This is a genomic window from Marinibaculum pumilum (assembly GCF_042646425.1).
In the GTDB taxonomy this organism is placed as follows: Bacteria; Pseudomonadota; Alphaproteobacteria; order Ferrovibrionales; family Ferrovibrionaceae; genus Marinibaculum; species Marinibaculum pumilum.
On sequence record NZ_JBHRTR010000020.1, the window covers coordinates 125,322 to 182,992 of the forward strand.

Here is a 57,671-nt window from a genome sequence, read left to right on the forward strand (position 1 = left end):
CTGGTCGCCCGGCTTGCTTTCGCCCGGCTTGCTTTCGCCTTGCTTACTTTCGGGCGCCTTGGGATCGGCCGCCGGCCTGGTGCCTGCCGGCCCGGACTCCGCCGTCTTCCTGTCGGCCTGGCCTGACGAATCCCGCAGGTCGACCCGTGGCGGATCGTCGGGCCGTCCCGGCTTGGCAGCATCCTCCGGCGAGACCGGCTCGATCTCGGCGTCGATAATCCTGCCCGGCTTCTTGTCTTCCGGCTTGCTTTGCTTGCCGTCGCTCACTGCTCCACCCCCTGCAGGCGTTCGCCCGGCGCCGCCTGACCGGCGACAAGATCCAGCAGCGCCTCCGATCGCGGCACCGCAGCTGTTCTTCTGTCCCGCCAGGGAAGCTCCCCCGCGGCGTCCGCCACTGCCGCGCTGAGGCAGAAGGCGGTCAGGTCGCGCGCCCGGTCTGCCAGCCCGGCCGCCACCAGGAGACTAGCAAATGCCCTGGCGGTGCGCGGCGAGAATAATGTCACGCCGTCCAGCGTGCCGGCTCGCAGGTCGGCCTGCAACCGGGGCGAAAGGGCTGTCGCCCCCTCCGTGCGGTACAGCACGGCAGGCCGTACCTCGAAGCCCGAAGCGGCCAGGGCCCCGGACAGGTCGCCGGCAACGTGATGCGCCCGCACATGCAGCAGCGGGCCATCGGCCGGCGCCAAAGCGCGCCGGATGGCCGCCGCCAAAGCCGCGGCATCGCCATCGGCGTCGTGCACCGCGGCGAAACCGGCATCCCGGGCCGCCGCTGCCGTCGCCGCCCCGACCGCCCAGGCGGGCAGAGCCGCCAGCCCTGCCGTCAGCGCGCCGCCGCAGGCCCGGGCCAGCGCCCGCGCCCCGTTGGCGGAGGTCAGCAGGACGGCCTGCGCACCGCTCCCGTCGGGCGGGCCGTCCGCGACGATCCGCACCGTCAGCAGCGGTTCGACCACCGGCGTGACGCCCCGCGCGGCCAGCAGCGCGGCGAACGCATCCGCATCGGGCTGCGGTCGGGTCACCAGGATGCGCACCCGCCCCTCCGTTCAGCCGGCCAGAAAGCCGGGACCGGCCTGCGCCAGCAGCCGCCGCGCCATCGCCACCGCCATCGCCGCCGCGTCGGCAGCGGCAGCGCTCTCCTCGGCGAAGAATGCCTGCGCGCCGTCGGGGCTGGCGATGCCGCCGCGGAAGCGGATCCGGAAGGCCGACCCGTCCTTGGCCCCCGCTTCGCTAACGCCTCCGGCGCCGGCCGGTTCCCCGATCAGTTCGGCATGGCCGGCGATCGGCGTCCGGCAGGACCCGTCCAGCTCCGCCAGGAAGGCGCGTTCCACGGCGACGCAGAGCGCGCAGTGCGGGTCGGACAGCGGCGCCAGCAGGGCCGCCACCGCATCGTCGTCCTGCCGGCGCTCGATGCCGATGGCACCCTGGGCGACCGCCGGCAGCATCTCCTCCGGCGGCAGCGGCTGCTCGCCGATGCCGTGGCGCTGCAGGCGGTTCAGCCCCGCCATCGCCAGGAAGGTCGCCTGCGCGACGCCGTCGCGCAGCTTCGCCAGGCGGGTGTCCACATTGCCGCGGAAGTCGACCACCTTCAGGTCCGGCCGCCGGTGCAGCAGCAGCGCCCGGCGCCGCAGGGAGGAGGTGCCGACCACCGCCCCCTGCGGCACCCCGTCCAGGACGACGCCGCCGCCCGGACCTGCCGGCGGCGGCAGGATCAGGGCGTCGCGCGGATCCTCGCGCGGCAGCAGGCAGTCGATCACCAGCCCGTCGGGCAGCACCGTCGGCATGTCCTTCATGGAATGCACCGCCATGTCGACCCGGCCGTCGAGCAGCGCCTCCTCGATCTCCTTGGTGAACAGGCCTTTGCCGCCGACCTCCGCCAGGGGGCGGTCGGTGATCCGGTCGCCGGTGGTGCGTATCGCCACCACCTCGGGCGGCCGCTCGGCCAGCGCAGGATGTGCGGCGAGCAGTCGCGCCGCGACCTCCCGCGCCTGGGCCAGGGCGAGCGGCGAGCCACGCGTCCCGATGCGCAGGGCGGGGGCAGGCCGGGATCTTTCGGACGGGGACATGATGCTCCGGGACAGGGGTGTCGGGGATCGCCGGCGGATCGGGAAGGGCCGCCCGCGGCAGCACGGCACCTTGCAAAGCTCCGCCGCCGGGCGCAAGACGCCATGCGGCGGACCCCGGCCGGGGCGGCCGGGCCGGCAGCAGAAACGGGACCGCGATGATCGTGCTTGGACTGGAAACGAGCTGCGACGAAACCGCCGCCGCCCTGGTGGCGGCGGAGGATGGCGGTCGCCCGCATGTCCTGGCCGAGCGGGTCTACAGCCAGATCGCCGAACATGCGCCCTATGCCGGGGTGGTGCCGGAAATTGCCGCGCGCGCCCATGTCGCCCATCTGGACCGGCTGGTGGCGGAGGTGATGGCCGAGGCCGGGCTGGACTATGGCGACGTGGATGCCGTCGCCGCGACGGCCGGGCCGGGGCTGATCGGCGGGCTGCTGGTGGGGCTGACCACGGCGAAGGCGATCGCGCTGGCCGCCGAGCGCCCGCTGGTTGCCGTGAACCACCTGGAGGCGCATGCCCTGAGCCCGCGCCTGGAGGCGGAACTGGACTTCCCCTACCTGCTGCTGCTGGTGTCCGGCGGCCATTGCCAGCTCCTCACCGTGCACGATGTCGGCCGGTTCACCCGTCTGGGCTCCACCATCGATGATGCGGTTGGCGAGGCTTTCGACAAGGTCGCCAAGATGCTGGGCCTGGGCTATCCCGGCGGGCCGGCGGTGGAGCGGGCCGCCGCGGCGGGCGATCCTGGCGCGATCCCCCTGCCACGGCCGCTGAAGGGCCGCGCGGGCTGCGACTTCTCCTTCTCCGGCCTGAAGAACGCGGTACGGCTGGCCGTGGCCGCGGCGGAGCCGCCCCTGCCGGTGGCGGACATCTGCGCCAGCTTCCAGGCCGCCGTCACGGAGGTGATGGTGGACCGGGTCGGCCATGCCATGTCCCTGCACGAAGAACGGACTGCAGGGCGCGGCAGGGCGCTGGTCGTCGCCGGCGGGGTGGCGGCGAACCAGGCGCTGCGACAGGCCCTGGCCAGCCTGGCCGCCGGTCGCGACTGGCGGCTTGTGGTGCCGCCGCTGCGGCTGTGCACCGATAACGGCGTGATGGTGGCGCTTGCCGGTATCGAGCGGCTGCGGCGCGGCCTCACCGATCCGCTGGACGTGGCGCCGCGGCCGCGCTGGCCGCTGGATCCCGGGGCGGCGCCGCTGCCCTTCGCCGGGGTGAAGGCATGACGGCTTGCCGCCGTTCCGCCGCCTCTGCATGATCTGGCGCCGCGCGCGCCCGAACCGGACACCCTCCGACCGACGACCATCTGGATGCGAAGCGAGACCATGGCTCAGCCGATCACGATCAAGGAATTCCAGCCGCGGGCCTATTTCCCGACCCCGGTCGCACTGGTCAGCCTGGCCAATGCGGAGCGGCTGAACGCCGACCTGAAGCGCATCGTGCTGGAGCGCGAGGCGCAGGACAGCGGCGGCACCGAGCATTCCAACCTGGGCGGCTGGCAGTCCGACTGGGAACTGGCCGACTGGGGCGGGCCGCCGGCACAGGTGCTGCTGCAGGCGGCACGGGCGGCAGCCGACCGGCTGACCGGCAACCGCATGGGCCAGCCGGTGAAGGTGGAGTGGAAGATGAACGCCTGGGCGAACATCAACCGCACCGGCCATGCCAACGAGTTCCACACCCATCCGGGCGCCTACTGGTCGGGCGCCTATTATGTCGAAGATGGCGGCATCGGCGAGGATCCCAGCCTGGGCGGCGAGTTCGAGCTGCAGGACCCGCGCGGCATCGGCCCGGCGATGTACGCCCCCAACCTGGCCTTCACCCTGCCGGGGATGCAGTCGGTCGGCGCCAGCGAGCTGATCTCGCCGCGGGCCGGCAACATGCTGATCTTCCCGGCCTGGCTGAGCCATGCGGTGCGCCCCTATCGCGGCAAGGGCATGCGGATCTCCATCGCCTTCAACATGAGCGTCTGACCGTGGCGGCGCAGCCCTTCACCCGGGTCGACGTGAAGGCGACCTTCGCGACGCCGTTCGCCGTCTGCCGCCTGGCGGCGGCAGAGGCGCTGAACGCGGCGCTGCGTCCGCGGATCCTGGAGCGGGAGAAGCAGGCGTCCGGCAACGTGATCTCCAATGTCGGCGGCTGGCAGTCGGAGGACGATTTCCTGGACTGGAGCGGCGCGGAGGGCGCCCAGGTGATCGAGGCCGGCAAGGCCCTGGCGAGCCGGCTGACGGCGGCGCGCGACGGCCGCTCGCCCAAGCCCGCCTGGCGGGTGCATGCCTGGGCCAATATCAACCGGGCGGGGCAGTGGAACGACGGCCATGCCCATCCCGGCAATTTCTGGTCCGCCTGCTACTATGTCGACGATGCCGGCGCCGGCGACGATCCCGCCCTGGGCGGCGAGTTCGAGATCCAGGACCCGCGCGGGCTGGCGCCCGCCATGTACGCCCCCGGCCTGGTCTTCGACATGCCCGACGGCGGCGCGGCGGGGGCGGCGATGCTGTTCCGGCCGCGCGCCGGCGAGATGTTCCTGTTCCCGTCCTGGCTGAACCATTCCGTGCGGCCCTATCGCGGCAGCGGCACCCGGATCTCCATCGCCTTCAACATGGCGATCTGAGGCATGGCCGGCGGTTCCGCAGGCAGGATCCCGCATTTTGCGCGGGTGACGGTGCTGGGCGGCGGCGCCTGGGGCACGGCGCTGGCACAGATCCTGGCCGATACCGGTGCCGACGCGGATGCCCCCGACGTCACCCCCCTAAACGTCACCCCCCCAAACGTCACCCTCTGGGCGCGCGATCCGGCTGTGGCCGCCGCGATCGGCGACCGCCATCTCCATCCGGCCGCGCTGCCGGACATCCCCCTGTCGCCACGCATCGCTGCGACCGCCGACCTGGACAGGGCACTGGCGGACGCCGACCTCCTGGTGGCCGCCGTGCCGGCCCAGGCCCTGCGCGAGCTGCTGCGCCGGCTGCGGCCGCTGCTGGCGGCGCGCGGATCGGCGGCCGTCCCGGTGCTGCTCTGCGCCAAGGGACTGGAGATCGCCACCGGCATGCTGCTGACCGACGTGGTGGCGGAGGAACTGCCCGGGCATCCGGCAGCGGTGCTTTCCGGCCCCAACTTCGCCGGCGAGGTCGCCCGCCGCCTGCCCGCGGCGGCGTCGGTCGGGGCGGCGGAGCGGCACCTGGGCGAGGCGCTGGTCGCCACCTTCGGCCGCCCCTGGTTCCGCCCCTATCGCAGCGACGACCCGATCGGCGTGCAGGTGGGCGGCGCCTACAAGAACGTCCTGGCGATCGCCTGCGGCGCGGTGATCGGGCGCGCGCTGGGGGAGAATGCGCGGGCCGCCCTGCTGACCCGCGGTATCGCGGAGATGGCGCGGCTCACCGTTGCCCTGGGCGGCAGGGCGGAGACCTGCATGGGCCTGAGCGGCATCGGCGATGCGCTGCTGACCTGCCTGAGCGAAACCTCGCGCAATACCAGGCTGGGCGTCGCGATCGGCCGCGGGGCGACCCTGGACACGGCGCTTGCCGGGGGTGCACGCGTGGTCGAAGGTGTGCACACGGCGCGGGCGGTCCATGCCATCGCGCAGTCGCGCAGCCTGGACCTGCCGGTGGCCGCGGCGGTGCATGCCGTGCTGCACCAGGGTGCCGACCTGGAATCGGCGATGGCAGCATTGCTGGCCCGGCCGTTCCGGGCGGAGGACCCGGCCACGTGACGTGCCGGCAGGGCAGCTGATTCGGAGAGGGGACGACGCATGCAGTACTGGCTGGTGAAGACGGAGCCGGGGACCTGGTCCTGGGACGACCAGGTGAAGGCTGGCAGCACCCACTGGGACGGGGTGCGCAATCACCAGGCGGCCAACAACATGCGGGCGATGAAGAAGGGCGATCGCTGCTTCTTCTATCACTCGGTGTCGGAGAAGCAGGTGGTCGGCATCGTGAAGGTGAGCCGCACCTTCTATCCCGACCCCGCCGATGACAGCGGCAAGTTCGGCATGGTGGACGTGACCGCCGTGCGGCCGATGAAGACCCCGGTCACCCTGGCGCAGATCAAGGCTGAGCCCGGGCTGTCTGAAATGGTCCTGGTGAAGAATTCCCGCCTTTCCGTGCAGCCCGTGACGGCAGAGGAATGGACGCAGGTCTGCGCCATGGGCGGGGTGCCGAAGGGCTGAGCGGCCGCCGCCGGAGGCGGCTTCAAGGCATCCCGATACCGTCGTCACACGGTCGCGAGCGATTCTCACGCCGAATCAATGACAATCACTTGCATTTTCAGTTCGGCACGACAAGATGGGCAGCGTATCGAGTGCGTACCGACCGCGAGGGCGGCCCATGATTGTTTGCCTCTGCAACGGCCACAATGATCGCGACATCCGGGCAAAGGCCGAGGAAATCGGCTCCACCTGCCCGGTCACCGTCTATTCCGCCCTGCAGGGTCCGCCGCGCTGCGGCAGATGCCTCGACTATGCCGGCCAGATGCTCTGCCCGATGGACCGGGAGCGGTCCGCAGAGGCTGCCGCCAGCGACAGCCGGACCGCCGTCGCTTCCGTCCAGCCGATGCCGGTCGCGGACGCCCGCCGTGCTGCTCTGGCGTAGCCTGACCCTTCTGCGGGTGAGTGCCAGCCTCGGCGGCCTCCGGGGCGGGCTCCGGACGGCAGCCTCGGCCCCGCACGAAGGTGGACAGAGAAATCCTGTCACCGCCGCCCGGGATCACCAGGGCGGCAGTGTGCCGACACCGACCAAGATCGTACCGCTCGCCCTATCGGCGGGCGGGCATTCGGACTAGCACGGCCGGCAGCATTCCGACGGCCCCTCGTTCCGGTGCCTAGATCGTGCCCAGAAGAGGTGGAAGCTGTGCCAAATCTACAATCGTCATCCCGGCCCTGAGCCGGGATCCATTCCGCAAGCTTCCCGGCTGCTGATCGGATTGCGGAACGGGTTCTCGGGTCAAGCCCGAGAACGACAAGGTTTCCACCAAAGATGGGACGCTCTAGCTGCCGGAATCCTCCAGCTCCCCCATCGCCGACTGCATGTAGTTCTGCAGGCCCAGCTTGCCGATCAGGTCCTTCTGGGTCTCCAGGAAGTCCACATGCTCTTCCTCGGATTCCAGGATGTCCTCCAGGATCTCGCGGCTGATATAGTCCTGCGCCGTCTCGCAGACTGCAATCGCCGCCCGCAGGTCCGGCATCGCCTTCATCTCGAGGGCGAGGTCGTTGTCGAGCAGCTCCTCGACATTCTCGCCGATCAGCAGCTTGCCCAGGTCCTGCAGGTTCGGCAGCCCTTCCAGGAACAGGATCCGCTCCACCAGCTTGTCGGCATGCTTCATCTCGTCGATCGATTCCTCGTACTCGATCTTGGCGAGGGCATGCAGGCCCCAGTTGCGCAGCATCCTGGCATGCAGGAAGTACTGATTGATCGCCGTGAGCTCGTTGAACAGGATCTTGTTCAGCTGCTCCAGCACTTCCGGTTTGCCCTTCATGGCACAACCTCCTCGGTCGGGTACGGGGCGGGCATGATAGGGGGCCGCGCCGCCGAGGTCGATTGCCCGAAGGACGCAGGGACGGCCTGCGGACTCGCCGGGCAAGGGCGGCCTCCGTTATGATCCGCCGGCCGGGCGCGGAACAGCCGGCGCAATTGCCAATGGGAGGAAGAAGATGGCCGAGGACAGGTTCCCCGTCAGCGCGGACTGGGCAAAGCGCGCCTGGGTGGATGCCGCCAAATACCGGGAGATGTACCAGGCCTCGATCGCCGATCCGGAGGCCTTCTGGGCGGAGCAGGGCAAGCGCCTGGACTGGATTGCGCCCTACAGCAAGGTGCGCGACGTCTCCTATGACGCCAAGGACCTGCATATCCGCTGGTTCTACGACGGCAGCCTGAACGTCTGCGCCAATTGCGTCGACCGGCACCTGCCGGAGCGCGCGGACCAGACCGCCATCATCTGGGAGGGCGACGAGCCCGACCAGTCGCGCAACATCAGCTATGCCGAGCTGCACGAGCAGGTCTGCCGCTTCGCCAACGTGCTGAAGGCACAGGGCGTGAAGAAGGGCGACCGGGTGACGATCTACCTGCCGATGATCCCGGAGGCGGCCTATGCGATGCTGGCCTGCGCCCGCATCGGCGCGGTCCATTCGGTGATCTTCGCCGGCTTCTCCCCCCATTCCATCGCCGACCGGATCCAGGACTGCCAGTCTGAATTCGTCATCACCTCCGACGAAGGGGTCCGGGGTGGCCGCAAGATCCCGCTGAAGGGCAATGTGGACAAGGCGCTGGAAAGCTGTCCCGAGGTGAAGAAGGTGGTCGTCGTCCACCGCACCGGCGCCGATATCGGCTGGGCCGAGGGCCGCGACGTCTGGCTGCACGAGGCGATGAAGGCCGTCTCCGCCGACTGCCCGCCGGAGGAGATGAACGCCGAGGACCCGCTGTTCATCCTCTATACCTCCGGCTCGACCGGCAAGCCGAAGGGCGTGCTGCACACTTCCGGCGGCTACCTGCTCTATGCCGGCATGACGCACCAGTATGTCTTCGACTATCACGACGGCGACATCCACTGGTGCACCGCCGATGTCGGCTGGGTGACGGGCCACAGCTATATCGTCTACGGCCCGCTGGCGAACGGCGCGACCACCCTGATGTTCGAAGGGGTGCCGAACTATCCGGACAGCTCGCGCTTCTGGCAGGTCTGCGACAAGCACAAGGTGACGATCTTCTACACCGCGCCGACCGCCATCCGCGCCCTGATGCGCGAGGGCGAAGGCCCGGTGAAGAAGGCCAGCCGGTCGACCCTGCGGCTGCTCGGCTCGGTGGGCGAACCGATCAACCCGGAGGCGTGGCGCTGGTATCACGACGTGGTCGGCGACAGCCGCTGCCCGGTGGTCGACACCTGGTGGCAGACCGAGACCGGCGGCATCCTGATCACCCCGCTACCCGGCGCGATCGACCAGAAGCCGGGCTCCGCCACCCTGCCCTTCTTCGGCGTGGAGCCGGTGATCGTCGACGGCGAGGGCAAGGTGCTGGAGGGCGCCACCAGCGGCAACCTGTGCATCGCGCAGTCCTGGCCCGGGCAGATGCGGACCGTCTATGGCGATCATGCGCGGTTCGTGGAGACCTATTTCTCGACCTTCCCCGGCCGCTATTTCACCGGCGACGGCTGCCGCCGGGACGAGGACGGCTATTACTGGATCACCGGCCGGGTCGACGATGTCCTGAACGTGTCCGGCCATCGCCTGGGCACGGCGGAGATCGAGAGCGCGCTGGTCGCCCATGCCAAGGTCGCGGAGGCCGCGGTGGTCGGCTATCCGCACGACATCAAGGGGCAGGGCATCTACGCCTATGTCACCCTGGTGGAAGGCGCGGAACCCAGCGAGGAGCTGCGCAAGGACCTGGTGAAGCATGTCCGCAGCGAGCTGAGCCCGATCGCGGCGCCCGACCTGCTGCAATGGGCGCCGGGCCTGCCGAAGACCCGCTCCGGCAAGATCATGCGTCGCATCCTGCGCAAGATCGCGGAGAATGACCCCTCGAACCTGGGCGACACCACCACCCTGGCCGATCCCGGCGTGGTCGACTCCCTGGTCGACAACCGGATGAACCGCTAGCGCCGGAGCGCAAAGACCGACGGGCCGGGAGCGGCAGCGGCGGACCCCCTCGGTCGCTGAAGGCGAACAATTCGCGCGACCTGCACTTGACGCCCGGCTGCCTCAGGCGGCCGGGCCGGTTGCCCGCAGGGCCTCAGAAATCGCTGGCGATGCCCTTGAACGACCAGTCGCCGTAGCGCGTCGGTTCCGGCCCGTCGGGCCCGCCGATCTCCCCCGGCGCCTGTTCCAGGACATGGGCCGGCTTCGGCTTCTTCGCGCCCGCGGCAGCCGCGGGGCTCTCGACGCCGGCATCGGTGCCACCGGCTGCCGGTCGCTTCGCGTCCTCGCTCATCGCTCCTCCTCTCCGTTCCGGTCACCATGCGGGGGCCGGAATGCATCTCGCCTTGGCAGCGTCCTGTCCCTACATATAGGCCGGTCCCCCGGCGGCGCCCAACCGGACCGGCAGCCCTGCCGGAAGCCTCTGGCCGGGGGACGCCTGACACTGGGAAGTGAACCGCAATGAACATGTTCCGTACCGGCATCCTGCTCGCGGCCATGACCGCGCTGTTCATGGGTATCGGCTACCTGATCGGCGGCGAGGCCGGCATGCTGATCGCGCTGGCGGTGGCGGCGGCGATGAACCTGTTCGCCTACTGGAACAGCGACAAGATGGTGCTGCGCATGTACCGCGCGCGCCAGGTCGATGCCCGCACGGCGCCGGAATTCTATGCCATCGTGGAACGGCTGGCCGGCAATGCCGGGCTGCCGATGCCGAAGGTCTATGTCATCGACACGCCACAGCCCAACGCCTTCGCCACCGGCCGCAATCCGCAGAACGCGGCGGTGGCGGCGACCACCGGCCTGCTGAACAGCCTCAGCCGGGACGAGATCGCCGGCGTGATGGCGCACGAACTGGCACATGTGAAGAACCGCGACACCCTGATCATGACGATCACGGCGACCCTGGCCGGCGCGATCTCCATGCTGGCCAATTTCGCGCTGTTCTTCGGCGGCAGCCGCAACAACCCGCTGGGCATCGTCGGCTCCATCGCGCTGATGATCCTGGCGCCCCTGGCGGCGGCCCTGGTGCAGATGGCGATCAGCCGGACCCGGGAATATGGCGCCGACCGCGGCGGCGCGGAGATTTCCGGCCAGCCGATGGCGTTGGCCAGCGCGCTGGGCAAGATCGAGCGCATCGCGCGCGGCGGCCCGGTCAACCAGACGGCGGAGGAGAACCCGGCCTCCGCCCAGCTGTTCATCATCAACCCGCTGAGCGGGCGCGGCGCCGACAACCTGTTCGCCACCCATCCCAGCACCGCCAACCGGATCGCCCGCCTGCAGGAACTCGCCTCGAGCATGGGCGGCATGCCGGCAGCTGGCCGGTCCGCCCCCGCGGCCCGCCGCACGGCCGGCCGGCCGGCACCGGAACCGACCCGCTCCGGTGGTGCCGTCCCGCAGGCGGGACGCCGCCGGCCCGGGCCCTGGTCGTGACCGGTCGCGGCAGGCCCGATCGCGGCGCCTCCGGGGCGACGCAGCGGCGCGCCCCGTCCGGGGCTGCGGGGGCGCGGAAGCCGCGCGGGCCGAGAAACGGCCCCCGGAGCGCGCCGGAGCGGACCGCAGGCCGCGATCCCGATGCGCTCGGGGATGCCGCACGCCAGGCCGCTGCAGGGCTTCTGACCGAGGTGCTGGAGGAAGGGCGCAGCTTCGATCGTGCCTTTGCCGCAGCCTGCAGCGGCGACGGCCGCCTTGCCGCGCGCGACGATCGCGACCGCGCCTTCGTGCGGGCGTTGTGCATGGCGGTGCTGCGCCACCTGCGGCCGATCGATGCCACGGTCGCAGACCGCCTTGCCCGGCCGCTGCGCCCGGGCAAGGCCTCCAGCCCGGCCATCGCCGCGCTGCGCCTGGGCGCGGCACAGATCCTGTACCTGGACGTTCCCGATCATGCCGCCGTGCATTCCAGTGTCGCGATGCTGCCGCCGCACTCCCCCTTTCGTGGCCTGGTCAATGCCGTGCTGCGACGGATCGCCGGCGAAAAGGCCGCGATCCTGGCCGCGGAGCGGCCGCTGGCGGCGCTGCCGGACTGGCTCCGCGACAGCTGGCTGGCCGCCTATGGCGCGGATCGCGCCGCGGCGATAGCTACGGCCAGCCTGGCGGAAGCCCCCCTCGACATCACCGTACGGTCAGATGCCGGTGGCTGGGCGGAGCGCCTGGAAGCGGAGCGCCTGTCCGGCAACAGCCTGCGCCGGGCGGCCGGCGGCCGCATCGAGGGCCTGCCGGGTTTCCGCGACGGCGCCTGGTGGGTGCAGGATGCGGCGGCCGCGCTGCCGGCACGGGCCCTGGCGACCACCCTGCGCGACGGCGGCGGCCTGGAGGGGCTGCAGCTGCTGGACATGTGCGCAGCGCCCGGCGGCAAAACGGCGCAGCTGGCGGCCATGGGCGCGTCGGTGACGGCGCTGGACCAGGATCCCGCACGGCTTGCCCGGCTGACGGAGAACCTGGCCCGCCTGGGACTGTCGGCGGAAACCGCGGCGGCGGACGCCGCGGCATGGCCGGATCCGCGCCGTTTCGACGGCGTCCTGCTGGACGCGCCCTGTTCCGCGACCGGCACCCTGCGCCGGCATCCGGATATTCTGCACCTGCGGCGTGCCGGCGACATCGCCGCAATCACCGCGATGCAGGACCGGCTTCTGGATGCCGCCATTGCGCGGCTGTCGCCCGGCGCGCCGCTGCTCTACTGCGTCTGCAGCCTGCAGCCGGAGGAAGGGCCGCAGCGGATCGCCGCGGCGCTGTCGCGCCATCCGGACCTGTGCCAGGTGCCGCTGGCCCCGGCGGCACTCGGCCTGCCCGCCGGGGCGGCCTGCGGCGACGGACTGCTGACCGCACCGGATCTCTGGCCGGAGCGTGGTGGCCTGGACGGGTTCTACCTGGCCCTGCTGCGGACGGCGGACTGAGACGTTAAACGGGGCGCTCAGGCGCCCGCCTGGATCCGCAGTTCTCCCGCCACCGTGGCGATCCGGTTGCCGAGGATGGCGGCGATCCGGCGCCGGCTTTCGGTCTGCGCCAGCAGGCGCTCGTCCTGGGGATTCGACAGGAAGCCGGTCTCCAGCAGGACGGCCGGCACCTGCGCCGACTTCAGCACCGCGAAGCTGGCGGAGCGCATCGGGTTGTAGAGCAGGTCGATCTGGCCCACGAGGCCGGAGACCAGCTTCTGCTTGGCGGTGCGGGAGGCATGGTGGCTGTAGCGATGGGCGAGATCCTGCAGGATCATCGCCACCGCGGCGTCGGTATGGCTGAGATCGACGCCGTACAGCCGGTCGACCCGGTTTTCCGTGGAGGCGAGGGCGTCGGCCAGGCCATCGGAGGCGCGCTCCGACAGGGTATAGGCGGACAGGCCGCGCGCGGCCGGGGTCGGAGCGGCATCGGCATGGATCGAGATGAACAGGTCGGCATCCATCTCCTCGGCAAAGGCGATGCGGTCGTTCAGCGGCAGGAAGACGTCGCCGTCGCGGGTCAGCAGGATCTCCGGCCCGCCGGAGCGGCCGATGCGGTCGCGGATCGTACGGCAGATGTCGAGGGTGACGTCCTTCTCCCGCACCCCCGTGACGCCGAGCGCGCCCGGATCGCGCCCGCCATGGCCGGGGTCCAGCACCACCTTCGCCCGCGGCAGGCCCTGCCGCAGGTGGAAGGGCCGCGGGCGCGGCAGCGGGGTCGCGGCCAGCGCCGGGCCGGCGGCCCCCAGCAGGGCGGCACCCGCCGCCAGCGAGAACAGTGTCCGGTTGAAGTCTCGTCGGTTCATGCGATTGGGATCCACGCTTCCGGCCGGTTCGGACTACGAAGGGGTCCGGTTCCGGTGCACAATGGCCTCTGGCAGCCTTGGCGGCCCGGTCCGAATCGGATGGACGCTACGGTGCCGGGCCCCCCGCCTTCCGTCAATCAGTGAAATCAGTATGCCAGGAAATTCTCGAAAGTCATTGATTTTCATGTCTTTTGACCCGACAACCGAAGCCATTGCCGTTGCCATGGGAAGCTGATACCACCCGACGATGACCCGACCGATTCGCATCGCGCCCTCCATCCTGTCCGCCGATTTCGCCCGCCTGGGCGCGGAGGTGACGGCGATCGATCGTGCCGGCGCCGACTATATCCATGTCGACGTGATGGACGGCCATTTCGTGCCGAACCTGACGATCGGGCCGATCGTCGTCTCCGCGCTGCGGCCGCACAGCACAAAGCCCTTCGACGTGCATCTGATGATTGCTCCGGTCGATCCCTATATCCCGGCCTTTGCCGAGGCCGGCGCCGACATCATCACCGTGCATGCCGAGGCGGGTCCCCACCTGCACCGGTCGCTGCAGCTGATCCGGTCGCTGGGCAGGAAGGCCGGCGTGTCGCTCAACCCCGGCACCCCGGCCGAGGCGGCGATCGCCGTCCTGGACATGGTCGACCTGGTCCTGGTGATGAGCGTCAATCCCGGCTTCGGCGGACAGGGCTTCATCGCCAGCCAGCTGGAGAAGATCGCACGGCTGCGGGCGGCGATCGACGCGACCGGCCGGCAGATCGACCTGGAGGTGGATGGCGGCATCAATGTCGAGACCGCGCGCCGGGTCGTCGCGGCCGGCGCCGACGTGCTGGTTGCCGGCACCGCCAGCTTCGCCGGCGGCGAATCCGCCTATGCGGAGAATATCCGCCGGCTGCGCGAGGCGGCATGATGCGCGCGGACCCGCTGGACCGGCCGGCCGCCCCCAGCGAAGGGCGGGGCAAGTCAGGCAGCGGGCAGAAGGCGCAGCGCAGCGCCGGCAGCCTGGTGGTGACGGCGCCGCCGCGCGGCCCGGGCGGCGGCCTGCCGGCGCTGCCGGAGAATGTGGCGGCGCAGCGCCGCGGCCCCTGGCAGCGGCTGCGCGACAGACTGGCGCCGAAGATCTTCGAGACCGGCCTGTACAACTATTTCCTGAGCGACTCGCCGCCGAAGGACCTCGTGTTTCGCCCGCGGGCGCGCCTGCCCGGCGATGCCGAGCATGGCCTGTCGCTGCTGGACGGGGTGATCCGGGTGCAGGGGCTGGAAAGCGACCTGCCGAAGGAGGATCCCTGGGGACGGGAGCCCGCCGATCCCGGCCTGGCGGCCTGGCTGCATGGCTTTGAGTTCCTGCGCGACCTGCATGCCATCACCGGCGACCGCCAGGCGGAGGCGGCGGAGCGTGCGCGCCGCCTGGTCGGCGCCTGGTTGAGCCGGCATCCGCGCTGGCACCGGATCTGCTGGCGGACCGACATCCTTTCGGTGCGACTGCTGAACTGGCTGACCTTCGCCGACCCGCTGCTGCGCGGCAGCGATGCCGCGTTCCGCAAGGCCTTCCTGGAGGGGCTGTCGCGCCAGGCCCGCCACCTGTCGGACGCGCTGCGCCTGCGGCAGGCCGGCGTGGAACCCGTGCTGGCCTGGACCGCGCTTTGCACGGCGGCGCTCTGCCTGCCGGACCTGGAGCGTCGCCGGGAAGCCGCCTTTGCCGGCCTGGCGCGGATCCTCAATGCCGAGATCCTGCCCGATGGCATGCACCGGTCCCGCAACCCGTCCCGCCAGTACCGGCTGCTGGCGATCCTGGCAGGCTTGCGCCGCACCTGCCTGGACGCCAACTGGGAGGCGCCGGAAGCCCTGGCCAATGCGGTGGACCGGATGGCGCCGATGCTGCGCACCCTGCGCCATGGCGATGGCGGGCTGGCGGTCTTCCACGGGGCGGTAGAGGAGCGGGCCAGCCGCATCGACGCCGCGCTGAAGCTGGCCGACAGCAAGGCGAAGCCGCTGGAGAGCGCCCCCTACGGCCAGTACGAGCGGGCCGAGGCGAAGCGGGCGGTGCTGCTGATGGATGTCGGCTGGCCGGTGCCCGACACCACCGACGCGCCGCACCTGTCGCCGCTGGCGATGGAGTTCAGCCATGGCCGCGACCGGATCATCGTGAATTGCGGTACCGCGGCCGATCCGCACTGGCGCAGCGCCCTGGCCGGGACCGCCGCTCATTCCACCCTGACGGTGGCGGAGGAGGATGCCCTGCCGGCCGGCTGGCTGGCGGCGCCGCTGCCGCCGGCGCCCACCGTCACCCGGCAGATCCAGGACGGCAATTTCTGGATCGAGGGGGAGCATGCCGGCTATGAGGCGCGCTTCGGTCTGCGCCATCGCCGGCGGCTCTACCTGCATGCCGATGGCGACGACCTGCGGGGCGAGGACATGCTGCGCAAGCTGCGGCGGGCCGACGGCAGCCGGCCGGAGGATTGCCCGCTGACGATCCGCTTCCACCTGCATCCGGAGATCCGCGCCTCCCTGCTGCATGACGGTGCGCAGGCAATCCTGAAGACGACCTCCGGCAAGGGCTGGCGGATGCGGGTCGCCGGCGGCGGCATGGCGCTGGAGGAAAGCGTCTATCTGGGTGCCGACGGGATCCGCCGACGCAGCCAGCAGATCGTGCTGAACGGCATCACCGCCGGCGACACCACCATCGTCAAATGGGCGCTGGCGAAACTGACGGGATGACCGACCGGCAGGCCGGCCAGGCCAATCCCAGGGGGCGCATCCTCTATCTCAGCCACGAGGCGCTGTTCTTCACCACCCATCGCATGCCGGTCGGCGTGGCGATGCGCGAGGCAGGCTTCGACGTGCATGTCGCCGCGCCGCCGGATCCGCGCGGCATCGAACGGATCGAGCGGGCGGGGCTGACCTTCCATCCGATCCCGCTGGCCCGCGGCGGCCGCAACCCGCTGGCGGAACTGAAGCTTCTGGCCAGCATCTCCTACATCGTCGGCCAGGTTGAACCGGACCTGGTGCACCATGTCTCGATGAAGCCGGTGATCTGGGGCGGCATCGCCACCCGGCTGCTGGGCGTGCCCGCCGTGGTCCATGCGATCACCGGGCTGGGCTATCTGTTCATCCGCAGCGGGCCGGTGGCCTGGGCGCAGCGGCAGGCGGTGAAGGCGCTGTTCCGCTTTGCCATCGGGCATGGCAACGGCCGGGTCATCTTCCAGAATGGCGACGACCGCGACCTGTTCCTGCGCCACCGCCTGGCGCGGCCCGAGCGGATCGTCATGATCCGCGGCTGCGGCGTCGACATGACCGAGTTCAGCCCCGCGCCGGAACCGGAGGGGCCGCCGGTGGTGATGTTCCCGGCACGGCTGATCGGCGACAAGGGGCTGAACGAGTTCATCGCCGCCGCCCGCATCCTGAAGGACCGCGGGTCCCCGGCCCGCTTCGTCCTGGTCGGCCGGCACGATCCGCAGAACCCGACCGATGTCGGCGCCGAGCAGGTGGCCGCCTGGCAGGCGGAGGGGCTGGTGGAGGTGCGCGGCTATTCCGATGCCATGCAGGCGACCCTGAACGAGGCGCATATCGTCTGCCTGCCTTCCTACCGCGAGGGGCTGCCCCGCACCCTGATCGAAGCGGCGGCCTGCGGCCGTGCCATCGTCACGACCGACGTGCCCGGCTGCCGCGAGGTGGTGCGCCATGGCGAGAATGGCCTGCTGGTGCCGGTCCGTGACGGCGCGGCGCTGGCGGAGGCCCTTGCCGCGCTGGTCGACGACCCGGCGCGCCGCCGGCAGATGGCCGCCCGCGGCCGGGAGATCGCGATGGCGGAATTCTCCGTCGAGCGGTTCGTGGCGGAAAGCATGGATTGCTACCGCGCCGTGCTGCCGGCCGGGCGGCTGCCGTGACGCCGGACACGCCATCGGTCCCCACCCATCCACTTGCCCATGGGGCATTTGCCTATGGGCCGGCGCGGGGCTAAGGACTGCGCGATGTTCTGGACCCTGTTCGTCATCCTGGCCCTTGGCGCCGCGCTGCTGACGGCGGCCGCGATCGCGCCGCTGCGCGCCTGGCTGCTGCGGCGGGCGATCCTGGACCTGCCGAACGACCGCTCCAGCCACACGGTGCCGACCCCGCGCGGCGGCGGCCTGGCAGTGGTCGCCAGCATCCTTGCCGGCGGCATCGTCGCCATCGCGGCCACCGGGCATGGCTATGCCCGCGACCTGGACGGGCTGCTGATGAACGGGCCGCTGATCCTGCTGCTGATGGCGGCCCTGACCCTGCTGTCCTGGATCGACGATCGTGGCAGCCTGCCGGCGGGCCTGCGCCTGCTGGCGCAGGGACTGGCCTGCGCCGCGGGCCTGCTGGCGCTGCCGTCGGGCGGCATCTTCCAGGGCCTGCTGCCCGGCTGGGCCGATCTGGCCCTGGCCTGGTTCGCCTGGCTCTGGTTCGTCAACCTGTACAATTTCATGGACGGTATCGACGGCATCACTGCGGTGGAGACCGTGACCATCGCCGGCGGCGCCGTTCTGATGGCCGCCCTGGGCGCCACCCTGCTGGGCCCGGTGATCCTGGCCGGGCCGTTCCTCACCGAAGGGCCGCGCCTGCTTCTGATCCTGGCCGTGGTGGCCGGCGCGGCCTGCGGCTTCCTGTGGTGGAACCGGCCGCCGGCGCGCATCTTCCTGGGCGATGCCGGCAGCGTGCCGCTGGGCTTCCTGCTCGGCTGGGTGCTGCTGCTGCTGGCCGCCAACGGCCATTGGGCCGCGGCCCTGATCCTGCCGCTCTACCACCTGGCCGATGCCTCGCTGACCCTGGGCCTGCGGCTGCTGCGCGGCGAGCGCATCTGGCAGGCGCACCGGCAGCACTTCTACCAGCAGGCGGCGCGGCAGTTCGGCGGCCATGGCCGGGTGCTCGCCCGGCTGGTGCCGCTGAACCTGGCCCTGGTGCTGCTCGCCGGCCTGACCGTCGCCTGGCCCGCGCTGAGCCTGCCCGCGCTGGCCGGCGCCGCCGCGATGGTGGCGGCAACCTTCTGGCATTTCCAGGAACGCCGTCCCGGTGCCGCGATCAGCGGCGGGAGCGAGTCGTGAGCCGGCCGCAGCTGTCATTCAACCCGCGCATCGCGGTGGTCGTTATGCACGACATCTTCATGGCCGCCGCCGCCATGGAGCTGGCGATCTGGGTCCGCTACTGGCTGGCCGGCGCCCCGCAGGGCCTGTTCTTCCTGTGGGAAGGCACCCTGCTCTTCACCCTGGTGGCGACCGTCGTGTTCACCGCCACCGGGCTCTACCGCGGCATCTGGCACTACGCCTCCTTCCGCGATCTGGTGGCGATCGTCCGCGCGGTGGCGCTGACCGTGCTGATCTTCATCCCCATCCTGTTCCTGATCACCCGGCTGGACGATGTCCCGCGTTCCGTCCTGGTCTTCGTCGGGCCGCTGCTGATCGTGATGCTGGCGGGGCCGCGGCTGCTGTACCGGGCCTGGAAGGACGGCAACCTGCGGCGCAGCTTCGAACGCCGCACCGACCCGCGGGTGCCGGTTCTGCTGGTGGGCGCCGGCGCCCCGGCGGAGACCTTCATCCGCGCCATGTCCGGGCAGAAGCATGCCAGCTACCGGGTCGTGGGCATGGTCGACGACAATCCGAAACGGCGCGGCCGCGACATCCACGGCGTGCGGGTGCTGGGCGAACTGTCGATGATCCCGGAGCTGGTGGATCGCCTGGGCCGCAGCGGCAACCGGCCGCAGCGGCTGATCATCGCCGCCCGCAACCTGGACGGCGCGAAGGTCGAGGCGCTGCTGGAGACCGCCGACCAGCTGGGCCTGGTGCTGTCGCGGATGCCGGAGATCACCGACTTCCAGCGCAGCGGCGGCGACGGCATGCCGCCGCTGCGGCCGATCGACGTGGAGGACCTGCTGGGCCGGCCGCAGCGGGTGCTCGACCGGACCCCGCTGGCGCGCCTGGTGCAGGGCCGCTGCGTCCTGGTGACCGGCGCCGGCGGCACCATCGGCGGCGAGCTGGTGCGCCAGATAGCGGCCCTGGGGCCACGCCGGCTGGTCCTGTTCGAGGCCAGCGAGCACAACCTCTACCAGATCGACCTGGAGCTGGCGGAGCGGCCGGAGATCCTGTCGCGCCGGGCGGTGCTGGGCGATGTCCGCGACCGCCGCCGGCTGGAACGGATCTTCGCGGCAGAGCGGCCGGACATCGTCTTCCACGCCGCAGCGTTCAAGCATGTGCCGCTGGTGGAGACCAACCCGAACGAGGCGGTTCTGACCAATGTCGTCGGCACGCGCACGGTGGCGGAGACCTGCCTGGCGCACGGCACCGGCACCATGGTGCTGATCTCCACCGACAAGGCGGTAAACCCGACCAACGTCATGGGCGCCAGCAAGCGGATCGCCGAGATGGTGATCCAGACCATTGGCGGCGGGGCCGCAGCGAGCGGCTCCGACGACGGCACGCGCTTCGTCGCCGTGCGCTTCGGCAATGTCCTGGGCTCCACCGGCTCGGTGGTGCCACTGTTCCAGCGTCAGCTGGCCCGCGGCGGGCCGCTGACCGTGACCCATCCCGACGTCACCCGCTTCTTCATGACCGTGCGGGAGGCGGTGGAGCTGATCCTGCAGGCGGCCGCCCGGCCGGACCTGGCGCCCAGCCGCTCCGGCTCCGTCTTCGTGCTGGACATGGGCAAGCCGGTGCGGATCGCCGACCTGGCGCGGCAGATGATCCGCCTGTCCGGCCGGCAGCCGGACAAGGACGTGCAGATCGCCTATACCGGCCTGCGCCCGGGCGAGAAGCTGCATGAGGAGATCCTGCACCCTGAGGAGCAGGGCCGGCCGACCGCGGTGGACGGCGTCCTGCTGGGCGGGCCGCGCAGCCCCGACCGCGCCACCCTGTGGCCGCTGCTCGATGCACTGGGGGAAGCGGCGGCGGAACGCGACACCGCCGGCATGCTGGAGATCCTGCGGCAGCTGGTGCCCGAGTTCGCCGGCGATCCCGCAGTCCTCGGTGCCGAGCAGGCGCCGCGGCGGCCCGACTGCGATCCGGCTGCCGCAGGAACAAGGCTGGCCGGGGAATAGGACCGGCGCCCACCGGCCGCTGCGGTCACTCGGCGGCGACCCGGGTGGCCAGGTCGTAGAAATGCCGCGTGAAACGCTCGGGCTGGCCCAGCGGCAGGCTGCGGATCTGTGCCCTCAGGCCGTGCCGCAGCTGCTGCCGCCGCGTCCGGTCCGCGGCCAGCCCGACCGCCTGTGCGACATAGTCGTCGACCGTGCGGACGGCGAGATCGCCGAGTCCCGCATTCGACAGGTTCGAATAGGACAGCCGCTCGGGGAAGCCCGGCCCGACCAGGGAAACCACGGGCACGCCCATCCACAATGTCTCGCAGGTCGTGGTGCCGCCGGTATGGGGCAAGGTATCCAGGGCGATGTCGATCTCGTTGTAGTGCTTCAGATGGGCACCGCGCACGCCGATATAGTCCAGCCGGTCGGGATCCACGTCCCGGCGCGCAAAAGCGGCGCGGCTGTTGGCGACGAAGCTGGCGGCCGCGGCCTCCGGCCGCAGGAACAGGAAGCGGGAACCGGGAACTGCGCGCAGCACGGCCGCCCAGGCGTCCAGGCATGACGGCGTGTACTTGTAGGGGTTGTTCGCCGTGCCGAAGGTCAGCTGGCCCTTCCGCGCTTCCGGCAGGTCCTCCGCGATCTCGACCTCGCCGAACATCCGCGACAGGGTGACCCAGGTCTCCGGCATCTCGAACGGCCGCTCGATCAGCAGGCGGGGATCTTCCGGGGTGATGTACGGGTCGGTCAGGATGTAGTCGATCTGCTCCAGCCCGGCGGAATGCGGATAACCCACCCAGCTGGCGCCCAGACGGGCGGGGCGATAGGCCATCACCTCCAGCTTGTTCATCGCCGTGGAAGCGCCCAGCTCGAACAGGATGTCCAGCCCGTCGGCGGCGATGCCCTCCGCCACTGCGGCATCGGCCATCTTCGGCCAATGCCGGAAGGCGGTCACCTTGCCGGCGATCTGCCGGTGCAGGCTGTCCGGTCTCCTCTCGCTGAAGGAATAGCAGAAGACCTCCACCTTTTCGGGGTCGTAGCCTTCGAACAACGGCAGGGCGAAATAAGTCACCGGATGGTTGCGCAGGTCGGAGGACATGAAGCCGATCCGCAGCTTCCTGCCCGTTGCCAGCGCCGGCATGGCGACGGGAGTGACCGGTCGCACAACCGCCGCGACCCGGCGGCCCCAGGCCCGGTGCCAGTCGACCAGGGCGAGGCGGTCGTCCATGCCGCTGATCTGTCCGAGTTCGTGCAGCGCCGCGGTATGGCGCATTTCGCCCAGCCAGATCGGCAGCAGCCGGTGAAAGCTGCCGGTCGCCGCCATCCGCTCCTCGTCCATCACCCGCATGAAGACCATGCGCAGGCTGCGGGCCGCGTCCGGGATCCGCGACGGGAACCTCTCCACCAGCCGGCGGGAAAGGACGTAGGCGCGCTCCAGATGCGCGGTCTCGCTGTCGTAGCGGCTGCGGACCAGGGAATCGATCAGGCGGTCCAGCGCATCGAAGCTTTGCGGATGGGCGGCCACCGCGCGCTCCAACGCCTCGTTTGCCCGGCGCCGGTCTGAATCGGCGAAGATGGTGGCGATCTGCAGGTTCGCGCTCAGGTTCCCGGGCTCCCGGGCCAGCACCTCGTCCAGCTGCCGCACCGCGGTATCGGTATTGCCCGTCCGGAAGGCCAGCCTGGCCGCCAGGACGGCGAACTCGCTGTCGTCGGGATGCGCCGCGCACAGACCGCCGATGAAGCTTCGCGCCTCGTCCCACTGCCGGGTCTGCAGCAGCGCCTGCAGCAGTAGGGCGGCGAGGGTCTGGTTGGCCGGCGCCAGCGCCAGACCCTTGCGATAGCTTGCGATCGCCTCCTCGGTCCTGCCGGCCGCCAGGCAGCTGCGCCCGAGGAGGCGCCAGAGGTCCGGCGATTTCGGGCTCAGCCGCAGCGCGCCGCGATAGCAGCGCACAGCCTCTTCATGATTGCCGAGCTGTGCATGGACATTGCCGAGGTTCTGCCACGGCGAGAGGCCCTTCGGCTGCAGCTGGCGGGCGCGTTCGAAGACCTCCACCGCCTTTTGCAGGCGGCCCGCCCGCTTCAGCAGGACGCCCATAAGATTCTGGGTGTCGCCGTCCTTCTTCCGCTTTGCGAACCAGTCCCGGAAGGCATCCACCGCCTCGGCATGGCGGCCGAGCTCCGACAGGGCGAGCGCATGGTCGCGGGCGACCAGCTTCGGCGCGGCACCCGCCGCGCGCGCCCTCTCGAACGCGGCGACGGCGGCCTCCAGGTCCTTGCGGTCCAGCGCAGCACGCGCCTCGGCGAGCGCCGTTTCCAGTTCTTCCTGTCGCCGCTTCCGCAGTTCCGCCGTCATCTCAGTCGACCTCCTCCCGGCCCGGGTCGATGAGAAACCCGGCATCGCATTCAAGTGCTTCCAGATCGGGCATGCCGTTCACACGTTTCCTGTCCTTGGCCGGTATAGGGAATAGGGCCTGTTCCGCATCCCGTCTGCCTGAATCTTTCCTGCAGACCCCGGTGGCATCGGGCACCGCCCAGTCCGCCCGCATGTGGCGGCTTTCTCCGCCGCGCCGTCGCATGCTATAGCCCGGCTTCCCGCCAGCATCCCCGCCATGAAGCAGCCGGAGCGCCCCCCGCCATGACCGTCCGCCGCGCCCTGATCTCGGTATCCGACAAGACCGGCCTGGAGGCGTTCGGCCGCTTCCTGGCGGATCGCGGCGTGGAGATCCTGTCCACCGGCGGCACCTTCGCGGCGCTTCGCAAGGCCGGCATCGCGGTGCGCGAGGTGTCCGAGGCGACCGGCTTTCCGGAGATCATGGACGGTCGGGTGAAGACCCTGCATCCCACGGTGCATGGCGGCATCCTGGGCCGGCGCGACCTGCCCGCCCATCGGGAGGCGATGGAGACCCATGCCATCGCACCGATCGACCTGGTGGTGGTGAATCTCTACCCGTTCGAGGCGACGGTCGCCCGCGGCGCTGATTTCGCGGAGACGATCGAGAATATCGATATCGGCGGCCCGGCGATGATCCGGTCGGCCGCGAAGAACCATGCCGATGTCGCCGTGGTGGTGGATGTCGAGGACTACGAGCCGGTTATGGCGGCGATGACCGCCAATGACGGCGCCGTGCCCGACACGCTGCGCCAGGCGCTGGCGGCGAAAGCCTATGCCCGGACCGCCGCCTACGATGCGGCGATCTCTACCTGGTTCGCGAAGGTGCTGGAGGTGCCGTTCCCGGAGCGGATGACCCTCTCCGGCACCCGGACGGAGGTGCTGCGCTATGGCGAGAACCCGCACCAGGAGGCGGCTTTCTATCGTACCGCCGAGATGCGGCCCGGCGTCGCCAGCGCCCGCCAGCTGCAGGGCAAGGCGCTGTCCTACAACAACCTGAACGACACCGACGCCGCCTTCGAACTGGTGGCCGAGTTCGATTCCCGCCCGGCGATCGCCATTATCAAGCATGCCAATCCCTGCGGCGTCGCCCAGGCGGAAAGCCTGTCGGCGGCCTGGGACGCCGCGCTCGCCTGCGACCCCGTCTCCGCCTTCGGCGGCATCGTCGCGCTGAACCGCAGCCTGGATGCGGCCACGGCGGAAAAGATCGCCACGATCTTCACAGAGGTGATCGTCGCCCCCGACGCCGACGCCGCCGCGCAGGAGATCCTGGCGAGGAAGAAGAACCTGCGCCTGCTGCTGACCGGCGGCATGCCGGACCCGTTGGCCCCGGGCCTGACCTGGAAGGCATTGGCGGGCGGCTTCCTGGTGCAGTCCAGGGACAATGGCCGCATCGAGGCCGCCGGCCTGCAGGCGGTGACGAAGCGCGCGCCGACGGCCGCCGAGATCGAGGACCTGTTGTTCGCCTTCCGCGTCGCCAAGCATGTGAAGTCGAACACCATCGTCTATGCGAAGGGCGGCGCCACCGTCGGCATCGGTGCCGGCCAGATGAGCCGGGTGGACGCGGCGCGGATCGCCCAGCGCAAGGCCGCGGATGCGGCAGCCGCCGCCGGCCTGGCCGCGCCGATGACGCAGGGGTCGGTGGCCGCCTCGGACGCCTTCTTCCCGTTTGCCGATGGCTTGGAGGTGGTTGCGGAAGCCGGCGTCACCGCGGTGATCCAGCCGGGCGGCTCGGTGCGCGACCAGGAAGTGATCGACGCCGCCGATGCGGCGGGGATCGCCATGGTCTTTACCGGCATGCGGCACTTCCGCCACTGAGGCGCCGCCACAGGACGACAGGGAAAGGGGCGCGATGATCGGCACCGTGGGCCTGAAGGGCCTGGAAATCATCTGCGTCATCGGCGCCTTCGACGAGGAGCGGGTGCGCCGCCAGCCGCTGCGCCTGAACATCGCGATGACCTGCGACTTCGCCCCCGCCGTTGCCGATGACCGGCTGTCGGCGGCGGTGAACTATGCCGAGGTCGTCGGCCTGCTGACCGACCTGGCGGAGAGCGGCCGCTTCCACCTGATCGAGAGTTTCGCCGAACGCGCCGCGGCCGCCCTGCTGGCGCATTTCGCGACCGTGCAGGAGGTGGAACTGGAGGTGGAGAAGCCGCAGGCGGTCCCCGCTGCCGACTGCGCCTTCGTGCGGATCCGCCGCAGCCGGTGATGGGCGAGCCCGCTGTCCGGGCCTACATCGCCCTGGGTGCGAACCTGGGCGATCCGCGCGCGGCAATGGCCGCCGCCGTGCGTCGGCTTGCCGCCGATCCGGCCATCGACCTGGCGGCCGTCGCGCCGCTCTACCGCACCGCGCCGGTGGGCGGCCCGGACCAGCCCGCCTTCCTGAACAGCGTCGTCGCCATCGACACGACATTGCCGCCCGACGCGCTTCTGACCCGCCTGCAGGCCCTGGAAGCGGAGGCTGGACGGGTGCGGCGGGAGCATTGGGGACCGCGGGTGCTGGACCTGGACCTGCTGCTGCATGGCGAGCGGATCATGGACACACCGCGCCTGACCCTGCCGCATCCGCAGCTGCACGAACGGCGCTTCGTTCTGGTGCCGCTAGCCGACATCGCAGCCGATGTCCGGCACCCTGTGCGCGGCCGCAGCATGACGGATCTGCTGGCCGCGCTGCCCGCCGCCCCAGGCGATGTGGTGCCGGAGGCGGTGGACTGGCTGGACGGGAACTGACTGGACGGGGCCTGACTCAGCCGCCGATCGGCTTGCCGTCGTCGCGGCGGATCATCACCACCGACGGCCGCGGCGGCATGCCCTCGGCGAAGTCGGGCCAGCGGGTGGCGGGATCCTCGAAGGTCGAGGAGCGGCCGAACGGCGCATACTCCTTCGCGCCGTCGGCGGCCGGGTGCTGCACCGCCACGAACAGGGTGCCGCCATCGGTGCTGAACCAGGGGCCGCACATCTCCGCGCCGACCGGCACGCGGAAGAACATCTTGCCCTTGCCACGCTCCGGCCCTTCGGCCTGCAGCGCCCAGACGCCGTCCGCGGTGCCGGAAGCCTTGGCCCAGCCGCCGCCCTGGTCGGTGGAAACCCACAGCCGGCCCTTCGGGTCGACCGCCAGGTTGTCCGGGCAGGCGAACCAGCCGTTCTCGGAGGTGGCGGGATGATACTGCGCGCCGGTGGCGGGATCCTTCGGATTGCCGGCCAGGACCAGCATCTCCCAGCGCCAGTCGTCGCCGGCGAAGTCGCCGCCGGCCGGGATCATTTCCAGGATCTGGCCCCAGATGTTCTTCGCCCGCGGATTGGCCGGATCGGTCTCCGTGCGCTTGCTGTTGTTGGTCAGCGCGACATAAGCCTTCTGCGTGACCGGATTGATCTCGACATCCTCGGGCCGGTCCATCTTCGTCGCGCCCAGCGCATCGGCCGCCAGCCGCGCGCGGATCAGCACGTCGGCCTGGTCCGCGAACCCGTTCGCCACGGTCAGAGGCCCCTGGCCATGCACCAGCGGCAGCCAGGAAATGCGGCCGTCCGGCTCGAAGCGCGCGACCGACAGGGTGGCGGCATCCAGCAGGTCCATGTTGGCGGCGCGATCGGCGGGATCGTAGCGGCCGTCGGTGACGAAGCGGTAGACATAGTCGAACCGCTCGTCATCGCCGGACAGGCCGACCACCCGGCCGTCGCCGTTGACGATGACGTTGGCGCCCTCGTGCTTGAAACGGCCCAGCGCGGTCCGCTTCTTCGGCACCGACTGCGGGTCGTAGGGATCGACCTCCACCAGCCAGCCGAAACGGTTGGCCTCGTTCGGCTCCCTGCCGATGTCGAAGCGGGCATCGTACTGGCCCCAGTTGTACCAGCCGCCCGGAATGCCGTAGCGCTTCAGGGTGGCGGTATCGGCATCGGCCGCCGGTTCGCCCATGAAATAGCCGTGGAAATTCTCTTCCGCGGTCAGGAAGGTGCCCCAGGGCGTGGTGCCGCCGGCGCAATTGTTGACCATCCCGGTCACCCTGGTTCCCGCCGGGTCGGCTGAGGTCTTCATCGCCGCGTTTCCGGCGCAGGGACCGGTCAGGTCCATCGCGGTGTCCAGGGTGGTGATGCGGCGGTTGTACCTGCTGTCCGGCACCACTGCCCACCTGCCGTCGGGCCCGCGGCGGATCTCGATGATGGAGGCGCCATGGGCGGCCATTTCGACCTCGGCCTTCTCCTTCGTCATGCCGGCGAAGGGATTGTCCTTGTCGCGGGCCATGCCGGGGAACATCAGTTCCGGGATCGTGTATTCGTGGTTCACGAACAAGAGGCCCCGGTTCGGGTCGGAGCCGTCGGCCGGCAGCGGCTGGAAGCCGATGAAGTCGTTGTTGTAGCCGAACTGCCGCTTCTGGCTCTCCGCCGTCTGCGCCTGCGGGTCGAAGGCCGGTGCATCGGCCAGCACCGGATCGCCCCAGCGGATCAGGATTTCCGCCTGATGCCCCGGGGCGACATGATGGGTCTCGTCCACGCCGTGGGCGATCTCCTCGAAGTCATAGTCGGGCACGGCCGTGGTGGCGGCGCTTGCCGGCGACACCAGCGCGCCGGCCAGCGGCGGCAGGCTGCTGGCCAGCCCGGCCACCACGGTGGTGCCCAGGAGGCCCTTCAGCAGGTCGCGCCGACCGAACCGCAGCGCCAGCACGTCGCCGATCGTCGGGTTGGACGTCGGGTTGCCGGGCACGTCGTCGGAACGCTGAAAGGCCTCTGTTCGCGACAGCTCCGTCTCGTTCGCCATGGCAGGTTCCTGCCCTCCTGGGATCCGTTCTTTTCTGGGGTGCGCGGCGGCCCTGCGCAGCACGGCCGGCATCGCGCATCCGGACCCTAGCGCCGCAGCGTGACAGGCTCTTGGCGGCAGTGTTTCGCTTTCATGACGGGCAGCCGGGCCGGACGGCTCAGGTGGCGGGACCCGGCCCCCGCCGCTCGCGCACGCCCAACAGCAGGCCGATGCCGACGAACAGGAAGACCAGGACCACGGCGATGCCCAGCCGGCGGCTGTCGCTGATCTGGGTCACCAGGCCGATCAGCAGCGGCGCCAGGATCGCCGACGCCCGCCCCGACAGGGCGAACAGGCCGTAGAACTCGCCGAACATCTGCGGCGGCGCCAGGCGGCCGATCATGCTGCGGCTGGCGGACTGCGCCGGCCCCAGGCAGATGCCGATCAGGATCGCGAACAGCAGCCCGATCTGCTCCTGCAGGCTGCCGAACAGCGGCCCGCCGGCGGTCACCGGCGGGGTGTCGACGAAGAACAGGACCGCCGTGGCGGTCAGCGACAGGATGCCGACGGTGGCCGCCGCCATGCCGAGCAGCGCGATGGCGACGGTGCCCTTGGAGCCGATGCGATCGTCCAGCCAGCCGCCGGCGAAGCAGCCGATCGCGGCGAAGATCGTGACGATGATGCCGAAGATGCCGAGCTGCGTGGTGCCCCAGCCGAAGGTCGCCGCGAAATAGACGCCGCCGAAGGCGATCACCGCCGAAACGCCGTTGTTGTAGATGAAGAAGGCCGCCAGGAAGAGCGCCTCGTTGCGATAGCCGCGCAGCTTCTCCAGGGTGCGGCGCAGCTGGCCCAGCCCCTCTGCCGCCGCCCGCAGGCCGCCGCGGCCGGCCCGCGGCACGTCGGGGGTGAACAGGAACATCGGCAGCACGAACAGCACCAGCCACAGTGCCGAAGCCGGCCCGGTCAGCCGCTCCACCGCGTGGCTGGCCTGCGAGAGGCCGAACAGCGCCTCGCCCTCCGGCACCGAGATCCCCGCCATCTCCGGCCGGCTGACGATCAGCACCGCGAACAGGGCGATCAGGCCGCCAACATATCCCAGGCCCCAGCCCAGGCCGCTGAGCCGGCCCAGCCGCTCCGGCGGCACCAGGGTCGGCAGCAGCGCATTGTTGAAGACGATGGAAAGCTCCGCGCCGATGGTCAGCACGGTCAGCGCCACGATCGTCAGCCACAGCGCGCCCGGCGAGCCCGGCACCGCCCACCACAGGGCCACCAGGCCGACGATCGTCAGCGCCTGGAAGACCAGGATGTAGGGCTTGCGGGGGCCGGAGCGGTCGGCCATGGCGCCAAGGACCGGGCTGGCCAGGGCCACGACCAGGCCGGCAAAGGCCTGCACATAGCCCCAGAGCGCCTGCCCTTCGGTGGCATCGGCCGCCATCACGCCGGTGAAGTAGGGGGCGAAGATGAAGGTGGTGATGACGGTGAAGACCGGCTGGTTGGCCCAGTCGAACAATCCCCAGGACAGCTGCGCCCTGCGGCTCGCCATGCCTTGCGGCAGGCGGCCCGGCCCTGCGGCCACGGCCTCGGCGATCATGCGTGCATCATTCCCCCTGTTGCGGCCGGCCGTCGGACCCGGGATTGGGCCCGGGGGCGGCCCGGCGGATCATCCGGCGCCGCCGCCGACCAGCAGTTCGTCGAGGGCGCGGTTCACGATCGCCACCCGCGCCAGGTCGACCCCGCCGCCGGCACGGTACTCGGCCATCAGCCGCTCCAGCCGGGCAAAGCCCTGCCCGCGGCGGGCCGCCCAGTTGCGGATCGCCTCGCCATCGCCCCCCAGCATCTCGGGGCCGCATTCCGCCAGCGCGGCGGCGGCCAGGCGGCTCTGCTGGTCCGACATGTCGTCGACCAGGCCATGCAGGGCGATTCGGTCCCAATAGTCGTCCGTGCCGGCCGCCAGCGCCGTGTCGCGCAGCCAGTCCAGGCCGATCATCGCGCCGAAGGCGAAATAGAAGCGGCCGACATCCTCCACCCGGTGCTCGTGGCGGTTGGCCGCGGCGACAATGGTCGGAGCCGCCGCCAGTTCCTGCAGCACGGCGACCCGGTCCGCCAGCGCCTGCGGGGCACCGTCGGCGACGAAGCCGTCACGGCGCTGCTCGAAGGCCTGCCGCGCCTCGCCCAACAGGTATTGGTGGGCGCATTCGCCCAGCTTTCGGATGCCGGGGCCGAACTCCGCCACCGTGTCGGCGACGCTGATCGGGGCCGGGCGGTTCTGCATGAACCACAGCGCGGCGTTGCGGACCAGTTCGCGGGCGGCGAGGTTCATGCGGATCTGGCACTGCGCCGGCACCTGGTTGTCCAGCGCATCGATCGCCGCCCACAGGCTGTGCAGGTCGAACACCTCCCGCACCACGGCGAAGGCACGCGCGATGTCCGGGGCGCTGGCGCCGGTTTCCTCCTTCACCGCGCTTACGAAGGTCACGCCGGCATGGTTCACCACCGAGTTGGCGGTGACCGTCGCGATGATCTCCCGCCGCAGCTTGTGCTCGCGCATCTCCGGCAGGAAGCGGTCCTGCAGCAGCTTCGGGAAATAGCGCACCAGGTCCGCCTCGAAATAGGGCTCGTCCGGCAGGTTGGAGGCCAGCAGCTCGGAATAGAGCGTGGTCTTGGCATAGGCCAGCAGCACCGCGATCTCAGGCCGGCAGAGGCCCTTCCCCGCAGCCTGGCGCTCCGCCAGCGTCTCGTCGTCGGGCAGGCCCTCCAGGCGGGGATTGAGCAGACCCGCGCGCTCCAGCTCGCGGACGAACCGCATGTGCGAATCCAGCGCCACCGGCCCATGCGCCTCGGTCAGGCTGATCGCCTCGCCCTGCAGGTAGTTGTTCTGCAGCACCAGCCGCGCGACCTCGTCGGTCATCTCGACCATAATCTGGTCGCGCTGCTTGCGGGTCAGGTCCCCGCTGGTGACCGCGGCGTTCAGCAGGATCTTGATGTTGACCTCGTGGTCAGAGCAGTCGACGCCGGCGGAATTGTCCACCGCGTCGGTGTTCAGCCGGCCGCCGTTCAGCGCGAACTCGATCCGGCCGGCCTGGGTGAAGCCCAGATTGCCACCCTCGCCCACCACCTGCACCCGCAGGTCGGAGCCGTTTACCCGCAAGCTGTCGTTCGCCTTGTCGCCGACCTGAGCGTCGGTCTCGTGCGCCGCCTTCACGTAGGTGCCGATGCCACCGATCCACAGCAGCTCCGCCTGCGCCTTCAGGATGGTGCGGATCAGCTCCGTCGGGGTCATGGTGTCCCGTGCAGCCCCCAGCCAGGCCTTGATCTCCGGCGTCAGGGTGACGGACTTGGCGCGGCGGTCGTAGATCCGCCCGCCGGGCGACAGCAGGCCCTGGTCGTAGTCCATCCAGCTGGACCGCGGCAGGTCGAACAGGCGCTTGCGCTCCACCCAGCTGGTCGCCGGATCCGGGGCGGGGTCGACGAAGATGTTGCGATGGTCGAACGCCGCCAGCAGCCGGATGTGCCGCGACAGCAGCATGCCGTTGCCGAACACGTCGCCCGACATGTCGCCGACGCCGACGACGGAGAAATCCTCTTCCTGGATGTTCTTGCCCAGCTCCCGGAAGTGGCGCTTCACCAGTTCCCAGGCGCCGCGGGCGGTGATCCCCATCTTCTTGTGGTCGTAGCCGGCGGCGCCGCCGGAGGCGAAGGCATCGCCCAGCCAGAAGCCGCGTTCCTCGGCGATGCCGTTGGCGATGTCGGAGAAGGTGGCCGTGCCCTTGTCCGCGGCGACCACCAGGTAGGGATCGTCGCCGTCATGGCGCACCACCTCCGCCGGCGGCAGCAGGTCCGCGCCGTCCAGGTTGTCGGTTACGTCCAGCAGGCCGCGGATGAAGGTCTTGTAGCAGGCGATGCCGTTGGCGATCACGGCATCGCGGTCGGCGCCCACAGGCGCGCGCTTGGGCACGAAGCCGCCCTTCGAGCCGACCGGCACGATCACCGCGTTCTTCACCATCTGCGCCTTCATCAGGCCCAGCACCTCGGTGCGGAAATCCTCCCGCCGGTCGGACCAGCGCAGGCCGCCGCGCGCCACCGGGCCGCCGCGCAGGTGGATGCCCTCGACCTCCGGCGCGTAGACGAAGATCTCCCGGTAGGGCACCGGTGCCGGCATGTCCTCGACCAGCTGGCTGTTCACCTTGAAGGACAGGTACGGCTTGTACGGCCCGTCCGCTCCCGGCTGGTAGAAGTTGGTGCGCAGCCCCGCCTCCACCACGTTCAGGAAGCGGCGCAGGATGCGGTCCTCGTCCAGGCTCTGCACCGCGTCCAACGCCTCCGCCAGGGACCGCGCGACGGCCTCCGCCTGCGCCTCGCGCTCCTCGCGGTCGCGGGCCGCCTGCGGATCGAAGCGGATGTGGAACAGTTTCACCAGATCGGTCGCCACCACAGGATTGGAGGCCAGCGCCTCCTCCATATAATCCTGGCTGAAGGCGATGCCGGTCTGCCGGAGGTACTTGCAGATCGCCCGCAGGATCACGACCTCGCGCCAGTTCAGCCCGGCGGCAAGGACCAGCCTGTTGAAGCCGTCGCTCTCCGCCTCGCCGCGCCAGACGGCGGCGAAGGCCTCCTCGAAATCCTGCTTCACGGCGCCGATGTTGATGATCCCCTGCCCGTCCACCTGCAGCAGGAAGTCGTGGATCATGTAGGTGCGCGCACCCTCGCCCAGGTCCCGCGTGATGCGGAACTGGCGTTCCTCCAGCACCCGCAGGCCCATGCGCTCGATCATCGGCAGGACGTCGGACAGGACCACAGCCGTGTCGCGGTTGAACAGCTTGAAGCGGCACTGGGTGTCGGGCAGCTCGATCGGGCGGTACAGGTTCAGCGCCAGCCGGCGGCCGCCCTTCACCTCCTTCATGGTGGCGACGTCGAAGGTCGCATGGGCGGGATCGACGAATTCCTGGTAGCCGCGGGGAATGCCCTCGCGGAACTCCCGCCAGAGCTTCAGGCCGCGCTCCTCGCCATATCGGTCGGTCAGCTCGTCCCGCAGCAGGTCGGTCCAGCTGCGGGTGGCACGCACCAGCTCCTGCTCCAGCTTCGCCAGGTCGACCTCCGGCACGGCGCCGGGATTGGTGGAGATGATCGCCAGGGTGCGGGCCAGGGGATCGTCGCCGATCTGGGTATAGAAGTTGGCGACATGGCCGTCGAAGGCCGTGCAGAGGATCCCCTCGAAGCGCCGGCGCAGCTCGCTCGACCAGACGTCGCGCGGCACGAAGATCATGCAGGAGGCGAAGCGCTGGAACGGATCGTAGCGCACGAACAGCCGCAGCCGCGGCCGATCCTGCAGCGCCAGGATCGCCAGCGCGAAGCGGAAAAGGGTGTCCTCGTCGATCTGGAACAGCTCGTCGCGGGGGAAGGTGTCCAGGATGTTGTGCAGCGCCTTGGCGTCGTGGCTGCGCGGCGGCAGGTCCGCGCGCTCCAGGATGCGGGCCACCTTGCCGCGGAGGTAGGGAATCTCCCCCGGCAGCCGATTGTAGGCGGCGGAGGTGAAAAGCCCGATGAAGCGGCGCTCGCCGACAGCATGGCCGTCCGCGTCGAAGCGCTTCACCGCGATATAGTCCAGGTGCACGGGCCGGTGCACGGTCGAGCGGACATTGGCCTTGAGGATCAGCATTGGCCGTGGCTCGCGCAGAAACTGCCGCACCTCGGGCGCCATGTCCGCGGCCGACTGGTCGCTGCCCGCCTGGCGCATCACCCGGCGCGACGGGTCCCGCAGCAGCCCCAGGCCGCTTTCCGCGACCATCGCCAGGGCCTCGCCTTCTTCCCGGTAGTCGTACTCGCGATAGCCGAGGAAGGTGAAATGATTGTCCCGCATCCATTGCAGCAGGGCCTGCGCCTCGCTGCGGTCGGCATCGCTGACCGGCGCCGGCGCCTGCGCCAGCTCCGCCAGGCAGGAATCGACCTGCGCCAGCATCGCCGGCCAGTCGTCCACCGCCGCCCGCACATCCGACAGCACGACCTGCAGCTCGGCCTCGATCTCGTCGAGCACGGCCTGGTCAGTCTGCTCGTCGATCTCGATATGCATCATCGATTCGGCGATCACGGTGCCGCCGGCGCGCGGCTGCCCGTCGGCGCGCAGGCCGAGGCGCTGGCCGTTCGCATCGCGCTCCACGAACAGGATCGGATGCACCAGAGAATGCACCCGCAGGCCGCGCCGGCCGAGTGCGGCCGCCAGGGAATCGACCAGGAAGGGCATGTCGTCGTTGACGATCTCGACCACGGTATGGCCGGATACCCAGCCCACCGCCTCGACCCGCGGGTTGAAGACCCGCAGCGCGCTGCTGCCCGGCTTCCGCCGCTCGCCGAACTTCCACAGGCTCAGCAGCAGGCCATAGACCTTGTCGGCCCGCTCCGGCTCCAGATCCTCGTCCGGGATATAGCGGAAGGACGCCTCGCCCATCGCGCGGAGTTCTTCCGCCTGGCGCGGATCCAGGCGCGCATGGGCCGCCTGCATGACGCGCTCCAGCTGCTCGTGATGGACCTCGTCGACACGCGCGTCCATGACACCTCCTCCCCCCTGAGGCTCTCCTGTGGAGGCTCTCCTGTTGAGGCTCTCCTGCGAGTGCAGGGACTCTAAACCAGCACCGGCCCCGCCACCATCGGCACCCGGCACAGCCTGCGCGGCGGCGTCACGCCGGCCGCCCGGCAGGTCCGACGCCCGTCAGGTCCGACGCCGGCGGCGGTCGCGGCGCAGGTCGTCGCGCAGCACCAGCAGGCCGCTGCCGACCACCACCGCCGCCCCGACGATTGTCAGCAGGTCTGGCAGGTCGCCGAACACCAGATATCCCAGCAGGGTGACCCAGAGCAGCAGGGTATAGGTATAGGGTTGCAGCAATGCGGCAGGGGCGCTGTCCAGCGCGAGGATCAGGGTGACATGAGCCGCCGCGCCCAGCAGGGCCAGGATGCCGAGCAGCAGCCAGCCCTGGGCGTCGGGGGGCACCCAGAGGAGGGGCGCCACCAGGCAGGCGGCCGCCAGGCCGGTGGCCGCGGTGTAGAAGGTGGTGACCGCCGGCGGATCAAATCGGGCGACATAGCGCAGGAAGACCTGGTAGCCGCCCCACAAGAAGGCCGCGACGATCGGCACCGCCTGCAGCCAGCCGAAATCGGCGAATCCGGGGCGCAGGATCAGCAGCACGCCGGCGAAGCCGCAGGCCACCGCCAGCCAGCGGCGCGCAGGCACCTCCTCCCGCAGCAGCAGCGCCGCCAGCGCCACGGCGACCAGCGGCGAGGCAGCGGCAACGGCATGGACGTCGGCCAGCGGCAGGTGGCGGAAGCCCAGCATGAAGACCGACATCTCCGCCACCAGCACCAGGGAGCGCAGGACCTGAAGCAGCGGCCGGCGGGAGCGCCAGGGGGAGCCGGTGGGTGACCCGACGGCACGATCCGGGGCGGCGGGTTCCGGGGCGGCGCGGTCGGGCGCAGCGCCCCGCCACAGCCGGGCTAGCAGCAGGGCCGCGACCAGGAACACCGCGAAACGGAGCCAGAGGATCTGGGCGATCGGATAGACGGTGGTCAGGTACTTGGCCATCGTGTCCATGCTGGCCAGCAGCAGCATCGCCCCCAGCATCAGCAGGATGCCGCGCAGCACCGGGTTCATGGCCTGCCTTCCGTCATTGCGTGATCCGGGCCGTCATTGCGCGATCCGGGCCGTCATGGCAATGCGACCTTGCCGGCCGGCATCGCCCCCAGCAGTATGCGCCGAGCATCCAGATCACCGGCCTGCACCCGGAGCACAGCGTCCCGCCATGTCACCACCGGTCCGCCAGGCCGCCAGCCGGCCGAATCGCGCCCGCCCTGCCCAGGGCCGCCGATGAAGGACCTGCGCCCGGTCTTTGCCGCGGTCGGCGCCCTGCTCTGCATCCTGGCCGCGGCCATGCTGCTGCCGGCCATCGTCGATGCCGACGACGGGAACGACAATTGGGTGGTCTTCCTCATTTCCGCCCTGCTGACCCTGTTCTTCGCCGTCTCCGTGATGCTGGCCGCCTCCCAGAGCACGGGATCGCGCATCACGGTCCGGCAGACCTTCATCCTCACCACCCTGGCCTGGGTGCTGATGACCGCCTTCGCCGCGATCCCCTTCGCCATCGCCGATATCGGGCTCAGCCCGGTGGATGCCCTGTTCGAGGCGATGAGCGGGATCACCACCACCGGCGCCACGGTGATGACCGACCTGTCGTCGAAGCCGCCCGGCATCCTGCTGTGGCGCGCCATCCTGCAATGGATCGGCGGCGTCGGCATCATCGTGATGAGCCTGGCGGTGCTGCCGATGCTGCAGATCGGCGGCATGCAGCTGTTCCGCACCGAAAGCTCCGACAAGCTGGAGAAGATCCTGCCGCGGGCGACCCAGTTCGCCTCCAATATCGGCGGCATCTATGTCGGGCTGACGGTACTGTGCATCATCGCCTACTACATCGCCGGCATGGGGCTGTTCGACGCGGTCTGTCATGCCCTGACGACCCTGTCGACCGGCGGCTTCTCCACCTACGACGCCTCCATCGGGCAGTTCGCCAGCCCGGCGATCGAATGGACCGCCGTGGTGTTCATGCTGATCGGCGGGGTCAGCTTCGGCACCCTGGTCCTGGCGGTGAACGGCCGGCCGCGCGCCTTCCTGCAGGACAGCCAGCTGCACTGGTTCCTGGGGGCCTGCCTGGTGGCGACGGTCATCATCACCGTCTGGCTGCTGTCCAACGTCCATACCGAGGTGCACCGCGCGGTGCGGGAGACCGCCTTCTCCGTCGTCGCCATCATCACCGGCACCGGCTATGCCGCCGTCGACTACGGCCTGTGGGGGCATTTCTCCTTCGCGGCCTTCTTTGCCCTGATGTTCCTGGGCGGCTGCACCGGGTCGACGACCGGCGGCATCAAGGTGTTCCGCTTCCAGATCCTGTTCATCACCATGCGCCGGCAGTTCTTCAGCCTGGTGCATCCGCACGGCGTCCGGAACCCGACCTACAACGGCCAGGTGGTGCCACCGGAAGTCGCGGTCGCGGTGACCAGCTTCTTCTTCCTGTACGGCCTGTCGGTGATGGTGGTGGCGATCCTGCTGGGGATGTACGACCTGGACTTCCTCACCGCGATCTCCGCCGCCGCATCCGCGGTCGGCAATGTCGGGCCCGGCCTGGGCGATGTGATCGGCCCTTCGGGCAACTATGCCACCCTGCCCGACGGCGCGAAGCTGATCCTGGCCTTCGCCATGCTGCTGGGCCGGCTGGAGCTGTTCACCGTGCTGGTCCTGTTCAACCCGGAGTTCTGGCGCGGCTGAGCTCCGCCGCGCCGCTGCGCGCTTGACGCAGGCGCCCCCGGCATGGCTCAAAGCGCCGGCCGGCCGCGCAACTCGAGGGGAGAGGGCCGCCGGACGAGAGGGAGGGGGCCGTGGCGGCGCAGGAACTGGCAGAGGCGGTGGCGGAACATCGGACGGTGCTTGACGGGCTAATGGCCGCCGTAGGCGGTGCGTTCGAGGAACTGGCAGCCGCCTGTACCGCCAGCCTGCAGGCAGGCGGCAAGATCCTGTTCTTCGGCAATGGCGGCAGTGCCGCCGATGCCCAGCATCTGGCCGCGGAACTGACGGTGCGCTTCGTCACCGACCGGCCGGCCATCGCCGCGATCGCCCTGACCACGGACAGCTCCGCCCTGACGGCGATCGGCAACGACCTGGGTTTCGAGCAGCTGTTCGCCCGCCAGGTGGAGGCGCTGGGCCGCGCCGGCGATGTCGCGATCGGCATCTCCACCTCAGGACGCAGCCCCAATGTCCTGGCGGCCCTGGCAACGGCGAAGGGGATGGGCCTGACCGCCGCCGGCTTCACCGGCCGGCAGGGCCGCGGCATGGCCGGCCTGGCTGCGCCGCTGGTGCAGGTGCCCAGCGACACCACCGCCCGCATCCAGGAAATGCACATCCTGGTCGGCCAGGCGTTGTGCGGCGCCATCGAACGCCGGCTCGGCCTGGTGGCATGAGCGGCGCGACCGTGGCGCGTAAGGGCATCGTGCTTGCCGGCGGCGCCGGCACCCGCCTGCACCCTGCCACCCGCGTGGTGTCGAAGCAGCTGCTGCCGGTCTACGACAAGCCGCTGGTCTACTATCCCCTGTCGGTGCTGATGCTGGCCGGGATCCGCGACATCCTGCTGATCACCGCGCCGGAGGAGGCGGAGCGGTTCCGCGCCCTGCTGGGCGATGGGACCGATTTCGGCCTGCGGCTGGACTATGCCGTGCAGCCGCGGCCGGAGGGCATCGCCCAGGCGCTGCTGATCGCCGAGCCGTTCGCCGCTGGCGCACCCGTGGCGCTGATCCTGGGCGACAACATCTTCTATGGCCATGGCCTGCCGGAACAGCTGCGCGCCGCGGCGGCGGCGGCGGAGGCCACGATCTTCGCCTACGAGGTGAACGACCCGGAGCGCTACGGCGTGCTGGAGCGCGCACCCGACGGGCGTCCCCTGCGGATCGTCGAGAAGCCGGCGCATCCGCCCAGCAACCAGGCGATCACCGGGCTGTACTTCTATACCGGCGATGCGGCGGAGAAGGCGCGGTCGCTGAAACCGTCCGCCCGCGGCGAACTGGAGATCACAGACCTCAACAATCTCTACCTGGCGGAAGGCCGGCTGTCGGTGGAGGTGCTGGGCCGCGGCCATGCCTGGCTGGACACCGGGACAACCGATTCCCTGCTGGCCGCCGCCAACTATGTCGCAGTGATCGAGAACCGGCAGGGCCAGAAGATCTGCTGCCCGGAGGAGATCGCCTGGCGCAACGGATGGCTCGACGATGCCGACCTGCGCCGCATCGCCGGACCGCTGTCGAAGAGCGGCTACGGCGCCTACCTGCTCGGCCTGCTGGGCCGCGATGTCGGTCGCTGACCGCGCCTACAGCCCGGCCGCCGCCATGCCGCGCACCCAGGCCTGCCACATCCGCCGATAGGCCTGCTCGTAATCCGCGGCGATCCGCCTGTGGTCGCCGACCGCATCCAGGAAGCGGCGCCGCAGCTCCCCGCGCAGCTGCCGCAGGCGGTCGCTGTCCAGCGCCAGCGCGACGGCCGTCTGGACATAATCGTCCATCGTCTCCGTGATCAGCTCCTGCAGGCCGGCCGGGCCGAGCCAGGCGGCGCCGACCCGGCGGATCGGCGTCTCCCCCGCCAGCATGACCACCGGCACCCCCATGCACAGAGCCTCGCAGGTGGTGGTGCCGCCGACATTGGGGAAGGTGTCCAGGTAGACGTCCAGGGAATGATAGTAGGCCAGGGTGTGCGGGTGCTGCAGGGTGTAGGTGAAGTCCACCCGCTCCGGTGCCACATGGAAGCGCTCCAGCGCTGCCAGGATGCGGCGCCGGGCGCTGCCGTCGGCGGCGAAGTCGCGGTAGTTCAGCGCCAGGACGGAGCCGGGCAGCGCGCGCAGGATGCGGCCCCAGGCCTCCAGCGTGGCGTCGGTGATCTTCACCGCGCGGCTGAGGCAGCCGAAGCGGATATGGCCGTTCCGCAAGTGCGGCGACGGCTGCACCTCCGGCATGTAGGCGGCCGGGGTGAAGCTGGCGATCGGCCCGTCCAGATGGAACAGGTGCTCGGCATACATCGCCTCGGTCCCCGGCGGGCTGAGCCAGGCATTGGTCAGCATATAGTCCATCGCCGGCAGGCCGGTGGTATGGGCATAGCCGATCGGATGCTCGACCTGGATCGGCGCGGGATGCTCCGCGAAGGCACCCAGCCGGGTGTTCGCGGTATGCCCGGCCAGGTCGACCAGGATGTCGATTCCGTCCTGGCGCACCCGCTCCGCCAGGGCCGTGTCGTCCAGGCTGCAGACGAACAGGAAGCGGTCGGCGAGCTTCTGCCAGCGCGCCGTCGCCTCGTCGGGCACCGCCACCTCGGCATAGCAGACCACTTCCACCGCGCGCCGATCGTGGGCGCCGATCACCCCTTCCATGAAGCTGCTGACGCTGTGGCGGCGGAAGTCCGGCGAGACATAGCCGACCCGCAGGCGCCGGTCCGGATCGCGGTCGTTGAGGGGCATGCGCCGCCGCGGCGCGGCGGCCGCTGCCGCCCGCCGGCCCCAGTCGCAATGGGCGGCGACCACGGCCTCGGCGCGGGCACCCGACAGCTGGCAGAGGCTGAACAGGTGGACGGAATTGATCCGCCGGTCCTGCGGCGCCAGGCGCGCCGCCTCCGCCAGCAGCGGCTGCGCGTCCGCCGGCCGGCCGGCGCCCATCAGCGCGGACCCCAGGTTGCACAGGATCACCGGCTGCTGCGGCTGGATCTGCCGCGCCGCCTCGAAAATCTCGATCGCCGGGTCCAGTTCGCCGAGTTCGCGAAGCGCCAGGCCGAGCGAATTCAGGATGGAGATGTCCTTCGGCGCCGCCTGCAGCGCCCGGCGGTACAGCTCCACGGCTTCCCGCATCGCCGCCACGCCGCGGGTCAGCAGGGCGTCGCGCAGCAGGTCGGCAAGGCCGGTCAGCAGCGGGCGGCTGTCCGGCGCGACGGCCAGGCCTGCACGGTACGCCGCCTCGGCCGCATCGCGGTCGCCGCGCGACAGCGCGGCGCTGGCCGCATCCAGCGCCTGCCGGGGAGCAGCTGCCGCCACCGGGTCGGCCATTGCGCCGCTCAACGGTCCTGCAGCGCCCCGCCATCGCCCAGAGAAGCGGCGAGGGCGGCAGCCACGCGCTCGACCTCCGCCGGGCCGAGGCCGGGATAGAAGGGCAGGGACAGGGTGCGGGCGTAGTAGGCGGCGGCGCCCGGCAGCTCCGGCACCGGCCAACGGTCGCGGTACCAGGGCTGCCAGGGAACCGGGATGTAGTGGACCTGGGCGCCGATCCCCGCCGCCTGGAGGCGCCGCATGACGGTGCCGCGATCGGTGCCGGCTGCCGCGAAATCGATCAGCGCCGGATAGAGATGCCAGGCCGGCTCGCAATCGGGCACCCGGGCGATGCAATGCGCCAGGTTGTCGAACCGCGACAAAGCGGTGTCGTAGAGGTCCGCCAGCTCGCGACGCGCCGCCACCAGGGCCGGCAGCCGGTCCAGCTGGCTGGTGCCCAGCGCAGCCTGGATGTCGCTCAGCCGGTAGTTCCAGCCCAGCGCCTGCATCTCGTGGTACCAGGGGTTGGGCTGCCCGTCGGGGGCCAGGGCCAGCTCCGGCTGGCGGTGGCGCTCCGGCAGCCGCTCGATGCCATGGGCGCGCAGCCGCCGCATCCGGTCCGCCAGCCCGGCATCGTCGGTCAGCACCGCGCCGCCCTCGCCGCAGGCCACCGTCTTCGCCGGATGGAAGGAGAAGGTCGCCGCCAGGCTGTCGCGGCAGGCGCCGACCGGGACCGTCCTGCCGTCGCTGCGCCGGTAGGCGGCACCCAGGGCATGACAGGCATCCTCGATCACGACGGCGCCGCGGGCCGCGGCGAAGGCCTGCATCGCCTCCGGCGCCAGGCACTGCCCGGCCAGATGCACCGGCATCACCGCCGCCACCCGCAGCCCTGCCGCCGCCGCCCGGTCGGCCGCGGCCGCGGCGGCGGCCGGGGTCATCAGTCCGGTCTCGGGATCGACATCGGCGAAGACCGGCACCGCGCCGGTCATGCAGACCGCATTGGCGGTGGCCATGAAGGTGATCGCCGGGACGATCGCCGCGTCGCCGGGTCCCAGGCCGGCGGCCAGCGCCGCCAGGTGCAGCGCCGCGGTGCCTGTCGCGCAGGACACGGCATGGGCGGCGCCGCAGGCATCCGCCAGGGCTGCCTCGAACCGGTCGACGGCAGGGCCGGTGGTCAGCCAGTCGGAACGCAGCACCGCGGCGACCGCATCGACATCGGCGTCGGTGACCGTCTGCCGGGCATAGGGCAGGAAGGGCAGCGACGACGGGTCCGCCGCCATGGCGGCTCAGTCCCCGCTGCCGGCAGCGGCCGGCAGTCCGGCGCGGCGCAGCTTGAAGAGGTCGGGATCCTCCGCCAGGGTCGCCCGCAGGTCCGCACCGCCGCCGCGCCAGGGGTCGTGGACGGTGGAGAAGTTCCGCCCCCCGGCCAGCCGCCGCCCGGCGGCCATGCACCAGGCGATATGGGCGTGGATGTCGTCGAAGGAGGTGCCTTCCGTCTGCAGGAAGGCCTCCGTCTTGCCCAGCCCCTCGCCCGCCCGGTCGCCGGCGGCCAGGGTCTCGCGGTGGATCTTCGTCTGAACGAAGCCGGGGCCGATGATGAAGGCGTTGATGTCCGCCACCTCGTCGTCCAGCAGCTCGCACATCTTGATCAGCAGGATCTTCGACAGGCAGTAGGCGGAGTAGTTGGTGAAGGGATTGTTGGTGCCGCCGCCGGCGGAGAACATGACATGGGCGGTGCCGCCCGGCCGGCGCTGCGGATAGACCGCCTGCAGGAAGCGCAGCTGGCCGAAGCAGTTGATCCGCAGGTTGCGTTCCCAGGCGTCCATGTCCGCCTCCAGGAACGGGCCGATCGGCTCCATCGTGCCGGCGATGCCGATGAGCAGGTCCCAGGCCGGCGCCAACTTCGCGACGTCCGCCGCCGCGGCGCGGACCGAGTCCGGGTCGCCCAGGTCGCAGGGCAGCAGTGTGACCCCGGGCATCGCCGCCAGGTCCTCGACATGCGCAGGGTTGCGGTAGGTGCCGATCACCCGCGCACCGTCGCGCAGGTAGCGCAGCGCCAGCTCCCGGCCGATATCGGCGGAGATGCCGAGGATCAGGACGCTGCGGGGGGCAGCCTCCGTCATGCCGCGGACCGGCCCGAGCAGATCAGCCCCATGGCACGCCGTCGCCGGTGGTCATGAACAGGCTGCCGTCGTGATGGCTCTTCGGCATTTCGGCGGCGACGGTCACCTGGCCCCATCCCAGATGCTGGCTGAACAACCGCACCGGGCTGCCGTGGAAATGGGCGAACACCCGCTCCGCATTCTCCGCCGTGCCGATCTCCACGATGGCATCGGTCTTCGCCCAGACCGCCGGGTCGATGCCGGTGATCAGCTCGCCCTCATGCCCCTCGATATCCAGCTTCACCAGGTCCGCCCAGGCGATCTCCGCCGTCACGTCGCGCAGGGGCACGGTGAAGCGGTCCAGCTCGCCATAGGGGTTCTTCTTGGCGCCGGCCAGATGGCTGCCCGTGGTATTGCCCTTCACCCGCACGAACTCCGCCTCGCCGTCCTGCACGGAGGCGGCGGCGCGGACCGGGGTGACATTGCCGCAGCCGTTGCGGTCGAGATTCGCCGACAGCAGCTCGAAATGCACCGGATCGGGCTCGAAGCTGCGCACCTCGCCGAAGCAGCGCGACAGCATGATGCTGTGCAGCCCCAGATTGGCGCCGAGGTCGAGCGCCTTCGCATAGCGCCCGCGGTTGCGATGGTAGAAGGCGAAGATCATCAGTTCGTTGATGTCGAACAGGTTCAGCGAGTCGATGCTGCCCATCGCGTGATACGGAAAACGCAGGCTGCCGAACGGGCCGAAGGGCCGTGGATCGTCGCCGGGATCGGCGAAGCGGCGCTCGATCTCCGCTCGGGCCACCCGCTTCAGCAGGCGGTGCAGCGGCGTGTAGGGGCTGTGCTGCGCCTTCCAATCGGCGAAGCTGGCGAAGATCAGGTCGAGCTGGTCGTCGCTGGCGGCGGGGGGCTGGCCGGGAACGGGCTGTGCGGCTGCGGTCTCAGTCATCGAGGGAGGCCTTCATCGGGGGCACGATCATGTTGGCCAGGAACTCCTCGCGGCTGAGCAGCGGCTCCGAATCCTCGATCGGGCGGCCATACTTGCACTGCGGCGCGACCCGGGCGGCCTGCGGCACATGGACGTCGCAGACCACCGGCCCGGGACGCTTCAGCACGTCGGCGATCACCGCCTCCACATCGGCATTGCGGTCCAGGGTGACGGCGGGAATGCCGAAGCTCTCCGACAGGGCGGTGAAGTCGGGGAAGCCCAGGCCGCCCTCCACCGAGCTCGCATAGTACTTGCCCTGCAGCCACTGCTCCTGGGTCTGCTGCACCATGCTGAAGCCGTTATTGTTGATCAGGAACATCTTCACCGGCAGGTCGTGGCGCCGCACCGTCGCCAGCTCCTGGATGTTGAGCATGGCGCTGCCGTCGCCGGCCAGGCAGATGTTCTGGCGGCCGGATTCGGCAAAGGCGCCGCCGATCGCCGCCGGCAGGGCATAGCCCATCGGCGTATTGTTGAAGGCGTGGAAAAAGCGCTGCGTGCCGTGGAATTCGAAGGCCTGCATCATCCAGGCGAGCGCGCAGCCGGTGTCGGAGAAGATCAGCGCGTCGTGGCTGGCCAGCTGCGACAGCCGCTTCACGAAGACATAGGGGTTGACCGTCTCCTCGGCGAAGAATTCCGGCAGGCAGATCGGGTAGCGGGTCTTCCAGTCGCGGATCCGGGCCATCCAGGCATCGCGGGCGGGGAAGCGGATCTCATCCAGGTGGGGCATCAGCTTCTCGACGAACAGCCGGGCATCGGCCGGGATCGGCAGGTCGATCGGCTTGCCGAAATGCGGGAACTTCGCCAGCTCCGTCGGGTCGATATCGACGATCACCGTCGCCGCGCCGCGCGCCCATGAGGTGGTCGGGCTGCCGGTCTCCCGGGTCGACAGGCGGGCGCCGATCGACAGGATGAAGTCGGCGTTCTGCACCGCGAAATTGCCGTAGCGGGTGCCGTGGGTGCCAAAGCAGCCGACCAGCAGCGGGTCGTCGTCGTCGAAGGCGTCGCGCATCGCCCAGCTGGGGCAGATCGGGATCTGCAGGGTGCGGGCGATGGTCTTCACCTCGTCGATCACGCCGGACAGCCGCACCCCCCAGCCGGGCACCAGGACCGGGCGCTCCGCCTTCTCCAGCATCGCGACCAGCTGCTGCACCTGCTTTTCCAGCCCGGATTCGTCGGGCTTCGACATGTCCTTCGGCGGGGTGAAGCCCTTCAGCTTGTCGGGATCGATCTCCGCCCGCTGCAGGTCGTCGGGGATGTCGACCACGACCGGGCCGGGGCGGCCGCTATAGGCGTGCCAGACGGCCTTCTCCAGTTCGTAGCGGATCTGCTCCGGATCGGTGACCTGGACCGCGTACTTTGTGATCGGGGTCACCATCTCGACGATCTGGGTTTCCTGGAAGCCCATCTGGCGCACGCCGGTTGTGTCGCGGAAGCGGAAGGTCGCCACCTGCCCGGTCAGGTACAGGACCGGCACGGAATCGAACCAGGAGCAGCAGATGCCGGTGATCAGGTTGGTGGCGCCGGGACCGGAGGTCGCCGCCGCCGCGCCGATCCTGCCCGTCACCCGAGCATAGGCGTCGGCCGCCATCGCCGCGCCCTGTTCGTGGTGCGGGCAGATATAGGTGACCGTGTTGCTCTCGCCGGCGGAATGGATCATGTGGATGGAGGCGCCGCCGGTGATCGCGAACAGGTGCCGTACGCCCTGCTGGTGCAGGAATTCCACGATATAGTCGGACAGCTTCATGGGCTGTTGGCTCCAGGATCGTCAGGTCCGCGGTCCCGCCGGCCGGCGGCCCGGCCCTCCAGGCACGGGTCCTGCCCGGCGGAATCCGGACGGCTGGGCGGGTCTGCCGGAAGGCCGGACCGGCCGCCGGCGCCGCCATCGGGGCGCGGCTGCGGCCGGGGAAGGACGGTGGACCGAAAGTGATGGCGGCCCGGCCCCTGACCGGTCGCGCCGAGCAGGCACTGCTACCATCATTGCGGTGCCGGAATCCAGTCGCCAGATGCCGCGGTTGCAATCGAGGTTGGGAGGCGGGAAAAGGTGCCTCTGACCTGTACCTGCGCGGGCGGCGGCTGATCCCACCGCCCCGATCCGATTGACCAGACGCCCGCATGTCCGAACCTCCATTCACGATCAGTCGCGCGGATCTGCAATCGAAGGTCCTCGCTGCGGCGCGTGCCGCCGCCCGGGGCGATCCGGAAGGGCAGGCATTGCTGGACCGGCTGTCCGATATGGGACTCACCGACGAGGTTCTGGTGCCGTCCAGCGGCATCCATAAGGATGGCGAGATCGAGACCGCCGTCGTGCTCTATCGGAGCTTCCTGGCGCAACGCAGCCGGCGCGATGGCCCGCGCGGCAATCCGACCGCGGTTCCCACGGTGCTGCGCAACATGTCGATCGCCCTGCTGCAACTGGGCGAACTCGAGGAGGCGCGACAGTTCCACATCCGGGCCCTGACCGCCGGATTCCAGGACGTTTCCGGTATTTCGAGCTGGGCGGACTATCTGATGCAGCAGGGCTATCTGGAGGAGGCGCGCCAGGAGATCGAAACCCGGCTGCTGACCGCGCCGGACTCCGCGCCGCTGCGATCGCTGCACTTCACCCTCTCGGAGTTCGGCTTCGTCCGGCCGGGGTCCCACCTGGCGGAGCATATGCAATGGTGGGCGGGACAGGCTCCGGTTCCGCCGATGAGCGGCGCGCCCCGTCCGCCTGAGGGACGGCCTTTGCGGCTTGGCGTCATCGTGCGCGACCTGCGGTCGCATTCCTCGTTCAATCGCACCTTCGATGCCTTTCCTCACCTGCAGGGCGACGAGTTCGACATCTCGCTGATCTCGGTCCGGTCGGGGCCCGCGCTGCGCGGCCCCCTGGCCGCTCTGCAGGTGCACGACATGGAGGTGGACGAGCCGGAGCGGTTCGCGCGGGACCTGGCCGATCTGGGTCTCGACATGCTTCTGGACCTGGTCAGTCACGGCAACAGCAAGGTGTTCGCGGCCCTGCGCCACCGGCCGGCCCCGGTCCAAATGGGCTGGATCTCCAGCGGCATTTCGGCGGGTGTGCCATGGATCGACTATATGCTGACCGACGGCATGATCTCTCCAGTCGGCAGCGAACATCACTACTCGGAGACCTTGGTACGCTTGCCGGCACCGGCCTTCGCCGTTCCCAGCCTGCCGGAAGCCCCCGACCTTGTTGAACCGCCGTTCTTCCGGAACGGGCACATCACATTCGGGGTGTTCAACCGCGTGTCCAAGATGACGCCAGAGAGCATGGACGCCTGGGCCGAGATCCTGCGCCGGGTTCCGACAGCGCGGCTGCGGATTCAGAACAGCAACGTGATCCTGCCGGGTGTAACCAGTCGGTTGACCCGTTTCTTCGCGGAACGGGGCGTCGCGGTCGATCGCCTGGATTTTTTCGGCTCTGTTCCGGAGGCCGCCTATCTGCGGGATGTGGGCGAGACGGATATCGCGCTCGAGCCGTTCCCGCAGACGGGGGGCGTGACTGCCTTCGATGCCATGTGGATGGGCGTGCCCACGGTGATCCGGATTGTGGACGACAGGCCCTGCTGCCGTGCCGCACTGTTGCCGGCCACAGGGGCGGGAATCGGTGCGTTGGTCGCCCGCGGCCAGGCGGAGTATGTCGAGAATGCCGTGATGCTGGCCGATCAGCCCGATCTGCTGCGGCAGTTGCGGTTCTCGATGCGCCAAAAGCTGGCGGATGCCGTTTTTACCCGGCCGGAGGCGTTGGCCGGGTCTCTTCGCCGCGCCCTGCGGGCGATCTGGGACCAGGCCTGTACCGGCCAGAGGGCACCGATTTGGATCGACTGAGGTCCGGTCCACATGCCCGCCTGGCAGGCCGGCTTTCCAGGGTCCGGCATGGTTACTAATCTGCCGTTGATCCTGCCACCCTTATTTCGCGAGCGCCGCATGCCCCCTTCGATCGTCGACCTTGTCCGTTCCGCACGCGCCGAACAGGCGGCCGGGAGGCTGGCGGAGGCGGCACGCATGCTTGAGCGTTGCCGGAAGATCGATGCGGAGGACTTCAACTATCTGATCGCACAGGCGGACCTGCTGCGCGAACTCGGGCGGATCGACGAGGCGCTTGACCTCTATCGACGGCTGCTGGGGAGGGCGCCCAGGGTCGCTGCGCTGTTCGACAATTGCGCGCTCATGCTGGTCCAGGCGGGTCGGTACGGTCAGGCCGAGGCGGTGCTCCAGGAAGGCATCCGCCAGAACCCGGACGCGGCATCCCTGCTGCGCAATCTGGGGATCCTCTATGCCGATCTGGGGCGACCTGACCAGGGGGTCGGCCTGGTCCGGGATGCCACCGCGCTGGCGCCACGCGACGCCACCCTGCGCCTGGACCTGGGCAATGTCCTGGTTCGGATGCGGCAGTATGCGGAGGCTGAGAAGGAGTTCCGGATCGCAGATGAACTGCGTCCCAATGATCCGGGAATTCTTAATAATATCGGCGGCGCCCTGCGTCACCAGCGGAAGATTGCCGCCGCCGAAGAGGTTTTCAGGTCCGCCTTGCAACGCCATCCGGAGGACCCGGACCTGAACAACAATCTGGCCGGTCTGCTGCGGGTGCAGGGCCGGATTGGTGAGGCGAAGGAACTGTACAGGCGCGCCTTGGCGCTGCGGACTCCCTGGCCGCAGGTGCATTCCAACTACATCTTCTGCCTGGACTTCGACGAGGAAGCCGGGCTTGAGGAACAGGCGGCGGCGCGGCGTGAGTGGCATGAGCTTAACGAGGCGCCCCATCTGGCCCTGGCGCCGCCGTTGCAGCGTGTCCGCGATCCCGACAAGAAGGTCCTGCGCATCGGCTACATGTCGGGCGATTTCAACTTCCACTCCGCGTCTGACGGGTTCGGTTCGGTGCTCCTGCACCATGACCGGAGCCGTTTCCATGTCACTCTCTACTCGAACTCCGATCATGAGGACTCGCGGACCGAGGAGTTCATCAAGGTTGCGGACCGCTATGTGCGTGCCCGGATGATGTCCGACGACAGGCTGGCGGCCCTGATCCGCCAGGACGAGATCGACGTGCTGGTCGATCTTTCGGGGCATTCGGCGGGCAATCGTCTGCCGGTCTTTGCCCGGAGGCCGGCGCCGGTTCAGGCGACGGGCTGGGGCTATGCCACCAGCACCGGGCTTCAGGCGATGGACTACCTGTTGGCGGATCGATGGCTGGTGCCCTGGGAAAGCGACCGCTTCTACACAGAGGAGATTGCCGTCCTTCCCTGTGTCCTGAGCTTTCGGGTCCCGGAGCGGCTGCCGGCGCTGAGCCCACCGCCCTGCGTGGATAAGGGATTCGTGACCTTTGGCAATTTCAATCGGATCGTGAAGGCGTCCCCGTCTTGCCTGGAGGCCTGGGCCCGGATTCTCCAGCGGGTGCCCGGGAGCAGGCTGCTGTTGAAATGCATGACCTTCGACGATGCCGAGGTGCGCCGGTCGGTGCTGGATCGTCTCGTCGGGTTCGGCGCGGCTGAGGACCAGGTGGTTCTGCGGGGGTCGAGTTCCAGGGCCGAGCAGTTGCAGATGCATGCGGAGGTGGATATTGCGCTCGACTCGTTCCGCAACAATGGCGGTGTGACCACCTGCGAGGCGCTGGCGATGGGGGTCCCTGTGGTGACCCTTTGCGGCGATGTACCGGTTTCGCGGAATGGCGCATCGATCATGGCGGGTCTGGGCTGCCCGGAATGGATTGCCCATGACATCGCGGACTATGTCGAGAAGGTCTGCGGCCTGGCTGCCGATCCGTCGCGGCTCGTGGACATCCGGAAAGGTCTTCGGCAGCTGCTGTTGTCGTCGCCGCTTGGAAACAATCGCCGCTATACACGTGAAGTCGAGGCGGCGTACCGCCGGATGTGGATCCGGTACTGCATGGGGATGCGCGGAGCGGGGACGGCGCGAAAGGCGGTCTGAGGGGCAGAGCCGCCCTCTGCGTCAGTCGGCTGCGGTACGGAGTTCCTGCCAGAGGCTGCGAATTGCGTCTGCCATCGCCCGGGCGGTGCGCATGTGGTCTGTCAGGCCCGCATCGATGAGGTTCTGGCGATAGCAGTGCCTTGCGGTGCGGAGGTAGGCCGGGTCAGCGGCCAGGTCCTTTGCTGTCTGGATGTAAGCCGCAGGGCTCTTGGCGACGAGGAACGGCGCCCCGGCGGCACGGGCCAATGTCGCGGCCAGGCGGGCGCAGGGTCGCTGGTCGACCTCATATGCGACGAAAGGCACGCCCATCCAGAGATGGTCGAAGTCGGTGACGAATCCCTGTTCCGGGAATGGCGTCAGGGTGATGTCTGTGTCCGAAACGACTTGGCAATGTTCTGCCGGGCCGGTCATGTTCATCAGCCTGAGCCGCGTCTCCGGGATGCCATGGGCGGCAAAGGCGGCCAGCAGACGGGTCGCATGCGGCGGTTCGGTCACGAAAGCTGTCTTGATGACCAGGCGGCTGTCGGGAACGGCGCGGAGCAGGTCGGACCAGAGGGCAATCACCGGTTCCGAAACCTTGGAGATCCGATGGTACATGCCGAAGGTGACATGCCCGTTGCGTTCCATCGGCAGCCGCCGGTCGCCGGCTTCCGGGTAGCTCGGATAGGGTTCGATCGTCAGGCTTGAAGCGGGCAGGCGGATCAGGCGTTCCGTGTAGTGTATCTCTGCCCCCGGCGGGCTGATCACGGGATCGGTCAGGAAGGCGTCATAGACCTTGGTGCCCGAAGAGACCCCGTTGCCGGCCCATCCGAGGATCAGCGGCGCTGGGCGTCCGGCGAATACGGCAAAGGCTTCCGGTTGGCCATGGCTGACGAGATCGATGATCACGTCCGGGCCGATGCGTCGGATGGCCGCTGCCAGTTCGGGGATGTTTCGTTCCGGTGTGCTGTGGTGGGTGAACTCCGGGAGATGGGTTCGGTTCGGATCGAAGTCATCTCGGACCGACAGGCACTCGACCTGGAAATCGCAGTCGGGAAGCCGACGGAATGTCCCGAACATCCGGTTGAACGATGCGGTATTGCTGAAATCCCGGCCGACCAGAAGAAGTTTCCTGGGGCTGTCTGAGGCAGGGCGTGACGGGCGTGGCGCGCGCGGGGGCAGCGGGGGCGGGCCATATCCCATCTGCCGGTCCGCGTTGTCCGGCATGCGCCGGAAATTGTCTTCGACATAGAGGGCCGACCAGTAGCGGATGTTGCTTGGCTCCAGGTCGTCCGCGGCCCGGGCGGCGGCCCAGTAGATGTCGTGGCGGGCGCTGAAGATCGCTGTCCGCGCCAGGTCGTAGGCCATGCGTGCCCCGTCGCGCGGGTTGATTGCCAGGGCATGGCGGGTCCAGGTCCACGCCTGGTCGAAATCGTAGGCCTTTAGGGCAATGACACTGAGATTATTGTACAGCGCGGTGCCGTGTTGTCTTTGCCAATGGGGTTGGGCCGCGAGATAGAGCTGATAGGCGGCTGCGTTCTCGCCATGTCGCTGGTAGCGGGATCCAAGGGCGGCCGCCATCAGCGGGTTGGTGCTGGCGGCCGTGGTGAGGCGGCACAAGGTGGCGGAGGTGGGGTCGGATAGATAGGCCGCGACCGCCTGGCTCAGTTCAAGCAGGATCTCGTCGGTCGTCAGGGCCTGGTCGTTCGGGGTCATGTCTCGTCTAAAGACTTCGGCAGGGTCGCTGCGGGATCCGGGGCGGATTTCGAGAGCACGGCAAAAAGAATGGGCGGCGCCGTGGCCGGCGCCGCCCGTGTCTGAGGTCGTTCCGACTGCGTGTTACGGCAGGGTCACGTCGCCGGTCTGCAGGACCACGCTGTTGAACAGGCCCAGCATCCGGACGTTGGAGGCCGAGACCGAGCCCGAACCGAAGTCGTTCAGGTAGTACAGGCCGGAATTCGTACCGTCGTTGGCGACGACCAGGGCCGGACCGGTGCCGGACACGCTGCCCAGTGCGGTCAGGAAGTCGCTGAAGTTCGACGATGCGAGATTGCCACTCGAGACTGCGGTGGTGAGGTAGACGACCTCGTCGGAGCTGAGGTTCACCGCACCCGACGCCCGGCTGGTGAGGGCCAGACTGTTGTCGCCGTTCTTGTCGACGGCCGTCACCAGGGTGCTGTTGGCCACCACCTGCATCTTGTCGGTGCCGGACTGGAAGTTGTTCACCGAGTCGTAGCCGCTGTTGGTACCGAAGGCGCCGCCTTCCAGCTGCGAGGTATAGCCCACCGAGTCGGTGCCGGCGCCGGACTGCAGGTTGATCGTGTCGGCACCTGTGGAGCCGATGACCAGGTTGTTGCCAGAGGTCATCGTCAGGGTGTCGGCATTCGCACTGCCGGTCAGGGTCTCGATCCCGCCGGCGGAGACGGTCTGTCCGGCCGCGCCGCCCAGGGTGACGTTGTCGCTGCCCGTGCCGCCGGTCAGGGTCTCCACGTTGAAGGCGGAGAGCGTGTTGGTGCCGTTGGCCAGGGTCAGGGTGTCGTTGCCGCCCAGCAGATTGATGATGGCCGAGGTTGTCGATGCCCCAAGGGTGACCCCGTCATTGCCGGCACTGCCGACCAGGGTGTCGATGTTGCTGAGGGTCGCGGTCTGTCCGCCGCTGCCGAGGGTGACGAAATCGGCAGATGCGGTGCCGGTCAGCGTATCGATCCCGCTGACGGTGATCGTCGTGGCATCGCTGAGGGTGATGGCGTCGGCGTTTGCCGAGCCGGTCAGCGTATCGATGCCGGACACGGTCATCGTCGAGGCGCCGGAGATTGTGACCACCCGATCGGCGTTGGTAGCACCGAGCAGGGTCTCGATGCCGGACACTGTCGTGCTGGTCGTCGAATTGCCGCCCAGTGTGACGGAGTCCGCGGATGCGCCGCCGAGTACCGTTTCCACGTTGTAGGTGGAGAGGGTGTTCACGCCGCCGCCGGACAGGGTGAGCTGGTCGTTGCCGCCCAGCAGGTTGACGATCGCTCCGGTGATGGTGGCGCCCAGGGTGACGAGATCGGCATTGGCAGTACCGACAAGGGTCTCAGCGTTGCTCACCGTCACCGTCTGGCCGGTATTTCCGCCCAGCGTGATGCTGTCACTGCCCGTGCCGGCGGTGATCGTCTCGATGTTGTAGCTCGAGATCGAGTTTGCGCCATTGGCCAGGACCAGGATGTCGTTGCCCCCGAGGAGGTTCATGACAGCGCCGCTCTGGGCCGCGGTCAGGGTGACCCCGTCCGAGCCGCTGGTGCCGACGATCGTGTCGAGTGACGAGCCGCTGATCGTGCCGGCACCGCTGAGGTTCACCCAGTCCGAAGATGCCGATCCGTTCAGGGTCTCGATCAGGGCCGCGGTGACCGTTCCGCCGCCGGACATCGTGACCACGTCGTTGGTCGCGCTGCCGGTGATCGTCTCGATCGAGCCGGTGGTGATGGTGGACGGGCCGGACAGGGTGATCGCCTCCGAGCCGGCCGTGCTGCCCAGCACGGTTTCCACGGCGCCGACCTGGGTGGTCACTCCGGAACCGCCACCGATCCTGATGTTGTCGCTGCCGGTGCCGCCAGTGATCGTCTCGATATTGAAGGCGGAGAGCGTGTTGGTCCCGTTGGCCAGGGTCAACGCGTCGTTGCCGCTGAGCAGGTTGATGATCGCCCCGGTCTGCGCCGCAGTGAGCACCACGTTGTCGACCGCCGAGCTGCCGACGATGGTGTCGAGCAGGGAGCTCGACAGCGTACCGCCGCCGGAGATCGTGACATATTCGGTCGAAGCCGTACCGGTCAGGGTTTCCACCGCGGCGACGGTCATGGTGTTGGCGGCCGACAGGGTGATGTTGTCGTTGGTCGCCGAGCCCACCAGGGTGTCGACGCCGGAGACCCGCATCGTGCTGCTGCCGCTGAGCGAGACCTGATCGGAGGCGGTGCCGCCGATCAGCGTTTCGATCCCGCCCATGGTGACCGTGTTGCCGGTGGCACCGCCCAGGGTGATCGTGTCGGTGGTCGAGGCACCGCCGACGATGGACTCGATGTTGAAGACCGACAGGTTGTTGGTTCCGGTCGCCAGGACCAGGGTGTCGCTGCCGCCCAGCAGGTTGTAGACGGCGGAGGACTGTGCCGCCGCCAGCGTGATGCTGTCGGCGGAGGCCGAGCCGATCAGGGTGTCGATGGCGGAGGTGGTCATCGAGCCGCCACCACTGACCGTAACGCTCTCCGTCAGGAGGGAGCCGGTCAGGGTGTTAATCGCACCCACCGTCATCGTGGAGGCGGCGCTGATCGTGACGTTCTCGGCGGCGGACGTGCCGAGCAGCGTGTCGATGTTGGACACCCGCATCGTCGATGCACCGGTGATGTTCACCAGGTCGGACGAGGCGGAGCCGATCAGCGTATCGACCGCAGACACGGTCAGGGAGTTTGCCCCGGACATCGTGATGACGTCGGCGGAGACGCTGCCGAGCAAGGTGTCGAGCTGTGCCACCGTCATGGTGGTGTTGCCCGACATGGTGACCTGCAGGCTGTCGGCGGAGGCGGCACCAACCAGGGTGTTGATGGCGCCGACGGTGACGCTGGTATTGCCGGTCAGCGAGACCACCTCGGTCGACGCGGTGCCGATCAGGGTGTCGATCGCGGAAACCGTGATCGTGTTCAGGCCGGTCAGGTTGATCTGGTCGGCCGATACGCTGCCAAGCAGGGTCTCGACCCCGGTGACGGTGGTGGTGTTGGCGCCGCTCAGCGTGACCTGGTCAACCGACGCACCGCCGATCAGGGTGTTCAGGCCGGCCGCGGTGACTGTGCTGGGGCCGGAGAGGGTGATCGCTTCCGCGGAGACGGAGCCGATGAGGGTCTCCAGGCCGCTGACCGTCGTGGTCGCACCGCCACTGAAGGTCACCTGCTCGTTGGCCGATGTGCCGGTCAGGGTCTCCAGCAGGGCCGCCGTCAGGCTGCCGCCACTGGCACCGCCGAGGGTGACATTGTCGTTGCCGCCGCCGCCGATGATCGTCTCGGTGTTGAACACCGAGAGATTGTTGCCGCCGGCCGCCAGGGTCAGGCTGTCGCTGCCGCCCAGCAGGTTGATGATGGCACTGGTCTGCGATGCGCCCAGGGTGACCGTCTGGGCGGCGTCATTGCCGATCAGGGTGTCGATCAACGACGCCGTCAGGGTGGATGCACCGGAGGCGATGGTGATCGATTCGGTGTTCGTGGTGCCGGTGATCGTCTCGAGCGAGGTGACCGAGATCGTAGCCGCCGACGAGATCGTGATGTTGTCGGTGGAGTCAGAGCCGATCAGGGTGTCGATGTTCGAGACGCGCAGGACGCTCGCCGCGGTCAGGTTGACCATGTCGCCAGAGGCGGAACCGATCAGGGTGTCGAGGGCCGACGCGGTGATCGTGCCGCCACCGGAGATCGTGACCACATCGGCGCTGACGGAGCCGATCAGGCTGTTCAGGTTGGCGGTGGTGACGGTGTTCGCACCGCTGAACGTCACCTGCTCGCTCGCACTGCTGCCGAGCAGGGTGTCAAGGGCGGAGGCCCGCAAGGTCGACGCGCCGGAGAGGGTGACCGACTCCGATGCAGTAGTGCCGATGACGGTCTCGACACCCGACATGACCAGGGTGTTGGCCGCGCTGAACGTCACCTGGTCGTTGAGCTGTCCGCCGGCGACGGATTCCAGCCCGGACACGGTGATCGTGTTGTTGGTGACGTTGCCCAGATTGACGGCATCCGTCCCGGAACTGCCGATCAGGCTGTCGATGGCAGTGGCACTGACCGTGGAGGCACTGCCGAGAGTGATGACGTCGGTGCTGACGGAACCGATCAGCACGTCGATCGCATTGACCGTCGTGCTGCCGGTGCCGGAGAAAGTGACCTGGTCGCTGGCGGTGGTGCCGGTCAGGGTCTCGACGCCGGACACACGCACCGTCTGGCCGGAGCTGCCGCCCAGTGTGATGTTGTCGGAACCGGCATTGCCGAAGATCGATTCGACGTTGAAAGCCGAAAGCGTATTCGTGCCGTTGGCGAGGGTCAGCGAGTCGCTACCGGCGAGCAGGTTGTAGAGCGCACCCGTCTGCGCCGCAGCGACCGTGATCGCGTCGCCACCCGTCGTGCCGACCAGGGTTTCCACCAGCGAGGTCGTCAGCGCCGACGACGTGCCGGAGACGGTGACATAATCCGTCGTCGCGCCGCCGGTCAGGGTCTCAAGATTGGCGACGGTGACGGTGTTGGTGCCGCTCAGCGTAACGTTGTCGTTGCTGGCGGAGCCGAAGATCGAGTCGATGCCGGCCACCGTCACGGCGCTGGCCTGGGTCAGGTTGACCAGTTCGGTGGAGGCCGTGCCGAGGATCGTGTTGATCTGCGCGGCCGTGATCGTGCCGCCGCCGGTGATGCTGACGACCTCGTTGGAAGCGCTGCCCAGGACCGTGTCGATGTTGCTCAGCGTGATCGTGCTGGCAGCAGACAGGGTCAGGAAGTCCGACGACGCGCTGCCGATGACGGTATCCAGATGGGCGGCGGTCATGCTGCCGCCGCCGCTCACCGTCACCAGTTCGGATGAAGCCGAGCCGATCAGGCTGTCCAGGGCCGCCACGGTGATGGTGTTGGCACCAGAGATGGTGATCACGTCGCTGCTGGCGGAGCCGATGAGGGTGTCGATGTTGGACACCCGCATGTTGCTGGCAGCGCTGATCGAAATCTGCTCCGCGCTGGAGGAGCCGATCAGGGTGTCGACGCCGGAGACCAGCGTCGTGGCGGCGCCGCTCATCGTTACGACATCGGCGGAGACGCTGCCGATGATCGTGTCGAGCGCCACCACCTGGACGGTGTTGAGGCCGGAGAAGGTGATCGATTCGTTGTTCGTCGCGGAGCCGACCAGGGTCTCGACCGCGCTGACGGTCACGCTCTGGCCGCCAGAGCCACCCAGCGTGACGTTGTCGGCGGTGTTGCCGCCGATCAGAGTGTCGACATTGAACGCGGAGATCGTATTGGCGGAGTTGTTCAGCACCAGGGTGTCGCCGGTGCCGCTGATCAGGTTGTAGATGCCCGCCGTCTGCTGCGCCGTCAGGGTGACATTGTCAGTTGCGGAAGTGCCGACCAGGGTATCGACCGAGGCGATCGAGATGGTGGTGGCGCCCCCCGACAGGCTGACATAGTCGGAAGACGCGCTGCCGATGATGGTGTCGATCAGGCTGGCGGTGACGGTGCTGGCACCGGACAGGGTGACCTGGTCGTTGCTCGCCGAGCCAACCAGGGTCTCAACGCCGGATACCGTGGAGGAGTTGGTGCCGGAGAAGGTGACCCGGTCATTTCCGGTCGAACCGATGATCGAGTCGATGGCGCCAGCGGTGACGCTGGATGCGCCTGAAAGGGTGACCTGCTCGGTGCTGGCCGAACCGATCAGCGAGTCGATCGCGGAAACCACGGAGGAGGTGGCGCCCGAGAAGGTGATCTGGTCGGTGCTGACCGAGCCGATCAGGCTGTCGATGTTGGAGACGGTCGCCGAGGTGGCCCCGGACAGGGTCACCCGCTCAGCGGAGGCGCTGCCGATCAGGGAGTCGATCAGGCCGGCAGTGACGGTGCTGGCGCCGGAGAAGGTCACCTGGTCGGTGCTGGCCGAGCCGATCACCGTCTCGACGGCGGCAACGGTCGAGGAGTTGGCCCCTGAGAAGGTAACCCGGTCATTGCCAGTCGAGCCGATGATCGAGTCGATCAGCGCGGTAGTGGCCGTGGTGGCCGTCGAGAAGGTCACCTGTTCGGTGCTTGCCGAACCGATCAGCGAGTCGATCGCCGAAACCGTCGCCGACGTCGCGCCGGAGAAGGTCACCTGCTCGGTGCTGGCCGAGCCGATCAACGTGTCGATGGCCGAAACGGTCGCCGACGTGGCGCCGGAGAAGGTCACCTGTTCGGCACTGGCCGAACCGATCAGCGAGTCGATTCCCGATACCGTCGCCGTATTGGCGCCGGAGAAGGTCACCTGGTCGACACTGGCGGAGCCGATCAGGGAGTCGATCGCGGCAGCCGTCGCCGACGTGGCGCCGGAGAAGGTCACCTGCTCGGCGCTGGCCGAACCGATCAGCGAGTCGATTCCCGATACCGTCGCCGTATTGGCGCCGGTGAAAGTCACCTGGTCGACACTGGCGGAGCCGATCAGGGAGTCGATCGCGGCAGCCGTCGCCGACGTGGCGCCGGAGAAGGTTACCTGCTCGGTGCTGGCGGAACCGATCAGAGTATCGATTGCCGAGGCCGTCGCCGAGGTGGCGCCGGAGAAGGTCACCAGATCGGCGCTGGCCGAACCGATCAGCGAGTCGATCGCCGAGACCGTCACCGTGGTGGCGCCGGAGAAGGTCACCTGCTCGGTGCTGGCCGAACCGATGAGGGTGTCGATTGCCGCGACTGTCTGGCTGGTGGCACCCGAGAAGGTCAGCTGGTCGGCGCTGGCCGAACCGATCAGCGAATCAATCGCCGAAACCGTCGCCGTGGTGGCGCCGGTGAAGGTCACCTGTTCGGCACTGGCCG

At 69.5% G+C, this 57,671-nt stretch carries 41 protein-coding genes (1 of these 41 only partly in view); 23 read left to right on the forward strand and 18 right to left on the reverse strand.

What is annotated here, in order from left to right; translation table 11 throughout:
- The 3 genes from ACFOGJ_RS08260 to hemC form a co-directional block, all read right to left on the reverse strand.
- A partial coding sequence (locus ACFOGJ_RS08260; protein ID WP_379899378.1) for a hypothetical protein occupies positions 1 to 267 on the reverse strand: 267 nt, incomplete at its 3' end.
- Positions 264 to 1,025: a uroporphyrinogen-III synthase gene (locus tag ACFOGJ_RS08265; protein WP_379899379.1), complete on the reverse strand. Its 762-nt coding sequence runs from the start codon at positions 1,023 to 1,025 to the stop codon at positions 264 to 266. The genes ACFOGJ_RS08265 and ACFOGJ_RS08260, both read right to left, overlap by 4 nt.
- A gap of 12 nt (positions 1,026 to 1,037) precedes the next feature.
- Positions 1,038 to 2,057: a hydroxymethylbilane synthase gene (gene hemC / locus ACFOGJ_RS08270; protein WP_379899380.1), complete on the reverse strand. Its 1,020-nt coding sequence runs from the start codon at positions 2,055 to 2,057 to the stop codon at positions 1,038 to 1,040.
- A 155-nt stretch (positions 2,058 to 2,212) separates the two neighbouring features.
- On the opposite strand from hemC, the gene tsaD reads away from it, so the two are divergent.
- The 6 genes from tsaD (at position 2,213) to ACFOGJ_RS08300 (ending at position 6,631) form a co-directional block, all read left to right on the forward strand.
- A complete protein-coding gene (gene tsaD, locus ACFOGJ_RS08275) occupies positions 2,213 to 3,274 on the forward strand; it encodes a tRNA (adenosine(37)-N6)-threonylcarbamoyltransferase complex transferase subunit TsaD (protein ID WP_379899381.1) in 1,062 nt (353 codons plus the stop codon).
- Positions 3,275 to 3,373: 99 nt separating this feature from the next.
- The gene (locus ACFOGJ_RS08280) at positions 3,374 to 4,018 is read left to right on the forward strand and encodes a TIGR02466 family protein (protein WP_379899382.1); all 645 of its coding nucleotides are present in this window, start codon (positions 3,374 to 3,376) and stop codon (positions 4,016 to 4,018) included.
- 2 nt (positions 4,019 to 4,020) lie between these two features.
- Positions 4,021 to 4,659 (forward strand): TIGR02466 family protein, encoded by a 639-nt coding sequence (locus ACFOGJ_RS08285; protein WP_379899383.1) that lies wholly within the window; start codon positions 4,021 to 4,023, stop codon positions 4,657 to 4,659.
- A 3-nt stretch (positions 4,660 to 4,662) separates the two neighbouring features.
- On the forward strand, positions 4,663 to 5,754 hold the full coding sequence (locus tag ACFOGJ_RS08290; protein ID WP_379899384.1) for an NAD(P)H-dependent glycerol-3-phosphate dehydrogenase: 1,092 nt from the start codon (positions 4,663 to 4,665) through the stop codon (positions 5,752 to 5,754).
- Positions 5,755 to 5,793: 39 nt separating this feature from the next.
- Entirely contained in the window at positions 5,794 to 6,210 is a 417-nt protein-coding gene (locus ACFOGJ_RS08295) for an EVE domain-containing protein (protein ID WP_379899385.1), read from the forward strand.
- 157 nt (positions 6,211 to 6,367) lie between these two features.
- Positions 6,368 to 6,631 (forward strand): (2Fe-2S)-binding protein, encoded by a 264-nt coding sequence (locus ACFOGJ_RS08300; RefSeq protein WP_379899387.1) that lies wholly within the window; start codon positions 6,368 to 6,370, stop codon positions 6,629 to 6,631.
- Positions 6,632 to 7,025: 394 nt separating this feature from the next.
- Here the strand turns inward: ACFOGJ_RS08300 and bfr are convergent, their stop codons facing one another.
- A complete protein-coding gene (gene bfr, locus ACFOGJ_RS08305) occupies positions 7,026 to 7,514 on the reverse strand; it encodes a bacterioferritin (protein WP_379899388.1) in 489 nt (162 codons plus the stop codon).
- A 175-nt stretch (positions 7,515 to 7,689) separates the two neighbouring features.
- On the opposite strand from bfr, the gene acs reads away from it, so the two are divergent.
- A complete protein-coding gene (gene acs / locus ACFOGJ_RS08310; RefSeq protein WP_379899389.1) occupies positions 7,690 to 9,627 on the forward strand; it encodes an acetate--CoA ligase in 1,938 nt (645 codons plus the stop codon).
- A gap of 133 nt (positions 9,628 to 9,760) precedes the next feature.
- Here the strand turns inward: acs and ACFOGJ_RS08315 are convergent, their stop codons facing one another.
- On the reverse strand, positions 9,761 to 9,958 hold the full coding sequence (locus ACFOGJ_RS08315) for a DUF1674 domain-containing protein (protein ID WP_379899390.1): 198 nt from the start codon (positions 9,956 to 9,958) through the stop codon (positions 9,761 to 9,763).
- Between the two features lie 167 nt (positions 9,959 to 10,125).
- On the opposite strand from ACFOGJ_RS08315, the gene htpX reads away from it, so the two are divergent.
- On the forward strand, positions 10,126 to 11,097 hold the full coding sequence (gene htpX / locus ACFOGJ_RS08320) for a zinc metalloprotease HtpX (protein WP_379899391.1): 972 nt from the start codon (positions 10,126 to 10,128) through the stop codon (positions 11,095 to 11,097).
- Positions 11,094 to 12,557 carry an RsmB/NOP family class I SAM-dependent RNA methyltransferase gene (locus tag ACFOGJ_RS08325; RefSeq protein ID WP_379899392.1) on the forward strand — a complete coding sequence of 488 codons (1,464 nt, stop codon included), beginning with the start codon at positions 11,094 to 11,096 and terminating at the stop codon, positions 12,555 to 12,557. Before htpX ends, ACFOGJ_RS08325 begins: the two co-directional genes overlap by 4 nt.
- 17 nt (positions 12,558 to 12,574) lie before the next feature.
- On the opposite strand, the gene ACFOGJ_RS08330 is transcribed toward ACFOGJ_RS08325, so the two are convergent.
- Positions 12,575 to 13,402: an N-acetylmuramoyl-L-alanine amidase family protein gene (locus ACFOGJ_RS08330; protein ID WP_379899393.1), complete on the reverse strand. Its 828-nt coding sequence runs from the start codon at positions 13,400 to 13,402 to the stop codon at positions 12,575 to 12,577.
- Positions 13,403 to 13,649: 247 nt separating this feature from the next.
- On the opposite strand from ACFOGJ_RS08330, the gene rpe reads away from it, so the two are divergent.
- From rpe to ACFOGJ_RS08355, 5 genes are all read left to right on the forward strand, one after another.
- Positions 13,650 to 14,315 carry a ribulose-phosphate 3-epimerase gene (rpe, locus tag ACFOGJ_RS08335; RefSeq protein ID WP_379899394.1) on the forward strand — a complete coding sequence of 222 codons (666 nt, stop codon included), beginning with the start codon at positions 13,650 to 13,652 and terminating at the stop codon, positions 14,313 to 14,315.
- Entirely contained in the window at positions 14,312 to 16,123 is a 1,812-nt protein-coding gene (locus tag ACFOGJ_RS08340) for a heparinase II/III family protein (protein ID WP_379899395.1), read from the forward strand. Before rpe ends, ACFOGJ_RS08340 begins: the two co-directional genes overlap by 4 nt.
- Positions 16,120 to 17,292, forward strand: a complete 1,173-nt coding sequence (locus ACFOGJ_RS08345; protein ID WP_379899396.1) for a glycosyltransferase family 4 protein — start codon at positions 16,120 to 16,122, stop codon at positions 17,290 to 17,292. Before ACFOGJ_RS08340 ends, ACFOGJ_RS08345 begins: the two co-directional genes overlap by 4 nt.
- An 84-nt stretch (positions 17,293 to 17,376) precedes the next feature.
- Positions 17,377 to 18,471, forward strand: a complete 1,095-nt coding sequence (locus ACFOGJ_RS08350) for a glycosyl transferase (RefSeq protein WP_379899397.1) — start codon at positions 17,377 to 17,379, stop codon at positions 18,469 to 18,471.
- Positions 18,468 to 20,456, forward strand: coding sequence for a polysaccharide biosynthesis protein (locus ACFOGJ_RS08355; protein ID WP_379899398.1), 1,989 nt, complete (start codon positions 18,468 to 18,470; stop codon positions 20,454 to 20,456). Before ACFOGJ_RS08350 ends, ACFOGJ_RS08355 begins: the two co-directional genes overlap by 4 nt.
- A gap of 25 nt (positions 20,457 to 20,481) precedes the next feature.
- Here the strand turns inward: ACFOGJ_RS08355 and ACFOGJ_RS08360 are convergent, their stop codons facing one another.
- On the reverse strand, positions 20,482 to 22,788 hold the full coding sequence (locus ACFOGJ_RS08360; protein WP_379899399.1) for an O-linked N-acetylglucosamine transferase, SPINDLY family protein: 2,307 nt from the start codon (positions 22,786 to 22,788) through the stop codon (positions 20,482 to 20,484).
- Positions 22,789 to 23,070: 282 nt separating this feature from the next.
- On the opposite strand from ACFOGJ_RS08360, the gene purH reads away from it, so the two are divergent.
- The 3 genes from purH to folK are packed head-to-tail and all read left to right on the forward strand — an operon-like array spanning position 23,071 to position 25,554.
- A complete protein-coding gene (gene purH, locus ACFOGJ_RS08365) occupies positions 23,071 to 24,642 on the forward strand; it encodes a bifunctional phosphoribosylaminoimidazolecarboxamide formyltransferase/IMP cyclohydrolase (RefSeq protein WP_379899400.1) in 1,572 nt (523 codons plus the stop codon).
- 34 nt (positions 24,643 to 24,676) lie between these two features.
- Positions 24,677 to 25,033: a dihydroneopterin aldolase gene (gene folB / locus ACFOGJ_RS08370; protein WP_379899401.1), complete on the forward strand. Its 357-nt coding sequence runs from the start codon at positions 24,677 to 24,679 to the stop codon at positions 25,031 to 25,033.
- Positions 25,033 to 25,554: a 2-amino-4-hydroxy-6-hydroxymethyldihydropteridine diphosphokinase gene (gene folK / locus ACFOGJ_RS08375; RefSeq protein ID WP_379899402.1), complete on the forward strand. Its 522-nt coding sequence runs from the start codon at positions 25,033 to 25,035 to the stop codon at positions 25,552 to 25,554. The genes folB and folK overlap by 1 nt, the downstream gene beginning before the upstream one ends.
- A gap of 16 nt (positions 25,555 to 25,570) precedes the next feature.
- Here folK and ACFOGJ_RS08380 read toward each other — a convergent pair whose 3' ends face one another.
- The 4 genes from ACFOGJ_RS08380 to ACFOGJ_RS08395 all read right to left on the reverse strand — a co-directional run bounded on the left by ACFOGJ_RS08380 (position 25,571) and on the right by ACFOGJ_RS08395 (position 35,195).
- Positions 25,571 to 27,577 (reverse strand): PhoX family protein, encoded by a 2,007-nt coding sequence (locus ACFOGJ_RS08380; protein WP_379899403.1) that lies wholly within the window; start codon positions 27,575 to 27,577, stop codon positions 25,571 to 25,573.
- Between the two features lie 157 nt (positions 27,578 to 27,734).
- Positions 27,735 to 29,147 carry an MFS transporter gene (locus tag ACFOGJ_RS08385; protein ID WP_379899404.1) on the reverse strand — a complete coding sequence of 471 codons (1,413 nt, stop codon included), beginning with the start codon at positions 29,145 to 29,147 and terminating at the stop codon, positions 27,735 to 27,737.
- A 69-nt stretch (positions 29,148 to 29,216) separates the two neighbouring features.
- Entirely contained in the window at positions 29,217 to 34,100 is a 4,884-nt protein-coding gene (locus tag ACFOGJ_RS08390) for an NAD-glutamate dehydrogenase (protein ID WP_379899405.1), read from the reverse strand.
- A gap of 159 nt (positions 34,101 to 34,259) precedes the next feature.
- Positions 34,260 to 35,195, reverse strand: a complete 936-nt coding sequence (locus ACFOGJ_RS08395) for a DMT family transporter (protein WP_379899406.1) — start codon at positions 35,193 to 35,195, stop codon at positions 34,260 to 34,262.
- Between the two features lie 213 nt (positions 35,196 to 35,408).
- Between ACFOGJ_RS08395 and ACFOGJ_RS08400 the strand changes: the two genes are divergently transcribed.
- The 3 genes from ACFOGJ_RS08400 (at position 35,409) to rfbA (ending at position 38,442) form a co-directional block, all read left to right on the forward strand.
- Entirely contained in the window at positions 35,409 to 36,860 is a 1,452-nt protein-coding gene (locus ACFOGJ_RS08400) for a TrkH family potassium uptake protein (RefSeq protein WP_379899407.1), read from the forward strand.
- Positions 36,861 to 36,970: 110 nt separating this feature from the next.
- Positions 36,971 to 37,549, forward strand: coding sequence for an SIS domain-containing protein (locus tag ACFOGJ_RS08405; protein WP_379899408.1), 579 nt, complete (start codon positions 36,971 to 36,973; stop codon positions 37,547 to 37,549).
- Positions 37,546 to 38,442: a glucose-1-phosphate thymidylyltransferase RfbA gene (rfbA, locus tag ACFOGJ_RS08410; protein WP_379899409.1), complete on the forward strand. Its 897-nt coding sequence runs from the start codon at positions 37,546 to 37,548 to the stop codon at positions 38,440 to 38,442. Before ACFOGJ_RS08405 ends, rfbA begins: the two co-directional genes overlap by 4 nt.
- Before the next feature lie 6 nt (positions 38,443 to 38,448).
- Here the strand turns inward: rfbA and ACFOGJ_RS08415 are convergent, their stop codons facing one another.
- Genes ACFOGJ_RS08415 through ACFOGJ_RS08435 form a run of 5 tightly spaced genes read right to left on the reverse strand, consistent with a single transcriptional unit; the run spans position 38,449 to position 44,977 of the window.
- Positions 38,449 to 40,176 (reverse strand): O-linked N-acetylglucosamine transferase, SPINDLY family protein, encoded by a 1,728-nt coding sequence (locus ACFOGJ_RS08415; protein WP_379899410.1) that lies wholly within the window; start codon positions 40,174 to 40,176, stop codon positions 38,449 to 38,451.
- The gene (gene pseC, locus ACFOGJ_RS08420) at positions 40,173 to 41,423 is read right to left on the reverse strand and encodes a UDP-4-amino-4,6-dideoxy-N-acetyl-beta-L-altrosamine transaminase (protein ID WP_379899411.1); all 1,251 of its coding nucleotides are present in this window, start codon (positions 41,421 to 41,423) and stop codon (positions 40,173 to 40,175) included. The genes ACFOGJ_RS08415 and pseC overlap by 4 nt, the downstream gene beginning before the upstream one ends.
- Before the next feature lie 6 nt (positions 41,424 to 41,429).
- Positions 41,430 to 42,266, reverse strand: a complete 837-nt coding sequence (locus ACFOGJ_RS08425) for an SDR family NAD(P)-dependent oxidoreductase (RefSeq protein WP_379899412.1) — start codon at positions 42,264 to 42,266, stop codon at positions 41,430 to 41,432.
- Positions 42,267 to 42,288: 22 nt separating this feature from the next.
- Entirely contained in the window at positions 42,289 to 43,194 is a 906-nt protein-coding gene (locus ACFOGJ_RS08430; RefSeq protein WP_379899413.1) for an FkbM family methyltransferase, read from the reverse strand.
- Positions 43,187 to 44,977 (reverse strand): thiamine pyrophosphate-binding protein, encoded by a 1,791-nt coding sequence (locus ACFOGJ_RS08435; protein ID WP_379899414.1) that lies wholly within the window; start codon positions 44,975 to 44,977, stop codon positions 43,187 to 43,189. The genes ACFOGJ_RS08430 and ACFOGJ_RS08435 overlap by 8 nt, the downstream gene beginning before the upstream one ends.
- A gap of 467 nt (positions 44,978 to 45,444) precedes the next feature.
- Between ACFOGJ_RS08435 and ACFOGJ_RS08440 the strand changes: the two genes are divergently transcribed.
- Together ACFOGJ_RS08440 and ACFOGJ_RS08445 are read left to right on the forward strand one after the other, a co-directional pair.
- Positions 45,445 to 47,058, forward strand: coding sequence for an O-linked N-acetylglucosamine transferase family protein (locus ACFOGJ_RS08440; RefSeq protein ID WP_379899415.1), 1,614 nt, complete (start codon positions 45,445 to 45,447; stop codon positions 47,056 to 47,058).
- A gap of 12 nt (positions 47,059 to 47,070) precedes the next feature.
- Positions 47,071 to 49,158: an O-linked N-acetylglucosamine transferase, SPINDLY family protein gene (locus ACFOGJ_RS08445; protein ID WP_379899416.1), complete on the forward strand. Its 2,088-nt coding sequence runs from the start codon at positions 47,071 to 47,073 to the stop codon at positions 49,156 to 49,158.
- Between the two features lie 21 nt (positions 49,159 to 49,179).
- Here ACFOGJ_RS08445 and ACFOGJ_RS08450 read toward each other — a convergent pair whose 3' ends face one another.
- The gene (locus tag ACFOGJ_RS08450; RefSeq protein WP_379899417.1) at positions 49,180 to 50,853 is read right to left on the reverse strand and encodes an O-linked N-acetylglucosamine transferase family protein; all 1,674 of its coding nucleotides are present in this window, start codon (positions 50,851 to 50,853) and stop codon (positions 49,180 to 49,182) included.
- A 123-nt stretch (positions 50,854 to 50,976) separates the two neighbouring features.
- Positions 50,977 to 56,904 carry a beta strand repeat-containing protein gene (locus ACFOGJ_RS08455; RefSeq protein ID WP_379899418.1) on the reverse strand — a complete coding sequence of 1,976 codons (5,928 nt, stop codon included), beginning with the start codon at positions 56,902 to 56,904 and terminating at the stop codon, positions 50,977 to 50,979.
- Here ACFOGJ_RS08455 and ACFOGJ_RS08460 point away from each other — a divergent pair.
- Positions 56,852 to 57,671, forward strand: partial view of a hypothetical protein gene (locus ACFOGJ_RS08460; protein WP_379899419.1) — the 5' portion only. The gene runs 290 nt beyond the window's last position; the window shows 820 of its 1,110 coding nt (coding positions 1-820); the start codon lies at positions 56,852 to 56,854; its stop codon lies beyond the right edge, outside the window. The genes ACFOGJ_RS08455 and ACFOGJ_RS08460 overlap by 53 nt on opposite strands.

Coding starts and splice junctions, on each gene's coding strand:
- ACFOGJ_RS08330 (WP_379899393.1), bottom strand. CDS start 13,402: ATGAACCGACGAGACTTCAACCGGACACTGTTCTCGCTGGCGGCGGGT.
- acs (WP_379899389.1), top strand. CDS start 7,690: ATGGCCGAGGACAGGTTCCCCGTCAGCGCGGACTGGGCAAAGCGCGCC.
- tsaD (WP_379899381.1), top strand. CDS start 2,213: ATGATCGTGCTTGGACTGGAAACGAGCTGCGACGAAACCGCCGCCGCC.
- ACFOGJ_RS08380 (WP_379899403.1), bottom strand. CDS start 27,577: ATGGCGAACGAGACGGAGCTGTCGCGAACAGAGGCCTTTCAGCGTTCC.
- folK (WP_379899402.1), top strand. CDS start 25,033: ATGGGCGAGCCCGCTGTCCGGGCCTACATCGCCCTGGGTGCGAACCTG.
- ACFOGJ_RS08350 (WP_379899397.1), top strand. CDS start 17,377: ATGTTCTGGACCCTGTTCGTCATCCTGGCCCTTGGCGCCGCGCTGCTG.
- ACFOGJ_RS08300 (WP_379899387.1), top strand. CDS start 6,368: ATGATTGTTTGCCTCTGCAACGGCCACAATGATCGCGACATCCGGGCA.
- ACFOGJ_RS08390 (WP_379899405.1), bottom strand. CDS start 34,100: ATGGACGCGCGTGTCGACGAGGTCCATCACGAGCAGCTGGAGCGCGTC.
- rfbA (WP_379899409.1), top strand. CDS start 37,546: ATGAGCGGCGCGACCGTGGCGCGTAAGGGCATCGTGCTTGCCGGCGGC.
- ACFOGJ_RS08445 (WP_379899416.1), top strand. CDS start 47,071: ATGCCCGCCTGGCAGGCCGGCTTTCCAGGGTCCGGCATGGTTACTAAT.
- bfr (WP_379899388.1), bottom strand. CDS start 7,514: ATGAAGGGCAAACCGGAAGTGCTGGAGCAGCTGAACAAGATCCTGTTC.
- ACFOGJ_RS08430 (WP_379899413.1), bottom strand. CDS start 43,194: ATGACTGAGACCGCAGCCGCACAGCCCGTTCCCGGCCAGCCCCCCGCC.
- htpX (WP_379899391.1), top strand. CDS start 10,126: ATGAACATGTTCCGTACCGGCATCCTGCTCGCGGCCATGACCGCGCTG.
- ACFOGJ_RS08280 (WP_379899382.1), top strand. CDS start 3,374: ATGGCTCAGCCGATCACGATCAAGGAATTCCAGCCGCGGGCCTATTTC.
- ACFOGJ_RS08290 (WP_379899384.1), top strand. CDS start 4,663: ATGGCCGGCGGTTCCGCAGGCAGGATCCCGCATTTTGCGCGGGTGACG.
- ACFOGJ_RS08345 (WP_379899396.1), top strand. CDS start 16,120: ATGACCGACCGGCAGGCCGGCCAGGCCAATCCCAGGGGGCGCATCCTC.
- ACFOGJ_RS08425 (WP_379899412.1), bottom strand. CDS start 42,266: ATGACGGAGGCTGCCCCCCGCAGCGTCCTGATCCTCGGCATCTCCGCC.
- ACFOGJ_RS08360 (WP_379899399.1), bottom strand. CDS start 22,788: ATGACGGCGGAACTGCGGAAGCGGCGACAGGAAGAACTGGAAACGGCG.
- ACFOGJ_RS08450 (WP_379899417.1), bottom strand. CDS start 50,853: ATGACCCCGAACGACCAGGCCCTGACGACCGACGAGATCCTGCTTGAA.
- hemC (WP_379899380.1), bottom strand. CDS start 2,057: ATGTCCCCGTCCGAAAGATCCCGGCCTGCCCCCGCCCTGCGCATCGGG.
- ACFOGJ_RS08315 (WP_379899390.1), bottom strand. CDS start 9,958: ATGAGCGAGGACGCGAAGCGACCGGCAGCCGGTGGCACCGATGCCGGC.
- folB (WP_379899401.1), top strand. CDS start 24,677: ATGATCGGCACCGTGGGCCTGAAGGGCCTGGAAATCATCTGCGTCATC.
- ACFOGJ_RS08395 (WP_379899406.1), bottom strand. CDS start 35,195: ATGAACCCGGTGCTGCGCGGCATCCTGCTGATGCTGGGGGCGATGCTG.
- rpe (WP_379899394.1), top strand. CDS start 13,650: ATGACCCGACCGATTCGCATCGCGCCCTCCATCCTGTCCGCCGATTTC.
- ACFOGJ_RS08435 (WP_379899414.1), bottom strand. CDS start 44,977: ATGAAGCTGTCCGACTATATCGTGGAATTCCTGCACCAGCAGGGCGTA.
- ACFOGJ_RS08385 (WP_379899404.1), bottom strand. CDS start 29,147: ATGATCGCCGAGGCCGTGGCCGCAGGGCCGGGCCGCCTGCCGCAAGGC.
- ACFOGJ_RS08340 (WP_379899395.1), top strand. CDS start 14,312: ATGATGCGCGCGGACCCGCTGGACCGGCCGGCCGCCCCCAGCGAAGGG.
- ACFOGJ_RS08295 (WP_379899385.1), top strand. CDS start 5,794: ATGCAGTACTGGCTGGTGAAGACGGAGCCGGGGACCTGGTCCTGGGAC.
- pseC (WP_379899411.1), bottom strand. CDS start 41,423: ATGGCGGCGGACCCGTCGTCGCTGCCCTTCCTGCCCTATGCCCGGCAG.
- ACFOGJ_RS08400 (WP_379899407.1), top strand. CDS start 35,409: ATGAAGGACCTGCGCCCGGTCTTTGCCGCGGTCGGCGCCCTGCTCTGC.
- purH (WP_379899400.1), top strand. CDS start 23,071: ATGACCGTCCGCCGCGCCCTGATCTCGGTATCCGACAAGACCGGCCTG.